This is a genomic window from Micromonospora citrea (assembly GCF_900090315.1).
Lineage (GTDB): Bacteria > Actinomycetota > Actinomycetes > Mycobacteriales > Micromonosporaceae > Micromonospora > Micromonospora citrea.
The window spans coordinates 7006335-7061919 of the sequence record NZ_FMHZ01000002.1; the positions used below are offsets into that span (position 1 = coordinate 7006335).

The 55585-nt window shown below is 75.0% G+C and carries 58 protein-coding genes, 1 tRNA gene, 1 pseudogene and 2 riboswitches (2 of these 62 only partly in view); of the genes and pseudogenes, 21 read left to right on the top strand and 39 right to left on the bottom strand.

Going from position 1 to position 55585, the window contains the following annotated elements; all coding sequences use genetic code 11:
- Window positions 1-165: the start of a bifunctional 5,10-methylenetetrahydrofolate dehydrogenase/5,10-methenyltetrahydrofolate cyclohydrolase gene (locus tag GA0070606_RS31115; protein ID WP_091106894.1), read on the bottom strand. 702 nt of this gene lie to the left of the window's left edge; 165 of the gene's 867 nt are visible here — the first part of the coding sequence; it begins with the start codon at window positions 163-165; its stop codon lies off the left edge, out of view.
- A gap of 15 nt (window positions 166-180) precedes the next feature.
- Window positions 181-266, bottom strand: a riboswitch (ZMP/ZTP riboswitch).
- Between the two features lie 16 nt (window positions 267-282).
- Complete coding sequence (locus GA0070606_RS31120; RefSeq protein ID WP_091106895.1) at window positions 283-1062, bottom strand: endonuclease/exonuclease/phosphatase family protein; 780 nt, start codon at window positions 1060-1062, stop codon at window positions 283-285.
- 243 nt (window positions 1063-1305) lie between these two features.
- Here GA0070606_RS31120 and GA0070606_RS31125 point away from each other — a divergent pair, with 243 nt between their 5' ends.
- From GA0070606_RS31125 to GA0070606_RS31135, 3 genes are all read left to right on the top strand, one after another.
- A complete protein-coding gene (locus GA0070606_RS31125; protein WP_091106897.1) occupies window positions 1306-2082 on the top strand; it encodes a sulfite exporter TauE/SafE family protein in 777 nt (258 codons plus the stop codon).
- 219 nt (window positions 2083-2301) lie between these two features.
- Window positions 2302-3078, top strand: coding sequence for a GNAT family N-acetyltransferase (locus tag GA0070606_RS31130; RefSeq protein WP_091106899.1), 777 nt, complete (start codon window positions 2302-2304; stop codon window positions 3076-3078).
- A 305-nt stretch (window positions 3079-3383) separates the two neighbouring features.
- Entirely contained in the window at window positions 3384-4964 is a 1581-nt protein-coding gene (locus GA0070606_RS31135; protein WP_091106901.1) for a VWA domain-containing protein, read from the top strand.
- A gap of 176 nt (window positions 4965-5140) precedes the next feature.
- Here GA0070606_RS31135 and def read toward each other — a convergent pair whose 3' ends face one another.
- Complete coding sequence (gene def / locus GA0070606_RS31140; protein WP_091106903.1) at window positions 5141-5659, bottom strand: peptide deformylase; 519 nt, start codon at window positions 5657-5659, stop codon at window positions 5141-5143.
- Between the two features lie 10 nt (window positions 5660-5669).
- Window positions 5670-6458, bottom strand: coding sequence for a TetR/AcrR family transcriptional regulator (locus tag GA0070606_RS31145; protein ID WP_091106905.1), 789 nt, complete (start codon window positions 6456-6458; stop codon window positions 5670-5672).
- Between the two features lie 73 nt (window positions 6459-6531).
- On the opposite strand from GA0070606_RS31145, the gene GA0070606_RS31150 reads away from it, so the two are divergent.
- The 4 genes from GA0070606_RS31150 to GA0070606_RS31165 all read left to right on the top strand — a co-directional run bounded on the left by GA0070606_RS31150 (window position 6532) and on the right by GA0070606_RS31165 (window position 11971).
- Window positions 6532-7515, top strand: coding sequence for an ATP-binding cassette domain-containing protein (locus tag GA0070606_RS31150; protein WP_091106907.1), 984 nt, complete (start codon window positions 6532-6534; stop codon window positions 7513-7515).
- The gene (locus tag GA0070606_RS31155; RefSeq protein WP_091106909.1) at window positions 7512-8327 is read left to right on the top strand and encodes an ABC transporter permease; all 816 of its coding nucleotides are present in this window, start codon (window positions 7512-7514) and stop codon (window positions 8325-8327) included. Before GA0070606_RS31150 ends, GA0070606_RS31155 begins: the two co-directional genes overlap by 4 nt.
- A 108-nt stretch (window positions 8328-8435) precedes the next feature.
- A complete protein-coding gene (locus GA0070606_RS31160) occupies window positions 8436-11171 on the top strand; it encodes a DEAD/DEAH box helicase (RefSeq protein ID WP_176737489.1) in 2736 nt (911 codons plus the stop codon).
- Entirely contained in the window at window positions 11168-11971 is an 804-nt protein-coding gene (locus tag GA0070606_RS31165) for an SWIM zinc finger family protein (protein ID WP_091106910.1), read from the top strand. The genes GA0070606_RS31160 and GA0070606_RS31165 overlap by 4 nt, the downstream gene beginning before the upstream one ends.
- A gap of 204 nt (window positions 11972-12175) precedes the next feature.
- Here GA0070606_RS31165 and GA0070606_RS31170 read toward each other — a convergent pair whose 3' ends face one another.
- Window positions 12176-12658 (bottom strand): MarR family winged helix-turn-helix transcriptional regulator, encoded by a 483-nt coding sequence (locus GA0070606_RS31170; protein WP_091106913.1) that lies wholly within the window; start codon window positions 12656-12658, stop codon window positions 12176-12178.
- 52 nt (window positions 12659-12710) lie between these two features.
- Here GA0070606_RS31170 and pip point away from each other — a divergent pair, with 52 nt between their 5' ends.
- Complete coding sequence (gene pip / locus GA0070606_RS31175; RefSeq protein WP_091106915.1) at window positions 12711-13670, top strand: prolyl aminopeptidase; 960 nt, start codon at window positions 12711-12713, stop codon at window positions 13668-13670.
- 132 nt (window positions 13671-13802) lie between these two features.
- On the opposite strand, the gene GA0070606_RS31180 is transcribed toward pip, so the two are convergent.
- Complete coding sequence (locus GA0070606_RS31180) at window positions 13803-14267, bottom strand: DUF1801 domain-containing protein (RefSeq protein WP_091106917.1); 465 nt, start codon at window positions 14265-14267, stop codon at window positions 13803-13805.
- A 161-nt stretch (window positions 14268-14428) separates the two neighbouring features.
- Between GA0070606_RS31180 and GA0070606_RS31185 the strand changes: the two genes are divergently transcribed.
- Complete coding sequence (locus GA0070606_RS31185; RefSeq protein WP_245724888.1) at window positions 14429-14872, top strand: helix-turn-helix transcriptional regulator; 444 nt, start codon at window positions 14429-14431, stop codon at window positions 14870-14872.
- Between the two features lie 10 nt (window positions 14873-14882).
- The gene (locus GA0070606_RS31190; protein WP_091106921.1) at window positions 14883-15296 is read left to right on the top strand and encodes a VOC family protein; all 414 of its coding nucleotides are present in this window, start codon (window positions 14883-14885) and stop codon (window positions 15294-15296) included.
- Between the two features lie 102 nt (window positions 15297-15398).
- Here the strand turns inward: GA0070606_RS31190 and GA0070606_RS31195 are convergent, their stop codons facing one another.
- The 5 genes from GA0070606_RS31195 to GA0070606_RS31215 form a co-directional block, all read right to left on the bottom strand.
- Complete coding sequence (locus GA0070606_RS31195; RefSeq protein ID WP_091108454.1) at window positions 15399-16211, bottom strand: AraC family transcriptional regulator; 813 nt, start codon at window positions 16209-16211, stop codon at window positions 15399-15401.
- Window positions 16212-16311: 100 nt separating this feature from the next.
- On the bottom strand, window positions 16312-17220 hold the full coding sequence (locus GA0070606_RS31200) for an alpha/beta fold hydrolase (protein WP_245724889.1): 909 nt from the start codon (window positions 17218-17220) through the stop codon (window positions 16312-16314).
- Between the two features lie 85 nt (window positions 17221-17305).
- Window positions 17306-18184, bottom strand: a complete 879-nt coding sequence (locus tag GA0070606_RS31205) for an alpha/beta fold hydrolase (protein ID WP_091106923.1) — start codon at window positions 18182-18184, stop codon at window positions 17306-17308.
- 3 nt (window positions 18185-18187) lie between these two features.
- Window positions 18188-20881, bottom strand: coding sequence for a helix-turn-helix transcriptional regulator (locus tag GA0070606_RS31210; protein ID WP_091108457.1), 2694 nt, complete (start codon window positions 20879-20881; stop codon window positions 18188-18190).
- Between the two features lie 199 nt (window positions 20882-21080).
- Window positions 21081-22304 carry a chorismate-binding protein gene (locus GA0070606_RS31215; protein WP_091106925.1) on the bottom strand — a complete coding sequence of 408 codons (1224 nt, stop codon included), beginning with the start codon at window positions 22302-22304 and terminating at the stop codon, window positions 21081-21083.
- Window positions 22305-22394: 90 nt separating this feature from the next.
- Here GA0070606_RS31215 and GA0070606_RS31220 point away from each other — a divergent pair, with 90 nt between their 5' ends.
- Window positions 22395-22595 carry a DUF5999 family protein gene (locus GA0070606_RS31220; protein ID WP_013286363.1) on the top strand — a complete coding sequence of 67 codons (201 nt, stop codon included), beginning with the start codon at window positions 22395-22397 and terminating at the stop codon, window positions 22593-22595.
- A gap of 125 nt (window positions 22596-22720) precedes the next feature.
- Here GA0070606_RS31220 and gcvP read toward each other — a convergent pair whose 3' ends face one another.
- On the bottom strand, window positions 22721-25543 hold the full coding sequence (gcvP, locus tag GA0070606_RS31225) for an aminomethyl-transferring glycine dehydrogenase (RefSeq protein WP_091106927.1): 2823 nt from the start codon (window positions 25541-25543) through the stop codon (window positions 22721-22723).
- 74 nt (window positions 25544-25617) lie between these two features.
- A riboswitch (glycine riboswitch) is annotated at window positions 25618-25717 on the bottom strand.
- Here gcvP and GA0070606_RS34105 point away from each other — a divergent pair.
- Window positions 25713-26036: pseudogene (locus GA0070606_RS34105) on the top strand (YybH family protein); the annotation flags it as partial. It overlaps the preceding riboswitch by 5 nt.
- Window positions 26037-26070: 34 nt before the next feature.
- Here GA0070606_RS34105 and GA0070606_RS34110 read toward each other — a convergent pair.
- Window positions 26071-27117, bottom strand: a complete 1047-nt coding sequence (locus GA0070606_RS34110; protein WP_425413077.1) for a hypothetical protein — start codon at window positions 27115-27117, stop codon at window positions 26071-26073.
- A 144-nt stretch (window positions 27118-27261) separates the two neighbouring features.
- Between GA0070606_RS34110 and GA0070606_RS31240 the strand changes: the two genes are divergently transcribed.
- On the top strand, window positions 27262-28437 hold the full coding sequence (locus GA0070606_RS31240; protein ID WP_091108459.1) for a sensor histidine kinase: 1176 nt from the start codon (window positions 27262-27264) through the stop codon (window positions 28435-28437).
- On the top strand, window positions 28434-29102 hold the full coding sequence (locus tag GA0070606_RS31245) for a response regulator (RefSeq protein ID WP_091106929.1): 669 nt from the start codon (window positions 28434-28436) through the stop codon (window positions 29100-29102). Before GA0070606_RS31240 ends, GA0070606_RS31245 begins: the two co-directional genes overlap by 4 nt.
- 157 nt (window positions 29103-29259) lie before the next feature.
- Here GA0070606_RS31245 and GA0070606_RS31250 read toward each other — a convergent pair whose 3' ends face one another.
- Window positions 29260-30141, bottom strand: a complete 882-nt coding sequence (locus GA0070606_RS31250; RefSeq protein WP_245724890.1) for an NAD-dependent protein deacetylase — start codon at window positions 30139-30141, stop codon at window positions 29260-29262.
- A gap of 85 nt (window positions 30142-30226) precedes the next feature.
- Here GA0070606_RS31250 and GA0070606_RS31255 point away from each other — a divergent pair, with 85 nt between their 5' ends.
- Entirely contained in the window at window positions 30227-30886 is a 660-nt protein-coding gene (locus GA0070606_RS31255) for an SDR family oxidoreductase (protein ID WP_091106932.1), read from the top strand.
- A gap of 75 nt (window positions 30887-30961) precedes the next feature.
- A complete protein-coding gene (locus GA0070606_RS31260; protein WP_091106935.1) occupies window positions 30962-31672 on the top strand; it encodes an SDR family oxidoreductase in 711 nt (236 codons plus the stop codon).
- A 60-nt stretch (window positions 31673-31732) separates the two neighbouring features.
- Here the strand turns inward: GA0070606_RS31260 and GA0070606_RS33815 are convergent, their stop codons facing one another.
- From GA0070606_RS33815 to GA0070606_RS31275, 3 genes are all read right to left on the bottom strand, one after another.
- Complete coding sequence (locus GA0070606_RS33815; RefSeq protein WP_091106937.1) at window positions 31733-32422, bottom strand: DivIVA domain-containing protein; 690 nt, start codon at window positions 32420-32422, stop codon at window positions 31733-31735.
- A gap of 164 nt (window positions 32423-32586) precedes the next feature.
- On the bottom strand, window positions 32587-33765 hold the full coding sequence (locus GA0070606_RS31270; protein WP_091106939.1) for a globin domain-containing protein: 1179 nt from the start codon (window positions 33763-33765) through the stop codon (window positions 32587-32589).
- A 2-nt stretch (window positions 33766-33767) separates the two neighbouring features.
- Window positions 33768-34166 carry a group I truncated hemoglobin gene (locus tag GA0070606_RS31275; protein WP_091106941.1) on the bottom strand — a complete coding sequence of 133 codons (399 nt, stop codon included), beginning with the start codon at window positions 34164-34166 and terminating at the stop codon, window positions 33768-33770.
- 685 nt (window positions 34167-34851) lie between these two features.
- On the opposite strand from GA0070606_RS31275, the gene GA0070606_RS31280 reads away from it, so the two are divergent.
- Complete coding sequence (locus tag GA0070606_RS31280) at window positions 34852-35436, top strand: dihydrofolate reductase family protein (RefSeq protein ID WP_091106944.1); 585 nt, start codon at window positions 34852-34854, stop codon at window positions 35434-35436.
- Between the two features lie 260 nt (window positions 35437-35696).
- Here the strand turns inward: GA0070606_RS31280 and GA0070606_RS31285 are convergent, their stop codons facing one another.
- The 13 genes from GA0070606_RS31285 to GA0070606_RS31345 all read right to left on the bottom strand — a co-directional run bounded on the left by GA0070606_RS31285 (window position 35697) and on the right by GA0070606_RS31345 (window position 46256).
- Window positions 35697-36704 carry an RNA polymerase subunit sigma-70 gene (locus GA0070606_RS31285; protein WP_091106946.1) on the bottom strand — a complete coding sequence of 336 codons (1008 nt, stop codon included), beginning with the start codon at window positions 36702-36704 and terminating at the stop codon, window positions 35697-35699.
- A 257-nt stretch (window positions 36705-36961) separates the two neighbouring features.
- A complete protein-coding gene (locus GA0070606_RS31290) occupies window positions 36962-37555 on the bottom strand; it encodes a MerR family transcriptional regulator (RefSeq protein WP_176737492.1) in 594 nt (197 codons plus the stop codon).
- Window positions 37556-37756: 201 nt separating this feature from the next.
- Entirely contained in the window at window positions 37757-38221 is a 465-nt protein-coding gene (locus GA0070606_RS31295; RefSeq protein WP_089014393.1) for a bifunctional nuclease family protein, read from the bottom strand.
- Window positions 38222-38398: 177 nt separating this feature from the next.
- Window positions 38399-39100 (bottom strand): transcriptional regulator FtsR, encoded by a 702-nt coding sequence (gene ftsR / locus GA0070606_RS31300; protein WP_176737598.1) that lies wholly within the window; start codon window positions 39098-39100, stop codon window positions 38399-38401.
- A gap of 50 nt (window positions 39101-39150) precedes the next feature.
- The gene (gene odhI / locus GA0070606_RS31305; RefSeq protein ID WP_007071101.1) at window positions 39151-39603 is read right to left on the bottom strand and encodes an oxoglutarate dehydrogenase inhibitor Odhl; all 453 of its coding nucleotides are present in this window, start codon (window positions 39601-39603) and stop codon (window positions 39151-39153) included.
- A gap of 216 nt (window positions 39604-39819) precedes the next feature.
- Window positions 39820-40200, bottom strand: a complete 381-nt coding sequence (gcvH, locus tag GA0070606_RS31310; protein WP_091106950.1) for a glycine cleavage system protein GcvH — start codon at window positions 40198-40200, stop codon at window positions 39820-39822.
- 55 nt (window positions 40201-40255) lie between these two features.
- The gene (locus tag GA0070606_RS31315; protein ID WP_091108463.1) at window positions 40256-41194 is read right to left on the bottom strand and encodes a DUF881 domain-containing protein; all 939 of its coding nucleotides are present in this window, start codon (window positions 41192-41194) and stop codon (window positions 40256-40258) included.
- A gap of 10 nt (window positions 41195-41204) precedes the next feature.
- Complete coding sequence (locus tag GA0070606_RS31320; RefSeq protein ID WP_091106953.1) at window positions 41205-41537, bottom strand: small basic family protein; 333 nt, start codon at window positions 41535-41537, stop codon at window positions 41205-41207.
- Window positions 41534-42481 (bottom strand): DUF881 domain-containing protein, encoded by a 948-nt coding sequence (locus GA0070606_RS31325; protein ID WP_091106955.1) that lies wholly within the window; start codon window positions 42479-42481, stop codon window positions 41534-41536. Before GA0070606_RS31325 ends, GA0070606_RS31320 begins: the two co-directional genes overlap by 4 nt.
- Window positions 42478-43119, bottom strand: coding sequence for a cardiolipin synthase ClsA (gene clsA / locus GA0070606_RS31330; RefSeq protein WP_091106956.1), 642 nt, complete (start codon window positions 43117-43119; stop codon window positions 42478-42480). The genes GA0070606_RS31325 and clsA overlap by 4 nt, the downstream gene beginning before the upstream one ends.
- Window positions 43120-43433: 314 nt before the next feature.
- The gene (locus GA0070606_RS31335; RefSeq protein WP_091108465.1) at window positions 43434-43904 is read right to left on the bottom strand and encodes a MarR family winged helix-turn-helix transcriptional regulator; all 471 of its coding nucleotides are present in this window, start codon (window positions 43902-43904) and stop codon (window positions 43434-43436) included.
- Between the two features lie 53 nt (window positions 43905-43957).
- Entirely contained in the window at window positions 43958-45136 is a 1179-nt protein-coding gene (locus tag GA0070606_RS31340; protein ID WP_091106958.1) for a PP2C family protein-serine/threonine phosphatase, read from the bottom strand.
- 373 nt (window positions 45137-45509) lie between these two features.
- Complete coding sequence (locus tag GA0070606_RS31345; RefSeq protein WP_091106959.1) at window positions 45510-46256, bottom strand: SAM-dependent methyltransferase; 747 nt, start codon at window positions 46254-46256, stop codon at window positions 45510-45512.
- A 119-nt stretch (window positions 46257-46375) separates the two neighbouring features.
- Between GA0070606_RS31345 and GA0070606_RS31350 the strand changes: the two genes are divergently transcribed.
- The 3 genes from GA0070606_RS31350 (at window position 46376) to GA0070606_RS31360 (ending at window position 48028) form a co-directional block, all read left to right on the top strand.
- Window positions 46376-47257 carry a universal stress protein gene (locus tag GA0070606_RS31350; RefSeq protein ID WP_091106961.1) on the top strand — a complete coding sequence of 294 codons (882 nt, stop codon included), beginning with the start codon at window positions 46376-46378 and terminating at the stop codon, window positions 47255-47257.
- 82 nt (window positions 47258-47339) lie between these two features.
- Window positions 47340-47552, top strand: coding sequence for a phosphatidylethanolamine-binding protein (locus GA0070606_RS31355; protein ID WP_091106963.1), 213 nt, complete (start codon window positions 47340-47342; stop codon window positions 47550-47552).
- A complete protein-coding gene (locus GA0070606_RS31360; protein ID WP_091106964.1) occupies window positions 47549-48028 on the top strand; it encodes a hypothetical protein in 480 nt (159 codons plus the stop codon). Before GA0070606_RS31355 ends, GA0070606_RS31360 begins: the two co-directional genes overlap by 4 nt.
- Here the strand turns inward: GA0070606_RS31360 and GA0070606_RS31365 are convergent.
- Window positions 48025-48228 (bottom strand): hypothetical protein, encoded by a 204-nt coding sequence (locus GA0070606_RS31365; RefSeq protein ID WP_091106966.1) that lies wholly within the window; start codon window positions 48226-48228, stop codon window positions 48025-48027. The genes GA0070606_RS31360 and GA0070606_RS31365 overlap by 4 nt on opposite strands.
- Before the next feature lie 114 nt (window positions 48229-48342).
- On the opposite strand from GA0070606_RS31365, the gene GA0070606_RS31370 reads away from it, so the two are divergent.
- A complete protein-coding gene (locus GA0070606_RS31370) occupies window positions 48343-48993 on the top strand; it encodes a hypothetical protein (RefSeq protein WP_176737493.1) in 651 nt (216 codons plus the stop codon).
- A gap of 33 nt (window positions 48994-49026) precedes the next feature.
- Here the strand turns inward: GA0070606_RS31370 and GA0070606_RS32270 are convergent, their stop codons facing one another.
- From GA0070606_RS32270 to GA0070606_RS31405, 8 genes are all read right to left on the bottom strand, one after another.
- The gene (locus GA0070606_RS32270) at window positions 49027-49212 is read right to left on the bottom strand and encodes a hypothetical protein (RefSeq protein WP_141721904.1); all 186 of its coding nucleotides are present in this window, start codon (window positions 49210-49212) and stop codon (window positions 49027-49029) included.
- A 185-nt stretch (window positions 49213-49397) separates the two neighbouring features.
- A complete protein-coding gene (locus GA0070606_RS31375; protein ID WP_091106971.1) occupies window positions 49398-50675 on the bottom strand; it encodes a hemolysin family protein in 1278 nt (425 codons plus the stop codon).
- Between the two features lies 1 nt (window position 50676).
- Window positions 50677-50874 carry a hypothetical protein gene (locus tag GA0070606_RS31380; RefSeq protein WP_091106973.1) on the bottom strand — a complete coding sequence of 66 codons (198 nt, stop codon included), beginning with the start codon at window positions 50872-50874 and terminating at the stop codon, window positions 50677-50679.
- 41 nt (window positions 50875-50915) lie between these two features.
- Entirely contained in the window at window positions 50916-52679 is a 1764-nt protein-coding gene (gene selB, locus GA0070606_RS31385) for a selenocysteine-specific translation elongation factor (protein WP_091106974.1), read from the bottom strand.
- Window positions 52680-52682: 3 nt separating this feature from the next.
- Window positions 52683-53987, bottom strand: coding sequence for an L-seryl-tRNA(Sec) selenium transferase (selA, locus tag GA0070606_RS31390; RefSeq protein WP_091106976.1), 1305 nt, complete (start codon window positions 53985-53987; stop codon window positions 52683-52685).
- A gap of 19 nt (window positions 53988-54006) precedes the next feature.
- Window positions 54007-54102: transfer RNA gene (locus tag GA0070606_RS31395), tRNA-Sec, on the bottom strand.
- 44 nt (window positions 54103-54146) lie between these two features.
- Window positions 54147-55136 (bottom strand): NrfD/PsrC family molybdoenzyme membrane anchor subunit, encoded by a 990-nt coding sequence (gene nrfD, locus GA0070606_RS31400; RefSeq protein ID WP_245724891.1) that lies wholly within the window; start codon window positions 55134-55136, stop codon window positions 54147-54149.
- A protein-coding gene (locus GA0070606_RS31405) for a 4Fe-4S dicluster domain-containing protein (RefSeq protein ID WP_091106979.1) crosses the window boundary here: on the bottom strand, window positions 55133-55585 show its 3' end. 474 nt of this gene lie beyond the right edge of the window; 453 of the gene's 927 nt are visible here — the last part of the coding sequence; its start codon lies beyond the right edge, outside the window; it ends in the stop codon at window positions 55133-55135. Before GA0070606_RS31405 ends, nrfD begins: the two co-directional genes overlap by 4 nt.

Sequence of the window (55585 nt, forward strand, 5' to 3'; positions counted from 1 at the left end):
CTGCTTGATGCGGATGTAGCCGGCGCTGGCGTCGTCGTCGCCGACGAGGATGGTGGCGAGGCTGGGGGTGGTTCCGGCGGCGCGCAGGGCGGTGACGCCGGCGGCGACGTCGGCGAGGATGCGTTCGGCCACGGGGGCGCCGGGCAGGAGGCGGGCGGTGGGCATGGTGCTCCTGTCGTCAGCGCAGGCCCAGGCGGTCGACCTGCGCTGGTGGAGCTCCCCGATGGTTGTTGCCCATCCCCTGGCCGCCAGTCGCGTCGCGTTCAGCTTGCCACAGGAGGCTCAGCCGAGGTCGACCAGGAGGGGGCGGTGGTCGGAGATGGTGGACAGGGGCGTGTGCACGGCGGTGACGGGCGGGAGCCGGTCGATGCCGTGGCGGTCGGCGAGGATGTGGTCGAGCTGCACGCGGGGTTGCCCGGCGGGGTAGGTGGGGCGGCGGCCGAGGGGGCGCCAGCCGGTGAGGAGGCGGGCGGGGCCGGCGGGGAGGTTCAGGTCGCCGAGCAGGACGCGGGGTGCGGGCAGGGCGCGCAGGGCGCGGACGGTCTGGCGGAGTTGGTGGGCGTTCCAGCCGGGGACGAAGGACAGGTGGGTGGCGGCGACGGTGAGCTGCCCGTGGGGGGTGTCGAGGACGGCGGCGAGGACGACGCGGGGTTCGTCGTGCAGGAGGGTGAGTCCGCCGCCAGGTCCGGGGACGTAGACGGGTGAGCGTACGGGGGCGGGCCGCAGCCGGGTGACCTGCCAGGTGCGGACGCGGTAGCGGGTGACGAGGCCGATGCCGTAGCAGGGCTCGCCGTGCCCGTCGTCGTCGTGGCGCAGGGGGCGGAACTGTTCGCCGGGGGTGCCGACGACGGCGGCGGCGAAGCGGTGTTCGTCGGCGCCGAGGGCGCGGGCGGCGATGGCGGTGAGGTCGAGTCTGCCGCTGCGGCTCTGGTCGCGGTCGACCTCCTGCAGGGCCAGGACGTCGGCGTCGAGGGTGGTGACGGCGGCGGTGAGCCGGTCGGGGTCGACGAGGCCGTCGGTGAGGGACCGGCCGTGCAGCAGGTTGAAGGTGGCCAGGCGCACGCTTGCACCCTACGTCGCCGTGGGAGGGTTGCCGGGTGTGGAAGGCGTTGTGGTGTTCGATGCTGCTCTTCGTGGCGGTGGGCGCGGTGGGTGTGTGGCTGCGTCGTCGGCGGGGCCGGTGAGACCGGTCGGTCGGGTGGGTCGGGGGCCGGCGCGTCCGGCCGGGCCGCTGTGTCCCGGTGCTGGTGAGGCTGGCCACAGGTGGTCTCGTGGGGCGGCCGGCGGTGGGAAGAATTGCCGCCCGTGGACCCTCTGTCGCTGACCACTCTGCTCGCCGCGGCCGCCGTGGCGGGGTGGGTCGATGCCGTGGTGGGGGGCGGTGGCCTGTTGCTGCTGCCGGCGCTGCTGGTGGCGGCGCCGGGGATGCCGGTGGCGTCGGCGTTGGGCACGAACAAGCTGGCGGCGATCGCGGGTACGACGACGGCGGCGGTGACGTACGCGCGCCGTACGAAGATCGACTGGGCGGTGGCGGGACCGTCGGCGGGGTTGGCGGTGTGCTGCGCGGGGCTGGGTGCGGCGCTGGCGGGGTCGGTGCCGGCGTCGGCGTACCGGCCGGTGGTGCTGGCGGTGCTGGTGTCGGTGGCGGTGTTCGTGGTGCTGCGCCCGCGCCTCGGGGTGGTGGCGCAGCCGCAGCGGCGGACCCGGCGGCGCACGGCGGCGGCGGTCGCGGTCGCCGGTGTGGGCATCGCGCTGTACGACGGGCTGATCGGGCCGGGCACGGGCACGTTCCTGGTGCTGGCGTTCACCGCGCTGATCGGTGCGGACTTCGTGCACGGCTCGGCGATGGCGAAGATCGTGAACGCGGGCACGAACCTGGGGGCGCTGGTGGTGTTCGCGGCGACCGGGCACGTGTGGTGGCTGCTGGGCGCGGCGATGGCGGTGTGCAACATCGCCGGGGCGGTGCTCGGGGCGCGGATGGCGTTGCGGCGTGGCTCCGGTTTCGTGCGGATCGTGCTGTTGGTGGTGGTGTTGGCGCTGGTGGGCAAGCTCGGCTACGACCAGTGGATGGCGTCGACCTGACCGCGGTGCCGGACGGCCCGGGGTGTGGCCGTTCCCCTGGCTCGCGGGTGCGGGCGGCGGTGCACGGCGTACCGCTGCCCGTGGTGTCCTGGGCTGGTTGCCCTCGCTCAGGTGGGCGACCAGGCGAGTGCGGCCTCGCCCGGGCCCCCGCCACGGGCTGCTGGCCCGCGCCCCCGCGCCCACGCGTCCCGGCGGCGGACCGTGTGTGATCATCAGCGGATGCCGGTACGCGCCGAACACGACCGGGCCGTCCTCGCCGGGCTGCTGGGGCGTGATCCGGCGCTGCACGCCTACCAGCTGGGCGACCTCGACGACTTCTTCTGGCCGTACACCACCTGGTTCCGCCGTGGGCAGGAGGTGGCGTTGCTGTACCACGGCGCCGACCCGCCGACGTTGCTGGCCTTCGCGGCCCCGCCGCGGGTGGCGGAGCTGACGGAGCTGCTGCGCGAGCTGGCGCCGGTGCTGCCGGCACGGCTGTGGGCGCACCTGTCCCCCGGCTGCGAGCCGGCGCTGGCCCCGGCGTTCCGGATGGAGCCGGCCGGCCCGCACCTCAAGATGGCGCTGACGGAACCGGTCCGGCTGGCGACGACCGCGCCGGCGGGCGTGGTGCTGGGCGCGGCCGACCTGCCGGCGCTGAACCGGCTGTACGCGCAGGCGTACCCGGGCAACTGGTTCGACCCTCGGATGCTGGACACCGGCCAGTACGTGGGCGTCCGCGACGGCGACGAGGTGGTGTCCGTCGCCGGCGTGCACGTGTTCTCGCCGGCCTACCGGGTGGCGGCGTTGGGTAACGTGACGACCCATCCCCGGGCGCGCGGGCGGGGCCTCGGCGCGGCGGTGGTGGCGGCGCTGTGCGGGCGGCTGCTGGGCAGCGTCGCGCACGTGACGCTGAACGTGAAGGCGGACAACGGGCCGGCGGTGCGGCTCTACGAGCGGCTGGGCTTCACCCGCGTCGCCGACTACGGCGAGTACGCGTTGACCGCCCGCGTGCGGTGATCCGTGGCCCCGGTGCGGCGTCTCGCCGGGCGGCGTCGGTGGCGGGTCGGGTGGTGGCGGCGGGCCGGGCGGTCGGGGCGGTCGAGCCGGGTGGCGCGGCGGCGCGGCCGGTCGTCGGCGTCGCCCAGACGACCGGCGGAATGCCGATGTGAGAAGCGTTTCGCCTGCATGTGCGGCCGCCGTTCAGGGTCGGGAACCCGACGCTGGGTCGTGCTGGTGTCGGACCGGTCAGGGCCGGCCCCGGCCCTAGCGTCTCCCGGCAGAGGTCGCGCGTCCCGCGCGCGGCGGAGCTGAAGGAGCAACGGATGGCAACAGCAGCAGTGCCCTGGCGGCGAACACGGACGGTGAGTGTGCTCGCCGCCGTGACGGCGGCGGTGACCGCGCTGGCGACCCCCGCGGCGGCGGCGCCAGGGGTGAGCCCGGCCCTGGTGGACCGCGACGCCGACCCCGGCACGACCATCGGCGTCAACAAGGTGGTGTCCACTCCGCCGATCCCGCCGAAGCCCGACGTGGTGCTGCTGGTCGACACGACCGGCAGCATGGGCGGGGCGATCGCCAACGTGCGGACCAATCTGCAGCAGGTCATCACCGACGTGCGCGCCGCGCAGCCGTCGGCGCAGTTCGCGGTGGCCTCCTACCGGGACACCGGCGACGGCGCGGAGCTGTTCCGGGTGCGGCAGGGTCTGACCGACGACGCGACGGCGCTGCAGGACGCCGTCAACGGGCTGGCCGCCGGCGGCGGCGGGGACACCCCGGAGGCGTGGGTGAACGCGCTGGTCGAGGTCTCCGAGGGCGCGATCGCCTACCGCTCGGGCAGCAGCCGGATCGTGGTGCTGGTGGGTGACGCGCCGAGCCACGACCCGAGCAACGGGCGCACCCTGGCGCAGGCGACGGCGGCCCTGCAGGCCGACGAGGCACGGCTGCTGGCGGTGAACGTCAGCGGCGGCGGTGGCGGCCTGGACGCCACCGGGCAGGCCACGGCGGTGGTGTCGGCCACCGGCGGGCAGCTGGTGGGCAGCTCCCCCGACACGGTGACCGCCGCCATCCTGGCGGGCCTGCGGGACCTCGACGTCACGGTCACCCCGACGGTGACGTCGTGCGACGCCGGCCTGTCGGTGGGCTTCGACGCGCCGTCGCGTACGCAGCAGTCGGGCACCGACGTGCCGTTCGCCGAGACGATCACGGTGGCGGGCGACGCCACGCAGGGCGCGGAGCTGACCTGCACGGTCGAGTTCCGGCTCAACGGCCTGTCCGGCGGGCCGGCGTTCACGCAGCAGATCCGTGTGCGGGTCAACGACGTCACGCCGCCGACGGTGGTCGTCGACGACCGGACGGTGGAGGCGACCAGCCCGGCCGGCGCGGTGATCGACTACCCGGCGACGGCGACGGACAACGTCGACGGTCCGCTGACCCCGGCGTGCGTGCCGCCGCCCGGCTCGACGTTCCCGCTGGGGGCCACGACGGTGACGTGCACGGCCACCGACACGGCCGGCAACACCGGCAGCGACACCGCGGTGATGCGGGTGGTCGACACGACCGCTCCGGCGACGGCGTGCGTGCCGACGAACAACCCGAGCGGCGACAACGTCCCCGGCTCGTACAACCCGGACGGCTTCTACGAGCTGACGTCGACGGACGTGGTGGACACGGCGGTGGAGGTGTTCATCGGTGACGCGGCGGACCCGAGCGTGCGGTTCGGGCCGTTCCCGGCCGGCACCAAGATCAAGCTGGTGCAGGCGCCGGGGGCCCAGTCGCGGGTGAAGGACGGCACCGGCGACATCGACTACAAGGTGACGTTGCGCGGCGACGCGCTGATCGTCGGCGTGGACGACGCCGGCAACGCCTCGACGCCGGCGGTGTGCCTGGTGGCTCCGCCGCCGAAGTGACGACCGTCGCGCGCGGGGACGAGCCCCGCAGGTGACGTCCCGGCCGCCGGGCCCCGACGGGGTCCGGCGGCCGGTGGCGTACGCGGGCGGGTCGACGCGGCTCCGCGGTGCGGCGGCCGGTGGCGTACTGCGGCGTTGACGCGCGGCCGCGCGGTGCGGCGGGGCGCTCGCGCGGGCTACGCGGTGCGGCCGCGGCGGCTGGGCGAGTCGAAACGGCCCGCGCGGATCTCGCGCAGCGCCTTGCGGCGGGTGTCGCCGCGCAGGGTGTCGACGTAGAGGCGGCCGGCCAGGTGGTCGGTCTCGTGCTGCAGGGCCCGGGCGAGGAAACCGCTGCCCGAGATGGTCAGCGGTTCGCCGTGCTGGTCGAAGCCGTGGGCGGTGGCGTGCATCGCCCGGGTGGTCGGGAAGTAGAGGCCGGGGATGGACAGGCAGCCCTCGTCGTCGTCCTGCAGCTCCTCCGACAGCTCCAGCGTCGGGTTGACCAGGTGGCCGCGGTGGCCGTCGGCGTCGTAGACGAACACCCGGGCGTTGACGCCGATCTGCGGGGCGGCGACGCCGGCGCGGCCGGGCGCGCCGAGCAGTGTGTCCATCAGGTCGGTGACCAGGGCGCGCAGTTCGGCGTCGAAGCTGGTGACCGGCTCGCTCGGGGTGCGCAGCACCGGGTCGCCGATGATCCTGATGGGCCGCATCGTCATGCCGGAAAGGTTATCCGTCGCCGGTCGGGGCGGCGGCGCCCGGGCGGCCTGCGACGAGCACCTCGATGCCGTCGAGGATGCGGGCCAGCCCGAACTCGAACGCCCGGGCGGGGTCGGCGGCGGCCTGGTACTCCTGACCGGCGGCGGCGCCGACGCGGGCCGCGAGGGGGTAGCGGCGCGGGTCGAGGGCCTTCTCCAGGTAGGGGGCGTGGGCCTGCCACCACTGTTCCTCGGTCATGCCGGTGCGCGTGGCGGCCTGGGCGGCCTCCACGGCGCTGCGCACGGCGCCGTGGACGTACCCGGAGACGAGGGTGACGACGGCGTCCATCTCCAGGTCGGTCAGGCCGATGCCGTCGACGGCGCGCAGTTCGTACTCGTAGCGGGCGAGGACGTTGGGCCCGAGCGGGGGGCGGGTCGTGGCGACCTGCAGCAGCCAGGGGTGGCGCAGGTAGAGCGCCCAGGTCTCGCGGGCGACGTGTTCGAGGCGGCCGCGCCAGTCGCCGGGCACGTCGTCGGGGCGGGCGGTCTCGCCGTAGACGGTGTCGAGCATGACGTCGAGCAGCTCGCCCTTGCCCGGAACGTACGTGTAGAGGGACATGGTGCCGACGCCGAGGCGCTCGGCGACCCGGCGCATGGACAGGGCGGCCAGGCCGTCGGCGTCGGCGACCTCGATGGCGGCGCGGACGATCCGGTCGACCGACAGGTCGGGTCGGCCCTTGCGGCTGGCGCGTTCGCGGGTGCGCCAGAGCAGGGCGAGGCTGCGCGCGGGATCGCCGGTGCCGCTGTACTCGGTCGTCATGCCACGAAACTCTACCGTGCGCCGTACCGTATGGTGTACCGTACGGCGTACGAAAACGAGGAAGGGGGCGTGGATGTACCGGAACGGACCGGCCGTCGAGGCCGAGGGACTACGCAAGCGCTACGGCGACACCGAGGCCCTGGCCGGCCTCGACCTCACCGTGCCGGCCGGCACGGTGTGCGGGCTGCTCGGCCGCAACGGCGCGGGCAAGACCACCGCGGTGCGGGTGCTGAGCACCCTGCTGCGGCCCGACGCCGGCACCGCCCGGGTGGCCGGCGCCGACGTGCGACGCCACCCCGAACAGGTCCGCGCCCGCATCGGGCTGGTCGGCCAGCACGCCGCCGTCGACGAGGTGCTCAGCGGCCGGCAGAACCTGGTGCTCTTCGGCCGGCTGCACCACCTGGGCCGCGCCCGTGCCCGCGCCCGCGCCGCCGAACTGCTCACCCGCTTCGACCTGACCGACGCCGCCGACCGGCCCGTCGGCACGTACTCCGGCGGGATGCGCCGCCGGCTCGACCTCGCGGCCAGCCTGATCCTCGACCCGCCGGTGCTCTTCCTCGACGAGCCCACCACCGGGCTCGACCCGCGCGCCCGGGCGCAGGTGTGGGACGCCGTACGCGGGCTCGTCGCCGACGGCACCACCGTGCTGCTCACCACGCAGTACCTGGAGGAGGCCGACCAGCTCGCCGACAGCATCCGGGTCGTCGACGCCGGCCGGGTCATCGCCGACGGCACCCCCGACGAGCTGAAGGCCGCGCTCGGCGGCGACCGGATCGACGTGGTGCTGCCCCGCGCCGACGACCTGACGCCGGCCGCCCGGGCCGTCGGCGCCGCCGTCGGCGCGGCCCCGCGGGTCGACCCGGCCGCCCTGCGCGTCAGCGTGCCCGTCACCGCGCGGGTCGCCGCGCTGGCCGCCGTGCTGCGCGCCCTCGACGACAGCGGGCTGAGCGCCGCCGACATCGCGGTGCGCCGACCCACCCTCGACGAGGTGTTCCTGCGGCTCACCGGCGACGACTCCCCCACCGCCCGCCCCACCGAGGAGAAGGTGACCGCATGAGCACGACCGCCCACCCGCTGCCGCACCGCCTGCGCTGGACCGTCGCCGACGGCGCCACGCTCACCGGCCGGGCGCTGGCGCACTGGGTCCACCAGCCCGCGCAGGCGATCGTCGGGCTGCTGTTCCCGGTGCTGCTGGTGCTGATGTTCGCCTACCTCTTCGGCGGCGCGATGAGCGTGCCCGGCGGCGGCGACTACCGCGAGTTCCTGCTGCCCGGCATGTTCGCCATGACGATGGCCTTCGGCATCGAGTCCACGTACGCGGCCGTGGCCACCGACACCGCCCGCGGCGTCACCGACCGGTTCCGGTCCCTGCCGATGGCCCCCTCGGCCGTGCTCACCGGTCGGGCCACCGCCGACCTGCTGCACTCCGCCGTCGGACTGGCCGTCATGCTCGCCTGCGGCGTCGCCGTCGGCTGGCAGTGGCGTGCCGGCGCCGGCTCCGCCCTGGCCGCCGTCGGGCTGCTCCTGCTGCTGCGCTTCGCCCTGATCTGGGTCGGCATCCACCTGGCGCTGGTGCTGCGTAAACCCGAGTCGGTGGCGGTGCTGCAGATCCTCGTCTGGCCCGTCGGGTTCACCTCCAACGCCTTCGTCTCCCCCGACACCATGCCCGGCTGGCTGGCCGCGCTCGCGCAGTGGAACCCGCTGTCGGCGACCGTCGCGGCCTGCCGGGAACTGTTCGGCAACCCCGGCTGGGGCGGCGACTCGTTCGCCGCGCAGCACGCCGTCGCCCTCGCCGTGGCGTGGCCGCTGCTGCTGATCGCCGTGTTCCTGCCCCTGGCGGTACACCGCTACCGCGGCCTCGGCAGGTGAACGCAACGGCGACCGGACGGACCGTCCCATCCCGCGCCGCTCTGCGGCCCCCGCACCACCCACCGACGCCTCCACGACGCCGCCCACCCGCACCCGGAAAGGACGCCCGTGACGATCGGCTCCCACGCCGTCACGTTCACCCCCGCCGACCCGCCCCGCGCCGGGACGCTGCTCGTCTGGTCACCCGACGGCGGGCCCTCGCCCGAGGGGCCCGGCGAACCCGTCGAGGCGACGCTGGCCACGCCGCCGCACGGGCGCCCCGCGCCGGTGCCCGCGCTGCGGATACCGACGCGGGACGCCGTACCGCTGCTGCTCGCCGCCGCGGCCACCGACCCGGCGGCCGCGTTCTGGGCCGCCGCCACCCGGGAGGCCCTGCACCTGGCCGCCCGCGGCCTGCTGCTGCCCGCGGTGACCGCCGCCGGCCACGACGCCTGGCGCATCGGGCCGCTCACCGCCGACGACGAGGCCCGGCACGCGCGGCTCGCCGCCGCGATGCCCGCCACCGCCCGCGCGACGCCGGTGCCGGGACGCACCCCCACCTGGCTGCCCGACCCGGCGCGGCTGCTGCGCGACTTCCTCGACGCCGTCGCCGACACCCTGCCCCGCGACGACGCGGCCACCGACGCGTGGTCGGCGCCGACAGCCGCCGCCGTCGGTCGGCTGCGCGACTGGGCCGCCCGCGTCGCCGCCCACGCCGAGGCGGCCGTACGGCTGTCGCTGCGCCTGGAACACTTCGACACCCCCGACGGTCCGTGGCGGCTGGTGGCGCAGGTGCACCGCCCCGCCACGCCGGGACTGGTCGCCGACGCCGCCGCCCTGTGGCGCGCCCCGGTGCCCGGCTTCCCGCCCGAGTCCCGCGACGCCACGCTGCTGGCCCTGCGCCACGCGGCGCGGTCCTGGCCGCCCCTGGCCGGGCTGCTGGAGGCGGCCGTGCCCGACGCGACGGCGCTGACCGACGCCGACGTCGTCGACCTGGCCACCGGCGCGGCGGCCCGCCTCGCCGCCGACGGCGTCGACGTGCACTGGCCGGCGGGTCTCGACCGCGGCCTCACCACCTCGGCGGTGCTGCGCGCCCCGGCCCGCCGCGCCGGCGGCTCGGGGCTGCTCGCCGAGCCCGGCGGCCTGGCGCTGCACTGGAGGTTGAGCCTGCACGGCACGCCGCTCACCCCGGCCGAGGTCGCCCGGCTCGCCGACGCGCACCGGCCGGTGGTGCGGCTGCGCGAACGGTGGGTGCTGGTCCCGCCGGACCTGGCCCGCCGTGCCCGCGACCCGCACGCCGCGACGCTGACCGCGATGCCCGCGCTGCGCGCCGCGTTGACCGGCGCCGCCGACGTCGACGGCGAACGCGTCGACGTCGCCACCGAGGGCTGGCTGGCCGACATCGCCGCGCGCCTCGCCGACGGCGCCACCGCACCCCCGGTGCCCCGACCGGCCGGACTGACCGCGACCCTGCGCGACTACCAGTGGCAGGGGCTGCGCTGGCTGGCCCGGCTGACCGCGCTCGGCCTCGGCGGCTGCCTCGCCGACGACATGGGGCTGGGCAAGACCGTCACCCTCATCGCGCTGCACCTGCACCGGCAGGCCGACCCCGCCACGGCCGGCCCGACCCTGGTGCTGTGCCCCGCGTCGCTGCTGGGCAACTGGGAACGGGAGATCCGCCGCTTCGCCCCCGGCACCGACGTGCGTCGCTTCCACGGCCCCGACCGCCACCTCGACGACCTCGACGGCGGGTTCGTCCTGACCACCTGGGCCACCCTGCGCCGCGACGCGTCCCGGCTGGCCGCCCGCCGGTGGCCGCTGCTCGTCGCCGACGAGGCCCAGCACGTGAAGAACCCGCACTCGGAGACCGCGGCGGCGCTGCGCGCGATCCCCGCCGCCGCCCGGGTCGCCCTGACCGGCACCCCGGTCGAGAACGACCTCACCGACCTGTGGGCCATCCTGGACTGGACCACCCCCGGCCTGCTCGGCACCCTGACCGAGTTCCGGGCCCGCTGGGTCAAGCCGGTGCAGACCGACCGCGACCCCGACGCCGGCCGGGACCTGGCCCGCCTCGTCGGACCGTTCCTGCTGCGCCGCCGCAAGAGCGACCCCGGCATCGCCCCGGAACTGCCCGGCAAGACCGAGACCGACCAGCCGGTCGCGCTCACCGCCGAGCAGGCCGCCCTCTACCAGGCGTGCGTGGCCGAACTGCTCGAGGCGATCGCCGACACCGAGGGCTTCGCCCGGCACGGGCTGGTGGTCAGGCTGCTCACCGCGCTCAAGCAGATCTGCAACCATCCCGCCCAGTACCTGCGTCAGAGCGCGCCCCTGGCCGGCCGCTCCGGCAAGCTCGACCTGCTCGACGAACTGCTCGACACGATCCTGCCCGGCGGCGGCGCGGTGCTCGTGTTCACCCAGTACGTCGCGATGGCCCGGCTGCTGCACCGGCACCTGACCGACCGTGGCGTCGCAGCGCTGCTGCTGCACGGCGGGCTGCCCGTCGCCGCCCGCGACGACCTGGTCCGGCGGTTCGACGCCGGCGAGGCACCGGTGTTCCTGCTGTCGCTGCGCGCCGCCGGCACCGGCCTGAACCTGACCCGCGCCGACCACGTCGTGCACTACGACCGGTGGTGGAACCCCGCCGTGGAGGACCAGGCCACCGACCGGGCGTACCGGATCGGGCAGACCCGGCCGGTGCAGGTGCACCGGCTCATCGCCGAGGGCACCGTCGAGGACCGCGTCGCCGCCCTGCTCGCCGGCAAGCGGGAACTCGCCGAGGCCGTCCTCGACGCCGGACCGGCGGCCCTGGCCGCGCTCAGCGACACCGAACTGGCCGACCTGGTGACCCTCGGAGGCGACCGATGACCCCGCGCGGCTTCCCCGCCTTCCCGCCCGGCCGGGCCCGCCGCCCCCGCACCTGGTGGGGTGCGGCGTGGAACCGGGCGTGGGAGGCCGACGCACTCGACGACCGCCCGCTGCGCGCCGGCCGCCGGCTGGCCGCCGCCGGGCACGTCGGCCCGATCACCGTCAGCGCCGGCCGGCTCGCCGCCGCCGTGCACGACGGCGACACCGAGCAGGCGTACGCCACCCGGGTGCGCGTCGCCCCGCTCGGCGACGCGGACTGGCACCGCCTGGCCGCCGAGGTGGCCGCCCGCGCCGGGCACCAGGCGGCGCTGCTGGCCGGGCAACTGCCCCGCGACCTGGCCGACCTGTCCGGGGTGCGGCTGCTGCCCGGGCTGGGCGAGGTCACCCCGGACTGCGACTGCCCGGAGTGGGACCACCCGTGCCGGCACGCCGCCGCGCTGTGCCACCAGGTGTCCTGGCTGCTCGACACCGACCCCGCCCTGCTGCTGCTGATCCGGGGCCGGGACGCCGCCACGCTGCTCGCCGCCGCGCCCGCGCCCGGCCGCGTCGACACGGAGTCGCACGAGGACCCCGCCCCGCGCGCCGCCGCGGTTCGGCACCCCGACGGGCCGGACGCGGCGGGCACGGCCGCCGCCGAGGCGTACGCCCGACCGGCGCCACCCCCGCCGCCACCACCGGGGCCGGCGGGCGCGCCGATCCTGCCGCTGCTGCCGCCGGGCCCCGACGTGGACGTCGACGCCCTGCGCCGCCTCGTGGCCGTGGCCGCCGACCGGGCGGCGGCGCTGCTGCGGCAGGACTGACGGCGCGGCGACGCCGGGGGCGTGAGGCGTGCCGGTCCCCGCCGCGGGGGCGTGACTGCCGGCGGTCCCCCGCCACGGGTGGGACGGCCGGGATCCGGGGATGGCGGCCCGGCAGCGGTCGTCGGGCCGTCACCGCTGGTCGTGGGGCTGTCGCGGGCGGCGCGGACCGGCGCGCGCCGCCCGCTTCCGGTGCCGGCCGACGCGTCAGGACGGTGGCGGCAGCCCCGCGTCGGCGATGCGCTGGCGCATCGGCCGGCGGCGGACGGCGGCGAGCACCTCGTGCAGCAGGTCGGCCAGCGGCACGGGCAGCTCGGCGTCGAGCTCCCGCATGGCGGCGGTCGTCGCCGCCCACTCCGCCTCGATGACCGGCAGCAACTGCCGCGCCCGGTCGCTCAGGTGCACGACGCGCTGCCGGGCGTCGGTGCCCGGGGTCAGTTCCACCAGGCCGGCGCGGGCCATCTGGGCCACGGTCTGGCTGGCCGCCGAGTGGGTGACCCCGACCCGGCGGGCCAGGTCACGGATGGGCAGCGGCCCGTCGGCGACCAGCGCCCGCAGCGGCGGCGAGAACCGGGGCCGGTAGTCGGCCAGGCCCCGCTCCGCGTACACCGCGGCCACGTCGCCGTCGAGCACGTCGAGGACGTGGCGCAGCAGCGTGCCCACGGCCTCCCGGTCCGGAACGTCAGTCACCCCGCTAATGTAACAGCGCTGTTGTATTCGGTGGGGCGAGGGAGGACAGGCGATGACGCAGCGGTACCCGCTGACGGAGCCGTACGCGCACGGGATGCTCGACGTGGGCGACGGTCAGCTCGTGTACTGGGAGACCTGCGGCAACCCCGACGGCAAACCGGCGGTGGTGCTGCACGGCGGGCCCGGCTCGGGCTGCGGACCGAGCTGGCGGACCCTGTTCGACCCGGCCCGCTACCAGGTGACCCTGTTCGACCAGCGCGGCTGCGGCCGCAGCCTCCCGCACGCCGGGGACCCGACGGTGGACCTGTCCACCAACACGACCGACCACCTGGTCGCCGACGCCGAACGGCTGCGCGAACACCTGGGGGTCGACCGCTGGCTGGTGGTGGGCGCCTCCTGGGGGTCCTGCCTCGCCCTGGCGTACGCCCAGCGGCACCCGGAGCGCGTCAGCGAGCTGGTGCTGTTCAGCATCACCGCCGGCACCCGACGGGAGATCGAGTGGATCACCCGGGACATGGGGCGGGTCTTCCCCGCCGAGTGGGCCCGGTTCCGCGACGGGGTGCCGCCGGCCGACCGCGACGGCGACCTGGCCGACGCGTACGCTCGCCTCCTGGCCGACCCGGACCCGGCGGTGCGGGACCGGGCCGCGCGGGACTGGTGCGCCTGGGAGGACACCCACGTCGCCACCGTGCCCGGGCACCAACCCGATCCCCGCTACGCCGACCCGGTGTTCCGGATGGTGTTCGCCCGCCTGGTCACCCACTACTGGCGCAACGCGTGCTTCCTGCCCGACGACGAGGTGCTGCGCGGCGTGGGGCGGCTGGCCGGCATTCCCGGCGTGCTGCTGCACGGCACCCTCGACGTCAGCAGCCCGCCCGACATCCCGTGGCTGCTGGCGCAGTCCTGGCCCGACGCGCGCCTGGAACTGTTGGAGCGTGCCGGGCACGGCAGCGGGCACGGCATGGCCGAACGGGTCGTGGCGGCGCTGGACGGCTTCGCCGAACGCCGCTGACGACCCGGCGCCGGCGGGGCGCGATCCGTGGCCCCGCCGGCGCGCGGGCGACCGCCACCGTCGGCGGCCCGGCCCTTACGGAGACCGACGCGCGGGACGATCCCCACCCGTCGGCTCGGTGTCTCAGAAGGGTCAGCTGATGGCACTCCTGACGAGGGCGGCGATGGTGTCCGCCGCTTCGTCGCCGAGTTCGGTCACGCCGTAGGACGTGGGCCACAGGCCGCGGCCGGCGGCGAGGTTGGCCTCGGCGGTGAAGCTGAAGGTGGAGTAGGGCTGCTTGTCCGCGTGCCCGCTGCGGAAGAAGCACACGACCTTGCCCTTCCGGGCGTAGGCCGGCTGTCCGTACCACAGCTTCGGCGACAGCTCCGGGGCGTTGGCGGTGACGATGGCGTGGACGCGTTCGGCCAGCGCGCGGTCCGACGGCTCCATCTCCGCGATCTTCGCCAGCACGTCGAGTTCCTCGGCGGCTGCCTTGTCGCGGCGACCGCGGCTCGCCTCCCTCTTCAGCTCCGCGGCGCGCTGCCTCATGGCGGCGCGCTCGTCCTCGGAGAAGCCGGCGGCGCCTGCCCCGCTCCTCGCACTGCTGCTGGTGCCCATCGCGTCACTCCTGGTCGTTGCCGGTGGATGGTGGCGACGCTAACCGTGCCCTGGATGCCGGTGCTTCTCGATTCCTGACCGGTGCGTCGCCCCCGCGCCTCGGGGACACGCCGCACCCGCCACGCCGGCGTGGCGGGTGCGGGGGTGCGACGATGGCGTGCGTGGGTGTCGGGCGTGCGGAGGCGCAGCGGCTGCGCGACGTCGCCGTGATCCGCCGGGTCCGCGACCGGATCGACCGCGAGTACGCCAGGCCGCTGAACCTCGAGGCGCTGGCCCGTGGGGCGCACCTGTCGGTCGGGCACCTGAGCCGGGAGTTCCGCCGCGTCTACGGCGAGTCCCCGTACTCGTACCTGATGACCCGGCGGATCGAGCGGGCGATGACGCTGCTGCGCCGCGGCGACCTCAGCGTCACCGACGTGTGTTTCGCGGTGGGCTTCTCCTCGCTGGGCACGTTCAGCACCAGGTTCGCCGAGCTGGTCGGCGTGCCCCCGAGCGTCTACCGACGTGACCACTCCCGGGCCGCGGCGGGCATTCCACCGTGCCTGAGCAAGCAGGTGACCAGACCGGTCAGGAATCGGAAAGCCCGCCCCGGCGGCGCTTCGTAACCTGACGGGCATGAGGATCACCATCCAGCACGTCTTCCTCCCGCACACCGATCCCGACGCCGCCCTGAGTTTCTATCGCGACGTCCTGGGCTTCGAGGTCCGCGGCGACGCCGGCTACGAGGACATGCGGTGGATCACCGTCGGCCCGGTCGGGCAGCCCGGCACCTCCATCGTGCTGCACCCGCCGGCGGCCGACCCGGGCATCACCGACGAGGAGCGCGGCACCATCCTGCGACTCATCACCAAGGGCGTCTACACCGCTGTCACGCTGGCCACCGACGACCTCGACGGGCTCTACGACCGTGTCCGCGCCGCAGGCGCCGAGGTGGTCCAGGAACCCGTCGACCAGGACTACGGAGTCCGCGACTGCGCCTTCCGTGATCCCGCCGGCAACCTCGTCCGCGTCACCGGCGCACCCGCCTGAGCCCGCCGGCACGAGGGTGTCGGCACTGTCCGGGTGAACCGCGCAGATCGAGCGAAGAGAGCCGGCGGGAGTTCTGATTGGTTGGGCTGGTGTGGGCGCCCCTCATCCGGGACGCGAGCTTGGCGCGCATGGCGCATCGCAGGACGGCGTGCTCTCGCCTGCGGGCGATGAAGCCGGCCACGCGACGTGGTCGATCGCGAGCCACGGCGCGGCGGCCAGGGTCGTGGGCGTGAGCCCGGCGAACGTCGCAACCTCCCGGTGCAGGTGGGACTGGTCGACGTAGCCGCTCTCGGCCGCAACATGGGCGGCACCGTGGCCCGCCGCGAGCAGGTGGGCGGCGTGGTCGAAGCGCACCAGCCGGGCGGCGCGTTTGGGGGTGGTGCCGAGCTGGGACCGGAAGCGGGACCACAGACGCTTGCGGCTCCAGCCGACCTCGTCCGCCAGGCCGTCGACCCGCACCCGCCCCCGGCTGGTGAGCGTCCGCCGCCAAGCGTGGGCGACCTGGGGGTCGACCGGTGGGTGGGAGCCCAACCGTCGGCTGAGGATGTCCGCCGCGATCGTGAAACGTTCGTCCCACGACGCGGCGGCGCGCAGCCTGTCCTCGGCCCGCCCGGCGTCCTGGCCCCAGAACTCCTCAAGGGCTGCCACCGTCCCGCTGAGCTCGGTCGATGCGCCGAACATCGCAGCCGCCGCGACCGGATCCAGCCGGATCTGGAGCAACTGTCCGGCTCCCCGGCCAGTTGCTCGGAGGTCGCCGGGCAGGAGCCCGACGATGACACTGCCGCGCTCCTGCCGGCCGTGGGTTTCATAGCTGACGCCGGCTCCCTCGCTCAGATCGACGAGCAGGGTGACGGACGGGTACGCGACCATGGAGATGTTCACCGAGGCCGGGGCACGATGGCAGAACCCGGCCATGCTGACTCCCGGCAGTCGAACCGACGGGCGCGGGACCGCGACGTCCACCCACACCCGGCCAGGTGACGTCCCGGTCGGCAACACGCGGCCAGTCTAGGCATCAGGGGCTACGGGTCGTCGACGGCCCCGTTGCCGTGAAGCTCAGCAGCAGTTTGCCGACCGTCTCGGGAGCTTCCAGCATGGGCAGGTGCCCGACGCCGGGCAGCAGCTCGACCCGCGCGCCCGGCACCGCGTCGTACCGGTGCGCCGACGACGGCTCCCAGCGGGGGTCGGCAGCGCCGAAGATCACCTGCACGGGGACCCCGAGGGCGGCGAGACGCTCCGGCACGCTCCGTTCGGCGATGTAGGCGGTGTTCTGCCGCAGCACCGTCCTCATCACGCGGTAGGTGATGCCCCGTACGTCGGCGACCACGTCGTCCGGGAGGTCCACCGGGCGAACGGCCGTCGCGCTGATCCCCTTGCGGATCATCACATCCGAACGCCTCGACCACACGAGCGGGCCCAACGGCGGGGCCAGCAGCACCCGAAGGATGAACGGCTGCCGCAGGAGCGCGTCCGGGCTTGGGCCGCTACTGATCAGCGCAAGCGATCCCACGAGGTCGGGACGGTGCTCGGCAAGCGCGGTGGCGACATAGCCGCCGCTGGAGTGCCCGACCGCGGCGACGTGACGAAGGCCGAGGTCGTCCAGCAGCGCCGCCACCTGGCCCGCCTGCGTGGGCACGTCGTACGACGGCGCGGGCGGGGACTGGCCGCAGCCCGGAAGGTCGACCCGGATGACGTGATGGTGGCCGGCCAGCACCGGGATCACCGGACCCCAGAAGCCGCCCGAGGCCCCCGATCCGTGGATGAGCAACAACGGCGGCGCCTGCCGCGGGCCGTCATGGACCACGTGCATCCCATGCGAGTGCTCAATGTCGTGTTCACTCATGCGAAGACTATGCGCGGCCGGCAGGCCGACGGTCTTGGACAAATGTTCCCGCGGCAGTTCGTCATGGCCGCCTTCCTCCACGATCCGGCCGCCGTCCAGAGCGACGACCGGACCGCCTGCCTCCGGGCCAGCACCGGGCGGCGGGTGAGCGCCGCCCGGGCGGCGCTCACCCGGCCGTGTGCGTGAGGACGGCGTCGGCCAGTTCCTCGTGCACCTCGGGCGGCAGGGTGTGGCCCATGCCCGCCACGATCATCAGCCGCGCCCCCGGGACCTGCTCGGCGATGAGCGCGCCGTGGCCCGGCTTGACCGGCTCGTGGCTGCCCTCGACGACCAGCGTGGGCGCCTTCACCTGGTGCAGCACGCCGACCGGCTCGAAGTCCGGCCTGGCCGCCGCGGCCAGCCGGTGGTTGGTCACCGCCGACAGGTCGCGGGCCCGCTCGTGGATCCGTTCCTGCAGCCGACGCGCCGCGTCCTCGTCGAACGGCAGCCCCGTTCCGTGCAGCAGGCGCTGCTCGGCGATCATGCTCTCGATCCGGGCGCGCCGGTCCTCGGGCGGCGGGGCGGCCATCAGCGCGCGGTAGAAGGCCACGAACTCGGGTGTCGGCTCGGGCAGGCTTCCCTCGGACTGTGGCTGCCCCAGCAGCGCCCGCATGATCACCTGCCCCTCGCCGCCGCCCAGCGGCGAGGAACCGATGACGGTCAGCGACCGTACGCGCTCCGGCCGCTCCACCGCGACGTACTGGCCGAGCAGCCCGCCCGCCGAGTGGCAGACCAGGTGCGCGCTGTCCAGGCCGTGGGCGTCCAGCACCCGGTACACGTCGTTCTTGATGTCGTCCCACGTGTACGGGTGCGCCGCGAAGTCGACGGTGTCCGACATGCCGGTGTCGCGGTGGTCGTACCGGACGACCCGGCGGCCCCCGGCGACGAGGCGGCCGACGAACTCGTCCGGCCACAGGACGCCCTGCGACATCGAGCCCATGATCAACAGGATCGGCGCGTCCGTGACGGCGCCGAACTCTTCGCTCCAGATTTTCACCTCATGCATGTGTCACAGCATGTCCCGTCCCGCTCCCGGTGCCTTCCGTAGAACTACCAGCCGCGCCAGTTCCGTACGGGAGCCGATGCCCAGCTTCGGATAGATCTTGTACAGGTGGTACTCGACCGTGCGCGGGCTCAGGAAGAGCTGGGCGGCGATCTGCCTGCTGGACAGGCCGTCGGCGACCAGGCCGGCGATGCGCAGCTCCTGCGGGGTCAGCGCGTCGAGCACGGCCGAGGGTGGGGCCTGCCCGCTCTCGCCCGCCGCGCGCAGCTCACCCTGCGCGCGCCTCGCCCACGGCCGCGCGCCCGCCCGCTCGAACGTCTCCCACGCCGTCCGCAGATGCGCCCGCGCCTCGCCCGGCCGCTGCGCGCGGCGCAGACGCTCGCCCAGCAGCAGCGCCGTCCTGGCCGCCTCGAACGGGTTGGTGTGCAGCCGCAACGCCTCGCCGAAGGCCTCCTCGGACGACTCGACCAGCCCTCGGCACCGGGCCAGCAGGGCGCGCGACTCGGGCGTCGCGGCGTGCGCCGACCACCGCGCGTACGCCGCCAGCGCCGCCCGTGCCCCCGCGTCGTCCCCCGCGCCCACGGCGGCCTCCACGCGGTCCGGCGCAGTCCGCCACACCACCGTGGGATGACCGGCGCCCGGTCCCGCCGCGGCGAGGGCGGTGAACCGGTCGTGCGCCGCCGCGTGGCGCCCCAGGCACAGGTCAAGCAGCGCCAGCGCGTACGCGGCGACCCCCGCCCGCAGACCCACCCGGTGCGGTACGGCGATGGCCAGCGCCTCGTGGGCGCGCCGTTCGCAGGTCTCCTCCTCGCCCCGCAGCGCCGCCAGCACCGCCAGGTTGGCCAGGTGCGCGGCCACGGTGTTCTCGTAGCCGGCCTCGCGGGCCATCTCCAGGCCCTCCTCGGAGACGGCCTGGCTGTCCGCCAGGTGCCCGGCGAGGCGCTCGGCGGTCGCCACGAACTCCAGCACGACCGGCAGTTGCCCGGTCATGCCCGACACCCTGGCCACCCGTCCGGCCCGGTCGACCATCTCGGTCGCCAGGTCCGACTCGCCCAGGTGGCTGGCCGCGGCCGCCGCCCACAGGTACTCCGCCGCCTCCCCGAGCTCGCCGACGCGCCCCAGCGCCCGCCGCAGCAGGCCCGGCCCGGCGGCGTCGCCGTCCAGCGTCAGGCCGATCCCGGCCACCGTGTCCCGCAGGAAACCCTCGGGATGCGCCGCCGCCCGGCGCCCGAGGGCGACGACGGCCGCCGTGTCGCCGACGTACGAGGCGGCCTCCGCGGCGTCGGCCAGCATCTCCAGGCTGTCGCCCGCCGTCAGGATGCGCACGGCCTCGGCGGCGTTGCCGCAGTTCAGCTCGAAGCGGCCCCGCAGCTGGGCGATCCCGGTGGCGAGGCCGGCATCCGCGCCGGCCTGGTCGCGGGCCTCGGCCAGCAGCGACTCGGCCTGCCCCGGGCGGCCACCGAGCCAGGCCGCGACGGCGGCGTCCTTCAGGCGGGCGGCCCGGGTGGCCGCCTCGGGGGTCAGCTCGGCGGCCCGGGCCAGGGCGGTGGCGGCGGTGCCGTACCCGCCGCGGTCGCGGGCCTGTCGCGCGGCGGCCACCAGCTCGGCGGCGGCCCGCTCGTCGCGGCCCACGGCGGCTGCGGCCAGGTGCCAGGCGCGACGGTCGCCCTCGGTGAGCTGGGCGAGTACGGCGTGCACGTGGCGGATCTCGGCGGGGGCGGCCGCCTCGTGCACCGCCGACCGGACGAGCGGATGGCGGAAGCGCACGCGCGTGCCCGACACCTCGGCCAGGCCGGAGGCTTCCAGCTCGGCCAGCGCCGCGCGGCCCGTCCAGGCCGCCCCCGGGCCGTCGCCGGACCGCTCGGCGGCCAGCCGGTCGGCGGCGCGCAGCACCACGTCGAGGCCGGCCTCCACGGCGGCGACCAGGGCGAGCAGCCGCGCCGGGGCGGGCAACGCCCGCACCTGGTCGCCGAACAGCCGGGCGCCACCGGGAAGCGGGTCGGGCAGCGGTTCGCGCCCGGCGAGCTGCGCGGGCGTCAGGCGGGCGGCGATCTCGCCCAGGGCGAGCGGGTTCGCGCCGGTCAGCGCGACGAGTTCCCGCGCCACGCCGGGCCGCACCCCGCCGCGGGACTCCAGCAGCTCGGCGGCTGCGGCCGCGGGCAGGCCCGGCACCTGCACCGTCCGGGACACACCCTTGACCGCGACGTCCCCGCGCACGGCGAACAACATGGCGATCTTCTCCGTCCCCACCCGCCGGGCGGCGAACAGCAGCGCGTCGGCCGAGGCCCGGTCGACCCACTGGAAGTCGTCGACCACGCAGATCAGCCCGTCCGGCTCGGCGGCCTCGGCCAGCAACGACAGCGCGCCGGCGCCCAGCAGGTACCGGTCGCCGGCGGAGCCCGCGGCGAGCCCCAGCGCGGCGCGCACCGCGTCGCGCTGCGGTGCGGGCAGCGCGTCGAGCGAGCCGGTCACCGGCCACAGCACCTGGTGCAGCGCCGCGAACGCGAGGTCGGACTCGGCCTCGACGCCGGTGGTCCGCAGCACGCGCATCGCGCCGCCGCGCGCGGCCGCCGCGTCGAGCAGGGCCGTCTTGCCCGCGCCCGCCTCGCCCCGCAGCACCACCGCACCGCCGGAGCCGTCGCGAGCCCGGGCGATCACCTCGTCGAGCGCGTTGACTTCCGCGGTTCTGCCGTAGAGCACGATCATCGACTGTAGGGGGCCCGTGCGTCGTCCCGCGCGCGCGGGGCGCGCTCACCGCGCCCCGGTGTGGCGGTGGCCCCGTCGCCGAGGACGATCCGCCACGACGTTCCCGGCGGCGGGCGTCGTGGGGCGGTGGCGGCGGGCGTCGTGGGGCGGTGGCGGTTGCGGCGCGGACGCCCCGGCCGCCGTCGTGTCGAGGTCAGCGGCCGGCGAGCGCGGCGCGCACGGGGCCGGTCTTCGCGGCGGCCTCGGCGACCTCGGCGTCGGGGTCGCTGCCCCAGGTGATGCCCCCGCCCGCCCAGACGTGCACCCGGTCGGCGTCGACGGCGGCGGTGCGGATGGTCAGCCCCAGGTCGACGCGCCCCGGCGCGACCCAGCCGAGGGCGCCCATGCTCGCGCCCCGCCCGACCGGCTCGAGGGCGGCGATCCGGTCGAGGGCGGCGAGCTTGGGGGCGCCGGTGACGGAGCCGCCCGGGCAGACCGCGCGCAGCAGGTCGGCCAGGCCGAGCCCGTCGGCGACCGCCGCCGACACCGTCGACTCGGCCTGCCACAGGTCGCACCAGCGGCGTACGGCGAACAGTTCGTCGACGCGCACGCTGCCGGTGCGCGCGACGCGGGCCAGGTCGTTGCGCTCGAGGTCGACGATCATGACGTGTTCGGCGCGTTCCTTGGCCGAGGCGAGCAGTTCGGCGCGGCCGTCGGCGGTGGCCGGCCGGGTGCCCTTGATCGGCCGGGTGATCAGCCGCCCGTCGACCAGCTCGACCAGGGTCTCGGGGCTCGCGCAGCCGATCGCCCAGCCCGGCCCGGTGAGGGTGCCGCCGTAGCGGGCGCCGGGCAGCGCGGCCAGTCGGGCCAGGGCGGGCAGCGGATCGCCGGCGTACGGGGCGGCGGCGTGCCCGACGAGGTTGACCTGGTAGACGTCGCCGCGGCCGATGGCGGCGCGGACGGCGGTCACGGCGTCGGCGTGTTGCCGGGGTGTCCAGCTCTCCGCCCAGCCGCCCAGCCGCCAGCCGGCCGGCGGTCCGGCCGGCGCGGCGACCGGGCCGTGGCCGTAGACGACCACGGCGACCTCCGGCAGGGCGGGTACGGGGTTGGCCGCGCCGGCGGGCGCGCCGACCAGGGCGGCGCCGGCGGCGGCGGAGACGTAGAGGGCCGCCCCGCACACGCCGGCGGGATCGTGGCCGGCGGCGGGCCGGGCCAGGTCGTGCAGGGGCAGGCCGTGCGCCGCCAGGAACTCCTGCGCCAGCGCCGCCGGGTCGCCGCCGTCGGCCGGACGCCACTGCCAGCGGGTGCGCTCGACGAGCCTGCGGCGGCAGGCGGTCGGTGCCGCCGGCACGTCGACCGCAAGCCGTGGGAGCGTTTCCATGCCGTCTGGCCCCTTACGCCTCATCCGTTCAGTGGATTTCCCGGTATCCACGCGCATACCTGCTCGATGCCGGCCGCTTTCGCTTGGTACTGTGCGTCACTGGTCATGTGAACCATGACACAGTGCCCCCACAGTCCGGAGATCCCGATGTGCCAGCACCAACCCACCTGCCCCTCCGCCGACGCGACCGACCGGGAAGCCGCCCGGGTCCTCGCCTGCTTCCCTGAGCAGGGCTGGAGCCTGCTCTGCAACGGTGTCATCGTCTTCGAGGACACCGGCGAGCTGCTGCCCGACGGCAGGACCATCGCCCCCCACCGCGGCCCGGCCCGACACGCCCTCGTCGCCTGACCTGTCACGCTCCGTCACGCACATTCTCGGCGTCGCCCCAGGCTAGTCCCCCGGTCGGGACATCCTCCGCCCAGGTCGACGCACCCGCCGGGGCGGCGACACCACCGCCCCGGCGCGACGCCACATCAGCCCTCGAAAGCCTCCGGCGCCGGGCAGGAACACACCAGGTTCCGGTCGCCGTACGCGCCGTCGATGCGCCGCACCGGCGGCCAGTACTTCCCGGCCCGGTCCACCCCGCCCGGGTACGCCCCCACCGACCGCGGGTACGCGTGCGGCCACTCGTCGCCGGACACCATCGCCGCCGTGTGCGGCGCGTTCGCCAGGGGGTTGTCGCCGGCCGGCCACTCCCCCGCACCCACCTTGTCGATCTCCGCCCGGATGGCGATCATCGCGTCGCAGAACCGGTCCAGCTCGGCCAGGTCCTCGCTCTCGGTCGGCTCCACCATGAGCGTGCCCGCCACCGGAAACGACATCGTCGGCGCGTGGAAGCCGTAGTCGATCAGCCGCTTCGCCACGTCGTCGACGCTCACCCCGGTCGCCTTCGTCAGCGGCCGCAGGTCCAGGATGCACTCGTGCGCCACGAGGCCCTTGTTGCCGGCGTACAGCACCGGGTAGTGCTGCCGCAGCCGCGCGGCCACGTAGTTCGCGGCGAGGACCGCCACGCCGGTGGCCCGGGTCAGCCCCGCCGCGCCCATCATCCGCAGGTACGCCCACGGGATCGGCAGGATCCCCGCCGACCCGTACGGGGCCGCCGAGATGGCCGGCCGGCCGTCAACGTGCGCGCCCAGCGGGTCGCCGGGCAGGAACGGCGCCAGGTGCGCCCGCACCGCCACCGGACCCACCCCCGGCCCGCCGCCACCGTGCGGAATGCAGAACGTCTTGTGCAGGTTCAGGTGCGACACGTCCGCCCCGAACCTGCCCGGCTTGGCGAACCCGACCAGCGCGTTGAGGTTCGCCCCGTCGACGTACACCTGACCGCCGGCGTCGTGGACCTTCGCGCACAGCGACGCGATGCCCGTCTCGTACACCCCGTGCGTCGACGGATACGTCACCATGATCGCCGCGAGGGCGTCCCGGTGCTTGTCGATCTTCGTGTCGAGGTCGACGAGGTCGACGTTGCCGTCGGCGTCGCAGCCGACCACGACGACCCGCATGCCGGCCATCACCGCGCTGGCCGCGTTCGTGCCGTGCGCCGACGACGGGATCAGGCACACGTCACGGTGCCCCTCACCGCGGTCGCGGTGGTAGGCCCGGATGGCCAGCAACCCGGCCAGCTCGCCCTGCGACCCGGCGTTGGGCTGCACGCTGACCGCGTCGTATCCGGTCACCTCCGCCAGCCACCCCTCCAACTGGGCGATCATCTCCCGGTAGCCGGCGGTCTGCGCCGCCGGCGCGAACGGGTGGACGTGCGCGAACTCCGCCCAGCTCACCGGCTCCATCTCGGTGGTCGCGTTGAGCTTCATCGTGCACGACCCGAGCGGAATCATCCCCCGGTCCAGGGCGTAGTCGAAGTCCGACAGCCGCCGCAGGTAGCGCAGCATCGCCGTCTCCGAGTGGTGACTGCGGAACACCGGGTGGGTCAGGAACTCCGACGTGCGCGCCAGCCCGGTGGGCAGCGCGGCGTCCACGGCGCCGTCGACGGCGTCGACGCCGAACGCGGCCCACACCGCCGCCAGGTGCGCCGGCGTGGTCGTCTCGTCGCAGGAGACGCCGACCCGGTCGGCGTCGACCAGCCGCAGGTTCACGCCCCGCTGCGCGGCCGCCGCCACCACCTGCGCGGCCCGGCCCGGCACCGTCGCGGTGACGGTGTCGAAGAACGCGACCTCCGCGACGGCCACCCCGCCGGCGCGCAGCCCGGCCGCGAGCCGCGCCGCCATCTCGTGCGTACGCGCCGCGACGGCCCGCAGCCCGTCGGGGCCGTGGTAGACGGCGTACATGCCGGCCATCACCGCGAGGAGCACCTGCGCGGTGCAGATGTTGCTGGTCGCCCTCTCCCGACGGATGTGCTGCTCGCGGGTCTGCAACGCCAGCCGGTACGCCGGGTTGCCGTCGGCGTCGCGGGACACCCCCACGAGGCGGCCGGGCAGCATCCGCTCCAGGCCCGCCCGCACCGCCAGGTAGCCGGCGTGCGGCCCACCGAAGCCCATCGGCACCCCGAACCGCTGGGTGGTGCCGGCCGCGATGTCGGCGCCGATCTCCCCCGGCGGGCGCAGCAGCGTCAGGGCCAGCAGGTCCGCCGCCACGGTGACCAGCGCTCCCACGGCGTGCGCCGCCTCTACCAGCGGCGCGTGGTCACGCACCGCGCCCGACGCGCCCGGATACTGCAGGTGCAGGCCGAAGAACTCCGCCGGCAGTTCGTCGCGTTCCACGTCGAGCACCCGCACGTCGATGCCGAGCGGCTCGGCCCGGCTGGTGATCACCGCGACGGTCTGCGGCAGGGCGTCGGCGTCGACGACGTACACCGGGCTCCTGCTCTTCGACGCGCGGCGCGCGAGGGTCATCGCCTCGGCAGCGGCAGTGCCCTCGTCGAGCATCGACGCGTTAGCCGTCGCCAGCCCGGTCAGGTCCGTCACCATGGTCTGGAAGTTCAGCAGCGCCTCCAGCCGGCCCTGGCTGATCTCCGGCTGGTACGGCGTGTACGCCGTGTACCACGCCGGGTTCTCCAGCACGTTGCGGCGGATCACCGCCGGGGTGTGCGTGCCGTGGTAACCCAACCCGATCATGGACACGGCGACGGTGTTGCGGGCGGCCAGGGCGCGCAGCTCGGCGATGGCGTCGTGCTCGGTGGCCGGCTCCGGCAGGTCCAGCGTGCCGTGCCAGCGGATCACCTCGGGGATCGCGGCGTCCATCAGCTCGTCGATCGAGCCGTAGCCGACGGCCTCCAGCATCCGGCGCTCGTCGGCCGGCTCGGGGCCGATGTGGCGGGCGGCGAACTGCTCTGCGGTCATGTGCGGCGCTCCCCTGGGGCGAGGTCGACAGGTCGGCCTCCCCCTCTGTCGCGCCCGCGCAGCGCTCCACAGTGCCTGCCCACGAGGTCCTTTTGCCTGAGAGGTTCCGGGGAGGATTTGCCCCTTCGGCGCCGCCCCTGATGCCTTCCGGGCGGTCTCTCCCACGTGGGTGGTACCGGCATGGTCAACGCTACCAGCGCCCGGTTGCCCGGCGGATGTCGTACCCCCGGGCGACGATCACCGTGAGCTGTGGAGGTGTGACAGATGCCCGAGTCCACCGAACCCGCCAGACTCCACGAACCCGCCAGATTCCACGAACCGGGCGGAATCCACGCGCCGCCCGGCGCCCGCGACGAGCCCCGAGGACCTCGGCCGGTTCTTCGTCGCCCGCGCCAACACCGGCGACGTCGACGGCCTGGTCGCCCTCTACGAGCCCGACGCGGTCCTGGCCACCCCCGCCGGCCCGGCCGTCGGCACGCGGGCCATCCGGGCCGCGCTCACGGCGCTGCTGGCCGGCCGGCCCACCTTCACCCCCCGGGCAGCCGCAGCCGACCCTGCGCGCCGGGGACCTGGCGCCGACCTCCACCCGACTCGACGGCGGCGGCGTCACCGTCGAGGTGGCCCGTCGCCGGCCCGACGGCACCTGACGGTGGGTCATCGACCAGCCCCGCGCCGCCGGCTGACCCGGCCCGCGACCTGCGACGGCGGGCGTCACCGCCGGGGTCGTCGCGGCCCGCCCCCGCGCGTCGCCCCCAGCGGGTCCTGCCGCCGGGCTTGAACACGGACAGGCCCGTCGCCGTCCAGAGCAGGGCGAGGAACAGCGCCATCGCGCCGACCAGCAGCATCCCGGTCGCGCCGGGTTCGGCAGCGGGGTCCGCCGTGCGCGCCGCCAGCTCGTCGATCCACGGGCCCTCGAAGGTGGCGAGGACGGGAAGGCTGAGCGCGATGACCAGCTTGGCCAGCACCCAGCGGTGCCGCACCAGACCCCAGGGCGTGCCCAACGACACCACCACACCGGTGACGATCGCCAGGAAGACACTCGGGATCGCCAGGGCGACGTTGAACGTGTCCATGAGCAGATAGGCGCCGTGCCGTACCTGCGGCCGGTCCGTGCTCACCCCGACGACGGACAGGGTGAGCATCCCCAGGGACACGCCCAACCAGCCCACGCCGATGCCGACATGCAGCGTCAACCACACCTTGCGCCACACCCGCCCGAGCCGGGGGAAGCGCGGCCGCAGCCCAACGGTGACCAGCGTCGACAGCAGCATGCCCAGCCACGGCAGCTGGTGGGCGAGCAGGAACAAGAACTGTGCGGGGACGAACACCAGATGGAAGACGATCAGGACGCGCTGGACGTGCCCGACGGCCGCCGCGCGGCGCAGCGCGAACCAGCTGCCGAACGACAGCGCCGCCGCCAGCGCGTACCCGAGCGTCGCGGCTGTCTGAAACCGGGGATGGTGACCGTCGCGCCGCAGCGCCACGAAGGTCGCCGCGGCGAGCGCGAAGACCCCGAAGGCGAACTGCAGGTTTCTGGGGCTGAGCCAGCGGCCGGGCCGTTCGTGGAGGACCATGCCGCCAGCGTCGCCGGCCACGCCGTGCCGCCACGTCGGCTGATGCGGGAAAGCCGCTGCGCACATCGGCGCTGTTTCGCCGGCGCCGGCTACAACTTTCCGCCGACGCGCCCACCCCGGCAGGGCGCCTACCCTGGCGGCACGATGAACGCGTACGACCCACATCCGGCGACGCGCCGGCTCCGTCGGCCCGCGCCCACCGACACGGCCGTGGCGCTGCTCGTCGCGGTGCTCACGGCGACCGGCGCGTTCGGGACCAACGACTTCTTCGGCCCGACCCTGGCCGGCCTCGACGACCGCGTCCCGCCGCCGTGGCTCGGCGTCCCGCTCGCCGCGACGCTGGGGCTGCTGACCAGATGGCGACGAAGACTGCCGGTCACCCTGCTCGCCGCCGCGCTGCTGGCGAACGCTCTCGTGTCGGCCCACGCGGCCGTCGCGGTCGCGCTCTACACGCTGGGCGAACGTCGCCCCGGCGGGCCCAGGGTCGCCGCCGCCACGCTGGCGTCCACCGTACTGGTCGCCGTGCCGATCTGGCGGTTCGCCGGCGCGGACGGCGCCATCCCGATCAGCATGGCGGGCTGTGTCGCGCCAGTGCTGCTCGGCCTCTACGTCGGCACCAGGCACGAGCTGCTGCACCGCATCCGGGAACGGGCGGAACGCGGCGAGCGCGAGCAGCAGCAGCGCATCGCCCGGGCCCGCAGCGACGAACGGGCGCAGATCGCCCGCGACATGCACGACGTGCTCACCCACCGCGTCTCGTTGATGGTGCTTCAGGCCACCGCGTTGGAGGCCACCGGAGGCAGGGACGCGGTCACCATCGGCCGACAGATCGGCGCGACCGGCCGGGAGGCCCTCGCCGAACTCCGCGCCCTGGTGGAGGTTCTCCGCAACGACGACGACGCGCCGCTCACCCCGCAGCCGGGCCTGGCCGACCTGGGCGTCCTCATCGAGGAGTCCCGACGCGTCGGCATCCCCGTCACCCTCGACGTGACGGACCCGGCCGGACAGCGACCTCCACTGCTGGTGGGACACACGGCCTACCGGTTCGTCCAGGAGGCCCTCACCAACGTGCACAAACACGCGCCCGGAGCATCGACCCGCGTACGCGTCGAGCAGACCCCGAACGCGCTGCGACTGTCGGTCCGCAACGGCCCGGGACGGCCGGTCACCGACGCGCCGCTGCCGGCCGGCGGCCACGGGTTGCTCGGGCTCGCCGAACGGGTGCGGCTCGTCGGCGGCGAGTTCACCGCCGGTCCCACCCGCGACGGCGGCTTCGAGGTGACCGCCGAGGTGCCGACCGGCCCTGGCGGGCAGCGGTGAGCGCACCGGCCACCCCGATCCGGACGCTGATCGTCGACGACGAGTGGATGGTACGCGCGATGCTGCGCACGATCCTGGAGGCGGCGCCCGACGTCACGGTGACGGGCGAGGCCTCCGACGGCGTCGAAGCCGTCGCCGCCGCCCGGACACTGCGACCCGACGTCGTCCTCATGGACATCCGCATGCCCCGGGGCGACGGGCTGACCGCGACGCAGCGGATGGCGCGCCTGACCCCGCCGCCGCACGTCGTCGTGCTCACCACGTTCGACCTCGACGAATACGTGCACACCGCGCTGCTGCACGGCGCCGTCGGATTCCTGCTCAAGGACGCCTCGGCCGCCGACATGCTCGGCGCGGTACGCAGCGCGGCGCGCGGCGACGCGATGATCTCACCCCCGGTCACCCGCAGACTGCTGCGGACGCTCACCGGGCCGGCCCCGCAGCGGCGCGGCGACGCCCTCAGACGGCTGGCCGTCCTCACCGACAAGGAACGCGAGGTGCTGGTCGCCGTCGGCGGGGGCCTGTCGAACAGCGAGATCGCCGCCACCCTCTACATGAGCGAGGCGACGGCGAAGACCCACGTCAGCCGGATCCTCGCGAAGCTGGGCCTCGCCAACCGGGTGCAGGCCGCGATCCTCGCCCACCGCGCCGGCCTGCTCGACTGATCCCCGCCGACGTGCCGACAGCCCGCGCCACCGCACCGTTCGCCGCCAGCCCGCTGTCCGCACCGGCGCACGGCACCGCGCCACCGGCGGCCCAGGCCAACGCCCGTCCGCAGCAGCGTGCCCGCCCCGGCCCCGACCGGACGGTGGGGACCCCCGGTCACCGCGCCGCCGTCAGCCCCACCGACACCTGCTCCGCATCGCCGGCACCGGCGACCCCCACCGTCCGGTCGGCCAGCGCCGGCAGCAACCGACCCAGCGGCGCGTCGACGGTCAACTCGGCATACCCGTCGCCCCGCGTCGGCCCCTGGTTGACGATCACCACCGGTATGCCGAGCTTCGCCGCCCGCAGCACGAAGCGGCGACCCGACATCACCGTCAACGACGACCCCAGCACCAGCAGCAGCCGCGCCCGCTCCACCATGTCGAAACAGCGGGCCACCCGCGGCGCCGGCACGGTCTCACCGAAGAACACCACGTCGGGCTTGAGCATGCCGCCGCGGCACAACGCGCAGTCGACCGTACGGAACCGGGCCACCGCGTCGTCGGCGAGATCCACGTCGCCGTCCGGGTTCACCGCCGCGACCCGCGCGTCGAACCCCGGATTGGCCTCCCGCAGCCGCCGGTCCAGCTCCTCCCGCGACGTCTGGTTGCCGCAGTCCAGGCACACCACCTCGTCAAGGCGGCCGTGCAGCTCCACCACCCGCGGACTGCCCGCCGCGGTGTGCAGCCCGTCGACGTTCTGCGTGATCACCCCGTCGACCAGGCCACCGCGCTGCAACCGGGCCACCGCCCGGTGCCCGTCGTTCGGCGCCGCCCGCGCGATCACCCGCCACCCCAGGTGGCTGCGCGCCCAGTAGCGCCGCCGCGCCTGCGCGTCCCGCGTGAACACCTGGTTCGTCATCGGGGTGTGCCGCCGCGCCGCACCGCTGGGCCCCCGATAGTCCGGGATGCCCGACTCGGTGGACAGGCCCGCGCCGCTCAACACCACGACACCACCGCCGGCCACCAGGCCGGCCACCGCGTCGATCGTCTCCGTCACCCGTCCATGCTGCCTCAGCGACCCGCCCCCGGCGAACACCGGCGACCCCGGACACCGCCGCCCGGCGGCGACTAGGTTGGCAGGTATGCGCGTCGTCATCGCCGGAGGCCACGGCAAGATCGCCCAGTTGACCCACCGGGAACTCGCCGGGCGCGGCGACACCGCCGTCGGTCTCATCCGCAACCCCGACCACGCGGCCGCGCTCACCGCCGCCGGCGCCCACCCCGTCGTCGCCGACCTGGAACACGTCGGCGTCGACGAACTCGCCGGCCACCTCGACGGCGCCGATGCGGTGATCTTCGCCGCCGGCGCCGGTCCCGGCAGCGGCGCCGCCCGCAAGGACACCGTCGACCGAGGCGCCGCCGTGCTGCTCGCCGACGCCGCCGAACGCGCCGGAGTCCGCCGCTACCTGCTGGTCTCCTCCGTCGGCGTGGAGAACGAGCCGCCCGCCGGCACCGACGAGGTGTTCGCCGCCTACCTGCGGGCCAAGAAGGCCGCCGAGGACGACCTCACCCGCCGCGACCTCGACTGGACGGTGCTGCGACCCGGCCGGCTCACCGACGACCCGCCCGCCGGGCGGATCACCCTCGCCCGGCACGCACCCGCCGGCGCGGTCACCCGCACCGACGTCGCCCGCGTGCTGGTGGCCCTGCTCCACGCGCCCCGCACCGCCGGACTGATCCTGGAACTCGTCGGCGGCGAGACCCCGATCGCCGACGCCGTGGCCGCCACGACCGCCCGCTGACCCGCCAACCGCAGAACGGGCACACGCCGTGGTCCGCCACGACCGGCCGACGCCGGGCTGGCACACTTTCCGATCATGCAGGAACCGACGAAGACGACGCCGGTCGCCGTGGTGACCGGCGCCAACCGGGGCATCGGCAAGGCAGTCGCCGCCCAGCTGGCCCGCGACGGATACCGGACGGTCCTCGCCGTCCGCGACCCCGCTCGCGGCCGCGCCGCAGCCCGAGAACTCCCCGCGCAGGCCACCGTCGAGCAGCTCGACGTCGCCGACGCCGACAGCGTCGCCCGCTTCGCGCGGCGGCTGCGCGACCGGTACGGCCGGGTGGACGTCCTGGTCAACAACGCCGCCGTCAACTACGACACCTGGCAGGACCCGCTCGGCGCCGACCTGGACCTCGTCCGCGACACCCTGGACGTCAACGCCATCGGCGCCTGGCGGGTCAGCCAGGCACTGGCACCACTGATGCGCCGCCACAGCCCCGGCCGGCGCATCGTCAACGTCTCCAGCGAAAGCGGCTCACTGACCGACATGCACGCCGCCACCCCCGCGTACGCGATGTCCAAGGCCGCCCTCAACGCCCTGACCCGGCTGCTCGCCGCGCAACTCGCCCCCGACGGCATCCTCGTCAACTCCGTCTGCCCCGGATGGGTGGCCACCGACATGGGCGGCCCCACCGCGCCCCGCACCCCCGCCCAGGGCGCCGCCAGCGTCCTGTGGGCGGTACGGATCCCCGACGACGGCCCCACCGGCGGGTTCTTCCGGGACGGACAGCCACTGCCCTGGTGACACCGCGTGCCCCGGTGACCGCCACCGGCCGGCCCGCCGCGTCGCGGGCCGGCCGCCGGCTCACCGCTGCTGGTGACGGGGCAGCGCACCCTGTCCGGCACCCACCCCGACGGCCGACGCCGCACCCTCACGCGTCAACCGCTGCATCGTCCGGGCCAACTGCTCGGTGCCGTCGTCGAGATGCCGCGCCGCCGCCTGCATGTGCGAGATCATCATCTCGCCGTAGATCCGCAACGCCTCCCGGGCCGCCACCGCGTCGTCGAAGTCCGAACCGGCCGCCGCGCGATAGTCCTGCACCGCCCGCTCCGCCTCCTGCCGCGCCTCCTCCGCCGCCGCCCGCACGTAACTCTCGTACTGCGTCCGGGCGTACTCGGCGACCCGCCGCGCGTAGTCGTGCGCCTGAGCGATGATCTGCTCGGCCTCCCGCTGCGCCGCCGACAGCAGATTCACCTCCTTCGCCGCCGGCATCGCCGCCGCCGACGCGCTCGGCAGCACCCCGTGCCGGTGCAGCTCCAACTGGTTGTTGAGCCGCTCGTTCTCCGCCCGCAGGTTCGCCACCTGCGCCGAGAGCAGATCCAACTCGTCGGCCACCTGCATCCGGAACCGGTCCACGTCGGCGTTGTCGTAGCCCCGACGGGCGAACGAAGCCGTGCCGAACTCCCACCGGCGCACCCGGTCGGCGGTCATCCGCACCTGCACGCCGCCCGAGACGTGCCCGCCCTCATACCTGCTGATCTGGGTAGCGCTCACCGGGACCGCCTTTCGTTCGCGACTGCGGGGCTCGCAAGCTCACTCCTCGCGCTCACCGGGACCGCCTTTCGTTCGCGACTGCGGGGCTCGCAAGCTCACTCCTCGCGCTCACCGGGACCGCCTTTCGTTCGCGACTGCGGGGCTCGCAAGCTCACTCCTCGCGCTCACCGGGCACCTCCGGGACTGTCCGGAGCGGACGCCCGCTCCACCGCCGTGCGCCACGCCGGGCCGTACCAGTGCCTGCCGAGCCCCTCGTGGTGCAGCTGACCCGCGTGGTAGCCGGCCCGCGACAACGCCGCCACCGAATGCGACACCATCTCGTCGGAGCCGCACACGTACACGTGCCGGGCCCGCCAGTCACCGTCGGCCAACGCCCGGTCCACCGGATGCGTGAACTCGCCCGGCCGATGCAGGTCCGCACCCACCACGTACGTCACCGTCAACCACGCGAACGACGACGCCAACTTGTCGATCGCGTCGCTGTCGTAGAACTCGGTGCGCGAGCGGGCCCCCACGTACAGGTCGACCGTGCGCCCGGAACCCTCCGCCGCGACCTGCTCGACGAGAGCCTTCACCGGCGCCCAGCCCGTGCCCGAGGCCAGCAGCAGCAGATCCGACGACCCCGCCGACCACAGGGTCAGCCGGTCGCCCACCGGCGCCGCGAGGTGCAACTGGTCGCCGACCGTGCACCCGTACACCAGCCGCGACGACACCGCCCCGCCCGGCGCGGCCCGCACGTGCAGCTCCAGCGTGCCGTCCCCCCGGGGCGCGTTCGCCGGGGAGTAGTACCGCCACGACCGCACCGCCGGATGCGACACCCCGATCGACTGGCCCGCCGTGAACGGCAACAGGTACTGCGGCCGCAACGTCAACACCGCCACGTCGAAACCCCGCCGCTCGTGGCCCACGATCTCGGCCACCCACCACGGCGGATTCACCGCCTCCGCGGCCTGCGCGGCGTCGATCATCACCTGCGACACCAACCCGTACGCGCCGGCCCAGTCCTGGGCCAGCTCCTCGGTCCACTGGTCGCCCAGGAAGTGCCGCAGCGTCGCCAGCAACGCCTCACCGACCGCCGGATAGTGCTCGGCCCGCACCGCGAACTTGCGATGATCGGCGCCCAGGTCCTTGAGGAACCCGACCAGCCGGTCCACCTGGTCCACGTGGGACACGATGTGGCCCAGCGCGGTGACCAACCGGTCCCGCTGACCCGCCATGTTCGTGGGGAACATCTGCCGGGTTTCGGGGTGGGCCAGGAACAACGTCGAGTAGAAGTAGAGCGGCACCTGGTCGCCGTGCGCGGCGACCAGGGACCAGCTCTGCTTGAGCCGGGCGGCGTCCACGCTCAGGCGTCCGCCCCGTCGCCGCCGGCCACCACCTGGCCACGCACCTGCGCGAGCACGTCCTGCACGTCGGCGACGACGTCGGCCGGAACCCCGAGCTCCGTCAGCGTCGCCGTCAGGTGCGCGCCCACCATCGCGTAATGCTCCGGCGTGACACCCAGCGGCTGGTGCGCCTCGGCGAGACCACGCCCGGCGTACTCGTTGGGCCCGCCGAGCACCACCGTCAGCATCAGGGCCAGGTGCCGGCGCTGACCCACCATGTCCACGGTGGTGAAGTAGCCGGCGAGTTCCGGATCGGCGAGCACCTTGTCGTAGAACAGTTCAACGGCGGCCTTCACCGAACTGGCGCCACCGATGCGCTCGTAGTGGGAGACGGGGGCAGCTTCTTCCGTAACCGTCACGGTCGTTCCTTCCGCTTGAGAGGGGATTCGCGCGGGGTCGGCGCGGAGGGGCAGTCGGTCCGCAGGCACGCGACGACCACAGTGCAGTGGCACCGCGCCAGGGGAACCGCGTGTGGGACCATAGCGTGTCGTGCCGATCCGGTCACCGCCCACCTATCGGCTTCCCGACAGGCAAGCACACGGACAGTAACGGCCGAGCCCCCGCCTCTCCCACCGTCCGCCAAGAAGGCGACACGCTCCGTAACTCGGCGATCCGCAACCGCACCGCCGCCCGGCCCGGACGACGAGTCCGGCCCACCGCACCCGCCGCCGCCGCCGAACCGCCGCTGACCACCACGGACACCCGCCCCGACGCCAGCGCGCACCCGGGCGCCACCGCCGCCCCCACCCGCCACGCCCGGGCCGGCCGGCACCCCGCCCGTCGCCATCGACCGGCCGCAGGACGAGGACGCAGCGTCACCGCACAAAACATCAGAAAAGCCGGGCGCGTCGCGCCCCCGCACCCACCCCGCGACCCCGACCTGTCACATCCGCCCCCCGGCGAAGCGGTCACCGGAACCGGCGCAGCCGGAGAACCGTCCGCCGCCGCAGCAGCGGCCCCGAAGAGACGGGGTCATCGCGCACCGATCAGTTTTCCGCGCCGCGCCCGTCCGTACGTGGCATCGACTCACGGAAGGCTGACACGATGCGGAAACTGATCTTCGGCATGAACCTGACCCTGGACGGCTACATCGCCGCGCCCGGCGACGACATCGGCTGGAGTGGCGGTGAGGGACCGGACTCGTCGCCGAGCGATGAGCTGTTCCAGTGGTGGTACGAGCAGATGCGGGCGAGCGAGCTGACGCTGTACGGGCGCAAACTGTGGGAGGCGATGAGTTCCCACTGGCCGACCGGCGACCAACGGCCCAACGCCACCCAGGCGGAGATCGAGTTCGCGCGCCTCTGGCGGGACATGCCGAAAGTCGTGTTCTCCTCCACGATCGACCAGGTCGACTGGAACGCGCGCCTGGTCACCGGCGACGCGGTCGCCGAGATCACCCGGCTCAAGGCCGAGGACGGCGGCCCGATGGACATCGCCGGCGCGACGCTGGCCGGGGCGGCCATGCGGGCCGGGCTGATCGACGAATACGCCGTGGTCACCCACCCGGTCCTGGTGGGCGGCGGCACACCGTTCTTCACCGCGCTGGACACCTGGGTGAACCTGAACCTGGTCGAGAGGCGGACATTTCCCGGCGGCGTAGTGCTGACCCGATACGAGACGAGGCGATGAACACGGGCCCGATCCTCGGCTCGCAACGCCATGCCGAATCCATGTGAGCTGCTGACCGACCTGCCGGAGCCGAGTGACGACGGCGTCGTCGATGGTGACGACTTCCTCCGGACATGACGCCGCCCCGCCGGCAACGCCAGCGGGGCGGCGAGGCTCGCGTTGCCGCGCTGGAGTTCAGCTGGTCGGGGTGCTCGTCCCACGGTGACTTCGGCGACGGCGGCCCGTGCGGCCGGCCCCGTCGACGACGCGGACATGTGCGATCACAGTGTCGGCGGCAGGCCCAGCCATGGTCTGCCGGCGGCCCCGAACCCGGTGAGCTCGACGACCTTCCCGTCCACGATGCGCAGGACCGCGATGTTGAACAACCGGTACTCCGGATCGCCGGGGATGCGAAGGTACAGCGCGGCCGCAGGCATGCGGTTGACCGTCGTGGCCACACAGCGCCAGTCGTCGTAACCGCGCCGGAAGAGCCCACCGGAGACCCAGCCGTCCACCGCGTCCTCGGCCGTGACGACCAAGGTGCCCGGCTCGGGAAGCATCGCGAAGCGCAGATCGTCGCGCAGCAGGGCCACCAGCCCGTCCAGGTCGTTGCGCTCATGGGCGTCCATGTACGACCTCACCACGGCGCGCTCGTCGTCCGACAGCTCGTGCGTGGCAGGGCTCCGCCAGTCGAGCCGGCGGTCGGGCAACTGCTCGCGCACCGTCACGCGCGCCCGCTGCAGTGCGCTCGTCACCGATGCGACGGTCACCTCGAGGGCATCGGCAGCCCTCGACGCCGGCCAGCCCAGGACGTCGCGCAGGACGAACACCGCCCGCTGCCGCGGCGGCAGGTGCTGGACGGCGACGATGAACGCCAACTCGATCGTCTCCCGCGCCACCACCGATTCCTGCGGGTCCTCCGGGAGCATCCGGTCCGGGTAGGGCTGCAGGTAACGCACTTCCGAGCCCGCGCCCGGCAGCCCGACAGTCACGGGCGTGCGGTCGTTGCGCTTCTCCAGAAAGTCGAGGCAGGCGTTCGTCGCGATCCGGTACAGCCACGTCCGCAGGGCCGCATGCCCCTTGAACGACTCTCGCTTCTTCCACGCCCGCAGGAACGTCTCCTGCGTCATGTCCTGGGCGTCCTCGTAGTTCGCGAGCATCCGGTAGCAGTGCACCTGCAACTCGCGACGGTGCCGCTCCGTGAGCCGCGCGAACCGTGCCGTGTCGCCTGAACGGACCGCCCGGATGAACGTGGCCTCGTCGGCGCCCGGCGATCTGGCATCGATCATGGACAGCAATCCTTCCACCGGCGCGAGACCGCGCTGACCGGCACGCTGAAGGTCGACTCAGATGCCAGGCGCAGCCGCGCAGCAGTCCGGCCAACCTCGACGCTCACGCCGGCAGGAAACCCTTCCCGCGGCCCGCCGCAGCGACGACACCCGCCGACGCCGGCCCAAAACGCCCACCGGTCACAGTGGAGCGAATGCGACCGGCGCACGGGCATCCCGGCCACGGCTGCCACGCCCGGCCACCGCCACGGCCCGCGTCAACCCGCCCGCCGCCGGGCCCGCCGCGCCGCCAACTCGTCGCCCACCGGATCCCCCGCCGACGTCACCGGCCCCGCCGGCGCGGACGTCGCCGGCTCCGCCGGCAGATGCGACAGCGACCCCTGGATCTCCTTGAACGCCCCGCCGATCGCGATGCCGAACACCCCCTGGCCGCCCTGCAACAGGTCCACCACCTCCTCCGGCGACCGGCACTCGTAGACCGTCGTGCCGTCGGAGATCAACGTGATGCCCGCCAGATCACCCACCCCACGGGACCGCAGCGCCTCGATCGCCTTCCGGATGTTCTGCAACGACACCCCGGCGTCCAGCAGCCGCTTCACCACCTTCAGGACCACCAGGTCCCGGAACGAGTACAACCGCTGCGTGCCCGAACCCGACGCGTCCCGCACACTCGGCACCACCAGCCCGGTACGCGCCCAGTAGTCCAACTGGCGATAGCTGATCCCCACCGCGTGGCAGGCCGTCACACCTCGATAGCCCACGGCGTCGTCACCCTCGGTCGCCGACCCCGGCGACGTCACACCCGGCTCGTCCAGCTCCGTACCCGGATCGGGATCTCGCGGCTCGTGCATCCGGACAACCTCCCCGCCAGTGCGGTGACACGTCGATTCCGGGACGTGCACCCCTCGACACGGCAACCCTATCGCCGCCCTCGGGAATTGCCCCGCAACAACCGTCGCGACACGCCGCGCCACGACGACGAAGATCACCCACCGCACCGAAGCGTCACCGAACGTGACACCCGACGGAAACCACCCGGGGAGAGCCGAACCTCAGCCGGCGAAATCCTCCGGACGCACCTGCTCCAGGAACTCGCGGAACTTCTCCACCTCGTCCTCCTGCTCGTCGGGAATCACGATCCCCGCCTCGCTGAGGACCTCTTCAGCACAACGAATCGGCGCACCCACCCGCAACGCCAACGCGATCGAATCGCTCGGCCGCGCCGACACCCGCACCCCGTCACCGATCAACAGATCGGCGTAGAAGACGTTCTCCTTCAGCTCGGTGATCTCCACCGCCCGCAACGGCGCCTTCAACGCCGCCAACACGTCCCGCAGAAGATCGTGGGTCAGCGGCCGGGCAGGCTTGACACCCTGCTGCTCGTAAGCGATCGCCGTCGCCTCCACCGCGCCGATCCAGATCGGCAGATAGCGGTCCCCCTCGACCTCCCTGAGCAGGACGATCGGCTGGTTGCTGGGCAGCTCCACCCGAACTCCGACCACGCTCAGCTCGCGCACCGCCGCCTCCGTGTCGTTGTCACCTACGCCGCACCGCGCCCTTTCCCTGCACGGTACACGGACCGCGACACGGCCGTCCCATGCGCTACCTGCACCACGCCCGCGCCAGAAAGGGGTTACCCCGGCAAGCCTACGACACGCTTCCCGGGGCAGATCTTTCCCCACGACCCCGCCGGATCACCGACCCAGCGTCGACCGCAACCCCACCCGCACCAACGCCGAATGCAACTGCTGCGACAACGCCACCAACTCCCGCGCCGTCTCCGCCGCCCGCGCCCGCGCAGCCGGATCACTCTGCCGCGCCAACGGCGCCACCAACTGCGCGAACAGACCGACCTCCCGGTCCGCCGCCGTCCGGTAACCCCGCAGATGCCGCGGCTCCAACCCGTACGCCGCCAGACCCGCCACCGCCCGCGCGATGATCAACGCATCGCCGTCGTACCAACCCGGCGGATCCGACACCAACACACCGAGCCGCTCCAACTCACCCAGCGTCGACTCGTCGATACCACTACGCGCCACCAGATCCGCCCGGCCGAGCCGCACCTGCGGCGACTCGGCCGGCTCCTCCGACGACCGCCCCGGCACCTCGCCACCCGGACCCACCGCCACCAACGTCGGCCGCTGCCGACCCGGCGACTCCCCGGACGCGTCCCACTGCGCCAACTGATCACGGATCACCCGCAGAGGCAGATACTGGTCCCGCTGCGCGGTCAACACGAACCGCAACCGCGCCACATCGTCCCAGCTGTACTTCCGGTAACCCGCCGCCGTCCGCTGCGGCTCCACCAGGCCCTCAGCCTCGAGAAACCGCAACTTCGAGATGGTCACGTCCGGAAAATCCACCCGCAACTGGCCCAGCACCTCACCGATGCTCATCAACGGTCGGGCACGGGCCGCCCCGGGCGGCGTGGAGGCCGCAGGCTCGTTCACCCCCGGCCGGCCTCCTCCTCCGGGCGCGGACCGGCGATGAACACCACCCGGAACTTGCCGATCTGCACCTCGTCGCCATTGCTCAACGTGGCCGCCTCGACCCGCTCCCGATTCACGTACGTGCCGTTCAGGCTGCCCACGTCCCGCACCGTGAACGTCCCACCGTCACGATGGAACTCCGCATGCCGCCGCGACACCGTCACGTCGTCCAGGAAGATGTCACTGTCCGGATGCCGGCCACTCGTCGTCACATCATGATCCAACAAGAACCGGGCACCCGCGTTCGGACCCCGGCGAACCACCAGCAGCGCCATCCCCGGCGGCAACGAACCGGACATCCGGCTCGGCACCACATCGGTGTCCGGCCCCTCCAGCACTTCGTCGAGCGAACCGAGATTGAGCGTCGAAGTGACGTCGAGCGGGGGGAACTCGTCGTCTGGGCGCGTCATGGGACCACCTCACGGATCTGTTCGGTCGGCGTCGGGGTAATGGCGGGTCTGGCCGCCGGGCACTCCAACACCCGGCGGCTGGCTCCCCGTGCCCGGAAAGGCAATTCCGCGACGCTCAACTATTGGGTTCTCGGTCGACTGGGCGAGCCTAGCCAGCGCCGAAATGCAGGGCAACCGGACGCGCGGACACAGCCACCACGCCCGGCGGGGACGCACTCAGCTCTCGGTGAGCTCACGATACGCGTCCGCCGACAGCAGCCCGTCGACCGCCGCCGGATCATCCGGAGTGATCTCCACCAGCCAACCCGCACCGTACGGATCAGTGTTGATCACCTCGGGAGTGTCGCCGAGCGCCTCGTTGCGCGCCGCCACCGTGCCGCTGAGCGGGGCGTAGATCTCCGACACACTCTTCGTCGACTCGATCTCACCCAACGACTCACCGGCCGCCACCACCGCACCCGGATCGGGCAGCTGGACATACACGATGTCACCCAGGGCGTCCTGCGCGAAGTGGGTGATGCCGACCCGCACCGGGCCACCGCCACCGCCCGACACCCACTCGTGCTCGGCGGTATACCGCAGATCCTCAGGAATCACCAGACGCGTCCTTCACCATCGGCGCACCGGACACCACCGGTGCGAGCCGCGCCGGTCAGGAGACCGGACGGGCGTGTTCCAGCTTGATCGGCGCGTGCAGCGCCGAAACCTCGGCAGCCTCACGATCCTCGACGATCAACTTACCGCCGTCGCCCGTCACCGACGCCACCACCCCGCCGGGAATGTTCAACGCCGTACGCATCGTCGCCGGATCACCGATCACCGTGATCGTGAACGGACCCGTCAACCGACGCCCGTCCACCACCAACGACCCGTTCTCCCCCTGCAGGAAAAACGTCGACGCGATGATCCGCACCGACGCCCGATCGCCCCCGGAGATCTGCATCGCCTCCGCGCCCGCACCCCGCAACTCCTGCACCGCGTCCAACACCCGCGACGCCGAGATCGGCTTCTCACCCGCCTCGAACCGCACCGCCAACCCCGGACCCGTCGCCGGCAACGTCCCCGCCAGGATGCCCAACTCGTCGGCCCGCCGCCTCGCCTCCTCCAACGCCGCCTGCCGCCCCTGCTCACCCGAACGCAACTGCCGCTGACTCTCCTCCAGCGCCGCGATGTCCTGCCGCAGCCGGACCTCCCGCGAATTCAGGTCGTACAGGATCCGGACCAGGTCCTCCTGCCGCGTCGCCGCCACCGTCGGATCCGTCGACGTCGACTTCAACTGCACCACCAGCGTGAACCCCAACAACGCCAACAACGCCGCGATCATCACCCCGGCCGAACTCACCCGCCGCCGCGGCGACCCCGCCGACGAGCCACCCGACCCCGCGGCCCGACCCAGGTCCACCGTCGCGCCCTCGTCGCCACCCGGCTCCACCACGGACGGCTCCGACCGCTCCGGCGCCAACGGGCTCAACTCGTCCGGATCCGGCGCCTCCGGCCGCGGATCCGGCTCACCCGCAGGACCCGCCGGACGCCCCGGACCCGCCGGCTGCGGCCAACCCGTACCCGTCTCGGTGTGCTCGTCGCTGCTCATCGCCACAAACCTACGCCCGGAACAGGTGCCGGCGAATCGCCGCCACATTCCCGAAGATCCGCACACCCAGCACGACCACCACGCCCGTGGAGAGCTGACCGCCCACCCCGAGCTGGTCACCCAGATACACGATCAGGCCCGCCACCAGCACGTTCGAGATGAACGACACCACGAACTGCTTGTCGTCGAAGATCCGGTCCAGCTTCGCCCGCACCCCACCGAACACCGCGTCCAGAGCCGCCACCACCGCGATCGGCAGATACGGCTGCAACCCCGCCGGCACCGTCGGATCGAGCCACACGCCGAGCACCACACCGGCGAGCAACGCCAGCACCGCGATCATCGACCACCTCCGGAGGGGCTGGGAGACGTCCCCGACCCGGACGGCCGAGGACTGGCGGAACGCTCCGCCCCCGACGACGGCGACGCGGTCGCACTCGCCGGAGGCTCCGCGTAGCGTAGCCGCGGCTCCGGAGCGGCCGGCAGGGTGAGGCCCTCCGCCTCCCGCACCCCGAACGACAACCCCGTGTCCTCGGCCACCTTCCGCATGGTCAGCGCACTGCGGCTGTCCTCGAACCGCTCCCGCATCGACCCCGGCCCGATCGCCGACACCTCGTACGGCCCCGTCACCGGCCGGAAGTCCACCAGGATCGCCTGCCCCGCCGACCGGATCGTCGACGTCGCCGTCAACCGCTGCCCGTTGATCGCGACCGCCTCCGCGCCGGCGGCCCACAGATCGTTGGCCACCGCCTGCAGGTCGCTGTAGATCACCCTGGACGGACCCACGTCCTTGCCGGTCACCGCGTCCGGATTCTGCGGCGCGTCCGCCAACCGCACCACCACACCGTCACCGCGCACCCGCCCCAGGCCCGTGCCCGCCTCCAACGTGCGCAGCCGCGCCGCCTCCGAGCCGCCCAGCGCCGCGGCCCGCTGCCGCGCCACCTCCGCCCGCAACTGGTCCGCGCGCTCCGACAACCGGTCGGTCTCGCTCTCCCGCTGCTTGATCTGCGCCACCAGCCCCGAACGGACCTGGCTGCGCCCCGGCTCCGCCTCCAGCGTCTGCCGGTACGCCACCGCGAACAGGAACCCCAGCAACACCGCCACGACCAGGCTCACCGACCGCGCCGACCAGTGCCGCCAGCCCGACGGCGACGCCTGCCGCTCCCGACGCCGGGCCGCCGCGTCGGCGTACCCCGGATCCAACGGGTTACGGAACAGCTCGGTGAGGAAGTCCGGCGCGTACACCCGCTCGGACCGGCCCTGGTCCTTCTTCGGCGGGGCCGTCACGCCGACGCTCCCCGCGCCCGTACCGCCCGGACCAGCCGGCTCGCCTGCACCACGTACATCGCGCCGGCCACCCAGTAGAGCACCAGGCCCCACCACGCCAGGCCCCAACCGATCGCGCCCGCCACCGCCGCCGCGCCCGGAACCGCCGCGGCCAGCAGCAGGACCGGGAACGCGGCCAGCAGCAGGAACGTCGCGGTCTTGCCCACATAGTGCACCGGCGGCGGCCCGTACCCGAACCGGCGCAGCACCGCCAGCGATCCGAGCAGGAGCAGCTCGCGCGCCAGCAGCGCCGCGGTGAACTGCCAGGGCACCACGCCCCGGGCCGTGAAGCCGACCAGGGTGGCGAGGATGTAGAGGCGGTCGGCGGCCGGGTCGAGCAGTTCCCCGAGCCGGCTGACCTGGCGCATCCGGCGCGCGATCCAACCGTCCACCCAGTCCGTCGTGCCGCCGACGGCCAGCACCACGATCGCGGCCACGTCGGCGCGCGCGACGAGCAGGAGATAGAGGAAGAGCGGGACACCGAGCAGCCGGACGAAGCTGATCAGGTTCGGCAGGGTCAGCACGCGGTCCCCCGCGACCGGCGCGCTCGTGCCGGCGCGGGCCTCCGCATGCTCCGAGCGAGCCGGCCGACGCGACACCGAACCTCCTCCGCCGCACGCTCCAGCCGCCCGGTCGAGACGGGCGCCGCGGAGGCACGTGCGCGCTGTCGGGCCGGCTGGTGCCGGCACCCCTTGCGATCCCGGTGCGGGACCGTCGCCTGACACGGCCCGTGATCGCGGTGATCACGGGCCGGCTGACTGCGCTGCCACTATATCGGGCCGCCTCCGGGCCTCTCCGTTCTCAGCTGCCCCGTTCCCCCGCTGCCTCGCTGTCCGGTGTCGTGGCCGACACCACCCCTAAAGCGTCCTAGGACACTAGAGGGGAGGGTGGACCGGGGCGCGAGTGGATCGCGTCAGGCGGAGCGGGCCGACGAGTCGGGCAGCGCCTCCGCCGGGGCGGCGGTGGCGGCCTGCTCGAACGCCCGCAGGGCCAGCAGCAGGTCGTGCTGCACCCGGCCGGGCATCCGGTCCAGCACCGCCTGCACCGCCCGGTGGCGGCGCTCCTTCAGCTCCCGCAGCAGGGTCTCCCCCGCGGCGGTCGGCACCAACCGCACCTCCCGCCGGTCCCGGGGATCGGGGACGCGCCGCAGCAGGCCGGTCGCCTCCAGCCGGTCGCAGAGCCGGCTCGCCGAGGAGGGCACGACGTCGAGCAACTCGGCCAGGCCGTTGACGTTGGTGTCGGGCCGGCTGTCGACCAGCGACAGCACGCGCAGTTGGGTCGGCGACACCGCCACGTGGTGCCGGGACGCGGCGGAGTCGAGCACGCCGACGAGCGCCTCGGCGGCGGCGTCGATCGCCGCGGCGAGATCCGGAGGTCGCTCCACCAGGTGTCCCCTGCGATCGTCCCGCTCGTGCGCGGCGGCCTCGGCGACCGCTCTCACCCGTCGCCCCGCCCACCGGAACCGCGCCAGTCCAGGCAGACCACTACCGCGTCGTCGCCGAGGTCGGTGTCCGCGTGCCAGGCGTGCAGTTCGCGCATCACCGTACCAACCGCCTCGGCCGGCGGTTGCAGCCGCGTGGAGCGCATCGTCCGCGCCATCGCCCGCTCGCCGTACGCGCCCCGGTCACCGGGGTCGGCGGCCCACACCCCGTCGCTGACCACGAACAGCCGGTCCCCCGGCTCCAGGTCGAACTCCTGCACGTCGTAGCGGGACTCGGCGAACATGCCCAGCGGCAGCTGCTGCTCCAGCCGGATCGGCGTGACGGTGCCGCCGCGCAGGCGCAGCAGGTGCGGGGAGCCGGCGTCCACCGCCCGGACCCGGCCCGTCACGGTGTCCAGCTCGAGCAGCAGCGTCGCCACGTACCGCCGGCCCCGGTGCTGGTAGTAGACGGTGTCGGAGGCGAGCTCGGCCTGCTCGACGAGGCTGCCCCCGGAGCGCCGGGCGTTGCGCAGCGCGTTCACCGTGACCGCCGTGAGCAGCGCCGCCGCCAGCCCGATGCCGGCGCCGTTGAGCACCGTCGTGGTGAGCCGGTCACCGTCCACGGACCAGTCGAAGTGGTCGCCGCCGACCGTGTACGCCGGTTCGAGCTGGCCGGCCAGCTCGAACGCGTCGTGGCTGACGCTGCGTCCCGGCAGCAGCTCCCACTGCATCTCGGCGGCCATGCTCAGCCGCTCGCGGCGGCGGGCGCGGCGGTACCGGTCGGTCTCCCGGTCCGCGGCGCGCAGCGCCACGGCCAGGTCGCCGGCGATGTCGGCGGCGGCCTCGACGGTGTCCGGGCCGGCCGGGCCCGGCAGCTCGACCAGGAGCACGCCCAGCCGCTCCCCCCACACCGACAGGGGCAGGTAGAGCCGGCACCGGCCCGAGTCGTCGGCGTCGACCACCGGCTGCTGGCTGCTGAAGCAGCGCTGCGCCATGCTGTGGCAGGCGAGGAACCCGCCGTCGGGCAGCTCCGGGTCCAGCACCGGCCACAGCCCGCTGATCCGGTAGTCGGCGATGAACACGTCCGTCCGTGTCGCGCCCAGACCGGCCCGGATAGCCTTGTCCGCCGCCTCCACCACCCGGTCGGGTGGCGCCGCCCGCAGCGCACGCGAGACCTGGCCCGGTGCCTCCACCATCGATCATCCTCCGGAATACTTGCCGTAGGGCAAGCATCATACGGAGGTGCCCACCCCGCACCGGCAGCCGGGACACGCTCGGGGCGGCGCACTCGGGCCTGCCTGCGGTTTCCGGGACGACGCCGGGGCGTCGGTGCCCCTTCGGGGTGGGTGTGCGGCCCAGGTGTGCGCCCGGGGCAGGGCGATGGCGACGGTGGTCACCACGACGACGGTCTCGCCCCACGGCATCCGTCTCAGCGTGGCCGGCGCGACGCCGCGACAGTCGGACGTCGCCACCGAACGACGATCATCACCGCCCGCCGCGCGCCACGGCCCGCGCGGGGACCGCTGCGGGCCGGGCAGAGGCCGCCGGGGGCGTGCCGGCGGCGACCGGTCAGCCGGCCGAGCGGACGGCCACCGCGCCGTAGAAGGCGTCCGGGACCTGCGCCGGCGGGCCGTCGGGACGCCACCGGCTGATCGGGACGATGCCGTCCTCGGTGGGCGTCCACCGGCCGAGCAGCGGCGCGAACGCGGCCGGCGGGCGCATCCGGAACGCGGGCCCCATCATCGCGAGGGCCTCCGGATGCCCGGCCAGCTCCTCGGTGTCGAAGTCGACCGCCAGCATGCTGCCCGGCGCCGTCGCCTCGTGAAGCTCGTCGAGGGTGCGGGCCAGCGTCTCGTCGTCGAGGAACGCCGCCAGCCCGAGGAAGACCACCCCGACCGGCCGCCTCCCCCACCCCGGCAGGAACCGGTGCAGCTGCGCGCGGTCCACCGTGCCGATGTCGGTGGCGTCGCCGTAGCCGTAGCCGGCCCGGTCGCTGCCGGCGAGCAGTCGCTGGCCGAGCCGGATGGTGACAGGGTCGACGTCGGTGTAGAGCACGGTGGCGTCCGGGGCGACCTCGTGCACGTTGCCCCTGGTGGGCACCCCGGCGCCGAAGACCAGGAAGCTGTCCACCCCCGCCGCGGTCATCGCCCGCACCGCCCGGCCCAGGAAGGCCCGCAGCTCCCGGAACACCGGCGCACACGGCCCGTACGCCTGCTCGAAGGCGCGAGCCGCCGCCACGTCGACCGGGTAGTGGTGCTCCCCGCCGAGCCAGTGATCGATCATCCGCGCGGTGCTCGGCTGGTCCGGCTCCACCATCGACGACGCTCCCTCCCCGGCGGTCGTCGACAGCGTACCGACCGGTCGTCCTGCGCGGTATCGCCCCGCGGAGCGGCGGCGGGCCGCGATACTGGCCGGGAACCGGCGGGAGGTGGGCGGTGAACTCGGCGAACGGCGCGGCGGTGGTCGTCGGCGTGGACGGCTCGGAGTCGGCCTCGCGGGCCGTCCGGCTGGCGGCCGTCGAGGCGGCCCGCCGCCAGCGCCCACTGCGGATCGTGCACGGGTTCATCTGGCCGCTGCTGCACGTGCCGGTGGACGCGCCCGCCGGCAGCCCGCCCGGCGCCGGCCTGCGCCACCAGGCGGAACAGGTCGTCGCCGCCGCCACCGCGGAGGCCGAGGCGACGGTGCCCGGGCTGCGGATCTCGGGCGAGATCATCGACGGGGAGGCCGCGGCGGTGCTGCTCGGCGAGTCGCCGGCCGCCGCGATGATCGTGCTCGGCGACCGGGGGCTCGGCGGTTTCTCGGCGCTGGTGGTCGGCTCCGTCGCCGTGCAGGTCGCCTCGCACGCCGACTGCCCCGTGCTGGTGGCTCGGGGCACCGACCGCGCCGACGGGCCCGTGGTGGTGGGCGTCGACGGCTCCGAGACGTCCCGGCTCGCCGTGGAGTTCGCCGTCGAGGAGGCGTCCGTGCGCGGCGCGGCGCTGGTCGCGGTGCACGCCTACCGGCACCCGGCCTCGACCGGCCCCGGCGACATGCAGCCCCTCGTGTACGAGGAGACCGAGCTGCGTTCCGAGGAGGAGCGGGTGGTGGCCGAGTCGCTGACCGGGCTCACCGAGCGGTGGCCCGACGTGCCGGTCAGCCGGGAGACCGTCCGGGGCCGCCCCACCACCGTGCTCGCCGAGCAGTCCCGGCGGGCCCAGCTGCTGGTCGTCGGCCGGCGCGGGCGCGGCGAGCTGACCGGGCTGCTGCTGGGCTCGGTGAGCCAGTCCCTGCTGCACCACGCCGACTGCCCGGTCGCCGTCGTCCGCGCGCCCCACTGAGCCGCCCGGCGGGGTTGGCCCCGGCGCAGGCGGGTAGACGAGCGCGGTACGCCAACGGCGAGGACGACCGGAGGAGGCAGTGATGCCAGGACCACGGCCGGGCAGCAACGCGTACGACAAGCAGCGGGCGCGCATCCGCGACGCCATCGACGATTCGGGACGACGGGTGCCGGACGACAAGGCGAACGACGTCGCCAACCGGATCCTGCAGTCCGACCGTGGCCAGCGGGGCGTCGTCCGCGGCGAGCGGGTCTACGGCCCCAAGGGCGAACGCGAACCGGGCGACCCGAAGTGAGGGGGCGCCAACTGGCCGACGGGGCGATCGCCGGCGCGGTCGGCAGCGCCGCCCTGAACGTGGTCAGCTACCTGGACATGGTGCTCCGGGCGCGGCCGGCGAGCAGCACCCCGGAGCGGACCGCCGGGCGGCTGGCCGGGGTCGCGCACGTCGACCTCGGGCCCGAGGACCGGGCGGCCAACCGCCGCTCGGGCTTCGGGCCCCTGCTCGGGTACGGCATCGGCGTCGCCGCGGGGGTCGGCTACGCCCTGCTCGCACGGGGCCGCCGGATGCCCCTGGCCCTGGGCACGGGGGTCCTCGGCGGCGGCGTGATGACGATGTCCGACGGGTCGATGACGCTGCTCGGCGTCACCGACCCGCGCACCTGGCGGCGGTCGGACTGGCTGGCCGACATCGTGCCGCACGTCGCGTACGGCATGGCGGCCGCAGCCACCTGGAACCGGCTGCGGCCGCCACTGTCGGGCCGGCGCGGTTAGCCCCGGGCGCTCTCGTCGTCGGCGACCGGCTCCGTCGCCGGGCCGTACGGCGAGACCTGCCCGCGGGGCACCGGGCGGCCCTCGTCGCCGCGCGACGAGCCCCGGTTGCGCGGGTGGCCGCTCGGGTTGGGACCCTTGCTGTCCTGGCTGGTGGCGCCCTTGTCGTTGCGGCGGAACTCCTCCTGCTGCGGGTTCACCACGGGTCTCTCCTTCCGGGGTTCGACCGTGTCGCGTCCCGGTTACCCGGCCCGGTCGGCGCCATGCGGCCGGGCCGTCACAGGGCTGACCCGGCCCGCAGCGGGTACACCGGGAGGATGGGCGACGACCGGAAGGTGGCGCGGGTCCTGCTGGACCGGCGGGGCCACACGTACGCCGAGGAGGCGGGCATCAGCCTGGCCGACCGACCCGCCCCGCTCTACCAGCTGCTGGTGCTCGCCACGCTGCTGAGCACCCGGATCCGCGCCGGGGTCGCCGTGGCGGCCGCCCGGGAGCTGTTCGCCGCCGGCTACCGCACCCCGCAGACGATGGAGGCGGCGAGCTGGCAGGACCGGGTCGACGCGCTGGGCCGGGGCCACTACCGCCGCTACGACGAGCGGACCTCGACGATGCTCGGCACCGGCGCCCGGCTGTGCCTGGACCGCTGGCGCGGCGACCTGCGCCGGCTGCACCGCGAGGCCGACGGCGAGCCGGGGACGCTGCGTCGGCTGCTGACCGAGTTTCCGGGCATCGGCCCGACGGGGGCCGACATCTTCCTGCGCGAGGCCCAGGTGGTGTGGCCGGACGTGCGCCCGTACGCCGACCGACGCGCCCTGTCCGGGGCGGAGCGCCTCGGCCTGCCCCGCTCGGCCGACCGGCTGGCGGGGCTGGTGCGGCCGGCCGACTTCGGCAGGTTGGCGTCGGCGCTGGTGCGGGTGGCGCTCGGCGAGGAGTCCGCCGGCGAGGTCGCCCGCGCCGCCGGCCGGTGAGGGGCCCCGCCGCGGGCGGCCGGGCGCGGCGGCTCACTTGGCGGTCTTGTCGCCCGGCTTGGTCAGGTTCCACACCAGCAGCGCCGCGAGCAGCGCGAGCACCACGAGTCCGCCGGAGAGCCCCCGGCCGTCCTCCTCGCTGCGGCCGGTGGTGCCGAAGTAGATCACCGCGAGGCCGGCCAGCACCGTGACGAACGTCCGCATCCCTCGGTCCTTCACGTCCCGGACGGTACGGCCGGCGCCCGCCCCGGTGCGGCGGGTTTCCCCGTCTTCACCCGACCGTGGCACGGGCGCCCCGACCGCCGGGTGGCCAGGAAGGCCCGCAACCGAGCCGACGACGGAGCGGGCTGCCGGATCGCCGGCCCGGGCCACTCAGGGCGGGTCCGAGTCGGTTTCAGGGCCGGTCAGGGCCCGGTGGCGAAGCCGCGCAGCCGGACCCGGCGGATCGTCCGGCCGGTGACCTCGACCACCTCGACGGTCAGCCCGGGCAGGCGCACCGTCTCGCCGGGGCCGCTCGGCAGGTGACCCAGCCCGGCCAGCACCAGCCCGGCCACCGTCGTGTACTCCCGCGACGGCCGGAAGTGCAGCCGCACCCCGATGTCGGCCAGGTCGTGCAGCGGGAAGTCGCCGGGCAGCAGCAGCGCTCCGTCCGGTTCCCGGGTCACCCCGGTCACGTCCCGGTCGGTCTCGTCGTACAACTCCCCCACCACCTCCGCCAGCAGGTCCTCCATGGTGACCATGCCGTCGGCCCCGCCGTGCTCGTCGACGACCACGGCGAGCTGCTGGTGGCACACCCGCAGGCGGCGCAGCGCGTCGGAGACCGGCAGGGTGCCCGGCAGCAGCAGCGGCGGGTGGGCCCGGTCGCCGACGGTGGCGGCGCCGGCCTCGACGAGGTCGCGGATGTGCACCACGCCGCGTACGTCGTCGAGGCCGCCGGGCCCCACGACGGGGGCGCGGGACCGGCCGGCGGCGGCGAGCCGGCGCATCCCGTCGGCGGCGGGCAGGGCCGCGGGAAGCACTGTCACGTCCAGCCGGGGCACGAGGACCTCCCGCAGCGTCCGGCCGGCGATGTCGAACGCGCCGGTGAGGATCTCCCGCTGCTGCGCGGACAGGCCCCGCTGGCTGACCAGCATCTCCCGCAGCTCGTCCTCGGTCATCTCCGCCCGGCTGGCCCGTGGGTCGCCGCCGGCGAGCCGCACCACCACGTCGGTGGCCTGGCTGAGCAGCCAGACCGCCGGCCGGGACAGCCGGGCCAGCAGGTCCAGCGGGCCGGCGCTGAGCAGCCCCCACCGTTCGGCGCGCTGCATCGCCAGCCGTTTGGGCGCCAGCTCCCCGACGACCAGGGTGACGAAGGTGAGCAGCACGGTCACCAGGAGGACCGCCGCGCCGCGCGCCGCCCCGCCGAGGAAGCCCAGCGGCCCCACCAGCGGCTCGGCCAGGGAGACCGCGGCGGCGGCGGAGGCGAGGAAGCCGGCGAGGGTGATGCCGAGCTGGATGGTGGCCAGGTAGCGGTTGGGGTCGCGGACCAGGCGGGCCAGCCGCTCCCCCGAGCGGCTGCGCCGCCCCAGCTGCCGTACCTGCCCCTCGCGCAGCGTCACCAGCGCCATCTCGCTGCCGGACAGGGCCGCGTTGACGAGCACCAGCACGGCCACCAGCGCGAGCTGCCCGAGCGGTGCCCCCATGTCAGTCGACCTCCAGGTCGTCGAGGGAGATCTTGTGCGTCATCAGCCACCGGGCCAGCGCCGACATCCCGAACAGCCACAGCGGCGCCGACTCGGTGGTGCCGTTCGTGGCGAAGATCGCGAAACGCAGGTCCGGCGCCCGGTACGCCTCGATCCGCCACCTGTGCTGCCTGTCCCGCCAGACCGCGGAAGGGTCCATGGGCGTCACGCTAGGCGACCGCCGGGCCCGCCGGGGCGGCTTCAGGAGCCGGCCGCGACCACGATCCGGGCGTCGTCGGGCAGCCGCCGGGTGACGCCGCGCCGGTCGAGCAGCTCCAGCAGCGGCACGGCGACGCGGCGGGTCGTGTCCAGCGCCTGCCGGGCGGCGCTGAGCGTGAACGGCTGCGGCAGCCCGGCCAGCACCCGGACGGCCTCGTCGACCGCCCCGGGCAGCAGCACCACGTTCTCGGCGAGCCGCAGCAGCGCGCCCGCCCGCACGGCCGCGCCGATCTCCCGGGGCCCCAGCCCCAGGGCGGTGAGACGCTCCGCCTCCGGCGCCCGGAACGGGCGGTCGGCGTACTCGGCGCGGACCCGGGCCACGGCGCGGGCCACCGGCTCCGGCAGCGCGTCGGCCGCCGCGGCGGTGACCCGCCCGGCGTGCGCGCGCAGCGGCGGCCGGACCAGCGCCTCGACCAGCGCCCGGTCGGGCAGCCCGAGGCGCTGCCGCAGCAGCTCCACCGGCGCGCCCGGCTCCAGCGGGTGCTCCCGGGCGTGCCGGGCGACCTCCCCGGCCAGCCGGACGCCGAGCCGCCGCCAGTGCTCCGGGTCGGCCAGCCAGTCGCCCGCGACGGGCCGGCCGGTGACCTCCACCCCGGTACGGGCCAGGTCGGCGGCGCGGGCCAGCCCTCGCCGGCGCAGCTCGCCGGCCAGGTCGGGACGGCCGTCCACGCCCGCCAGCACGGCCGCGCGGGCGGCCGCCGCGCCCCGGCGGGTCAGCGGCGGCGGCGCGACGTCCAGCACGGTCACGCCACCGGCCACGTGGTGCCGGCCCGGGTCGCGCAGCAGCGCCCGGTCGCCCACCAGCAGCGGCAGCGGCCGGGCCAGGCGCAGCCGGACGGTGTCCGCGCCCAGCGGCCGCACCCGGGCCGGCACCGCCGCCGCGCCGACGTGCAGGGTCAGCGTGGCGGGCAGCTCCGCCGCCGGGTCGCCGGCCAGCCGGACGTCCAGCAGGTCGGTGTGGCGGAACCGGCCCGGGGTGAGCAGCGCGTCGCCCCGGCCCAGCCGGTCCCGGGGCGTGCCGCGCAGGTTCACCGCCACCCGGGCGACCGCGTCGACCTCCGGCCGGGCCTCGCCGAGGCGGTGCAGGCCGCGCACCCGCACCGGCTCGCCCGTCGAGGCGAGTTCCAGCTCGTCGCCGACGCGCAGCCGGCCGGCGCCGAGGGTGCCGGTGACCACGGTGCCGGCGCCCCGGACGGTGAACGCCCGGTCCACCCACAGCCGCACCGGCGCCTCGGTCGCGGGGGCGGGCAGCCGGGCGGCGAGCCGGTCCAGGGCCGCCCGCAGCCCCGGCAGGCCGGCCCCGGTGACCGCGCTGACCGCCACGGTGTCGACCGCGGCCAGGGAGGTGGCGGCCAGCTCGGCCCGGGCCCGGGCCGCCGCCGGCCCCGGATCGGCCAGGTCCGCGCGGGTCACCACCAGCAGGCCGTACGACACCCCCAGCGCGTGCAGCGCCGCCAGGTGCTCGGCCGACTGCGGCATCCAGCCCTCGTCGGCGGCGACCACGACCAGCGCGGCGGGCACCGGGCCGACGCCGGCGAGCATGTTCGGCACGAACCGCTCATGCCCCGGCACGTCGACGAACGCGACCGTCCCGCCGGACGGCAGGGCGGTCCAGGCGAACCCGAGGTCGATGGTCATGCCCCGGCGGCGCTCCTCGGCCCACCGGTCGGGCTCCATCCCCGTCAACGCCCGGACCAGTGTCGACTTGCCGTGGTCGACGTGCCCGGCGGTGGCCACCACGAACACGTCTCAGCCGTCCCCCGGCACCCGCAGCACGGCGGCGCGGACGGTGTCGTCGGCGTCGGCGGGGACGCAGCGCAGGTCCAGCAGCAGCCGGCCCCGGACGACCCGGCCGAGCACCGGCGGGTCGCCGACGCGCAGCGGCTCGGCGTACCGCTCGGGCAGGGCGAGCGCCCACGACGCCAGCTCGACGCCCGGGGCGCCACCGCCCCCGACGACGGCGCCGGCGGGCACCACCTCCGCCTTGCACCCGTCGGCGGCGAGGCCGTCGCGCAGCCGCTCGACCCGCTCGCGCAGCGCGTCGGCGTCGGCGTGCAGGGCCGCCCGGGTGGGCGTGGCGGGGTCGGCGAGGGTGGCCGCGAGCGCGGCGAGGGTCAGCTTGTCCACCCGCAGCGCCCGCGCGAGGGGATGCCGGCGCAGCCGTTCGACCAGGTCGGCGGCGCCGAGCAGCAGCCCGGCCTGCGGCCCGCCGAGCAGCTTGTCGCCGCTGGCGGTGACCAGCGCGGCCCCGTCCCGCAGGGTGCCGGCGGCGTCGGGCTCGTCGGGCAGCAGCGGGTCGGGGGCGAGCAGCCCGGAGCCGATGTCGGCGACCACCGGCACGCCGAGGGTGGCCAGCCGCCGCACCGGCACCGCCGAGGTGAAGCCGGTGACCCGGAAGTTCGACGGATGCACCTTGAGCACGAAGCCGGTACGCGGGCCGAGCGCGGCGGCGTAGTCGTCGAGCGTGGTGCGGTTGGTGGTGCCCACCTCGCGCAGCCGCGCCCCCGTGCTCTCCAACAGGTCGGGCAGGCGGAACCCGTCGCCGATCTCCACCAGCTCGCCGCGGCTGACGACGATCTCGGCGTCGGCGGCCAGGGCGGTGGCGGCGAGCACCAGGGCGGCGGCGCCGTTGTTGACCACGTGCACCGCGCCGGCGGCGGGCACGGCGGCGGCCAGGGCGTCGAGGGCGTCGCGGCCGCGCCGGGCCCGCCGGCCGGTGCGCAGGTCCAGCTCGACGTCGGTGTGCCCGGCGGCGGCGGTGACCGCCGCGACGGCGGCCGGCGACAGCGCGGCCCGGCCCAGGTTGGTGTGCAGCACCACCCCGGTCGCGTTCAGCACCGCCCGGGGGCCGGGCGCGGGCAGGGCGGCCAGCGCGGCGTCGCGTACCGCCTCGGGGGTGATCTCGCCCCGGCGGGCCAGTTCCTGCGCCCGCCGGACGGCGGCCTTGACGCGGTCGCGGCCCACGGCCGTCGCCGCGGCGGCCAGCCGGGGGTCGGCGAGCAACGCGTCGGTGCGCGGCACCCGCCGGCGCGGATCCGCCGCGACGTCCCCCATGGCCCCCTCTTCCGCAGCGTGGCGGAGACGGACGGGAATCGAACCCGCCTGGCCCGGATCCCGGGCCACACCGGTTTTGAAGACCGGGAGGGGCACCAGCCGCCTGAACGCCTCCACGCAGCAGTGAACCACAGGCCCCGTTGGCGGGTGCGGGCAGCGTCAGCCCTCGGCGGCGCGCCGCCGGTCGAGGCGTTCCCGCTGCGGCAGCACCGTGTACTTCGGATCCCTCGCGGAGGCGACGCCGCCGTGGAAGATGCCGAACCTGGTGGCCACCGAGGCGCCCAGCAGCGCCGCCCCGGACAGCGCGGAGACCGTCCGGCTGCGCCGACCCAGCAACGCGCCGGCCACCCCGGCCGCGGTGAGCGCCCGCCCGGCGCGCAGCAGCCGGCCCGCCCGCCCGGTGCGGTATGGCTCGCTGAGCAGCCCGAGGCGGGTCTCCACCCGGTGCGAGCCGAACAGTTCCAGGGCGGCGCCGGCCACCGCCATCCGGCGGGCGGGGCCGGCCTGCGCGGTCGGTGCGGCGAGCAGCCCCACGCCGGCGCCGCTGGCCAGCGCGCTGCCCGCGAAGATGGCCGGCAGCTCCGGGTACGCCTCGTGCCAGGACGGCACGGCCGTGTCGGCGAGCAGCACGCCGGTGTACGTGGCCAGCGCCGGCGCGGTCACCGCGGCGGCCAGCCCGGCGGCGTGTCCCACCGGCGGCAGGACCCGTCGGGCGAGCCCCGGCAGCCCTCGGTCGGGCAGCCACGCCGCGCCCTCGGCGACCGCCGCGATCCCGGCGGCCGGGCCGAACGCGCTGAGGATCCAGGTGCCCACGGACATCGGCGACGTCGGCTTGGCCACCCGCAGCATGTGGTGGAACCGGGCCGGCCGCCCCAGATCCCTGATCAGGAAGACGGTGCTGGCGGTGACCGCCGCCAGCGAGGTGACCCGGCCGGCGCGGCGCAGCGCGGGCCGCCCGGTGGCCTGCCCGCCCGCCGCGAGCAGCGACGAGCCGGCGGCCAGCCCGCCGGTGAACAGGTACGCCGCGATGTCCCACTTCCACACCGGTGCCTTGAGGATCGGCCGCCCGTAGTAGGAGGTGAACTCGGCCTCGGGGACGCGCAACTCCTCGCCGCCGCGCCGCCTGCGCCCACCACGCTCCCGACTCACGAGGAACCTCCCACGAACGCGGCGACGGCCGCCGCCGCCATCGCCAGGGCGGCCAGGCCGGCCCGCTTCCACATCCTCGGCAGGTCCCGGGTGGTGACCACCGGGTCCGGCGGCAGGCCGTACACCTCGGGCTCGTCGAGCAGCAGGAAGAACGCCCCGTCGCCGCCGACGCCGTCGTCGGGGTCGTGCCCGTAGAGCCGGGCCTCCGGCACGCCCCGCTCGTGCAGGGTCGCCACCCGCGCCGCGGCCCGCTCCCGCAGCTCGTCGAGGGGTCCGTACTGGATGGACTCGGTGGGGCACGCCTGCGCGCAGGCGGGGGTCTTCCCCGCCCCGATCCGGTCGTAGCACAGGGTGCACTTCCACGCCCGGCCGTCGCCCTCGCGCTGGTCGATGACGCCGTAGGGGCAGGCGGAGATGCAGTAGCCGCAGCCGTTGCAGATGTCCTCCTG

Coding starts and splice junctions, on each gene's coding strand:
- GA0070606_RS31345 (WP_091106959.1), bottom strand. CDS start 46,256: ATGGTGGAGCCGGACCAGCCGAGCACCGCGCGGATGATCGATCACTGG.
- GA0070606_RS31195 (WP_091108454.1), bottom strand. CDS start 16,211: ATGGCCGGGTTCTGCCATCGTGCCCCGGCCTCGGTGAACATCTCCATG.
- GA0070606_RS31280 (WP_091106944.1), top strand. CDS start 34,852: ATGCGGAAACTGATCTTCGGCATGAACCTGACCCTGGACGGCTACATC.
- selA (WP_091106976.1), bottom strand. CDS start 53,987: ATGGGGGACGTCGCGGCGGATCCGCGCCGGCGGGTGCCGCGCACCGAC.
- GA0070606_RS31215 (WP_091106925.1), bottom strand. CDS start 22,304: ATGCGCGTGGATACCGGGAAATCCACTGAACGGATGAGGCGTAAGGGG.
- ftsR (WP_176737598.1), bottom strand. CDS start 39,100: ATGAGCATCGGTGAGGTGCTGGGCCAGTTGCGGGTGGATTTTCCGGAC.
- GA0070606_RS31370 (WP_176737493.1), top strand. CDS start 48,343: ATGGGCGACGACCGGAAGGTGGCGCGGGTCCTGCTGGACCGGCGGGGC.
- GA0070606_RS31355 (WP_091106963.1), top strand. CDS start 47,340: ATGCCAGGACCACGGCCGGGCAGCAACGCGTACGACAAGCAGCGGGCG.
- GA0070606_RS31205 (WP_091106923.1), bottom strand. CDS start 18,184: ATGCATGAGGTGAAAATCTGGAGCGAAGAGTTCGGCGCCGTCACGGAC.
- def (WP_091106903.1), bottom strand. CDS start 5,659: ATGACGATGCGGCCCATCAGGATCATCGGCGACCCGGTGCTGCGCACC.
- pip (WP_091106915.1), top strand. CDS start 12,711: ATGACGCAGCGGTACCCGCTGACGGAGCCGTACGCGCACGGGATGCTC.
- GA0070606_RS31155 (WP_091106909.1), top strand. CDS start 7,512: ATGAGCACGACCGCCCACCCGCTGCCGCACCGCCTGCGCTGGACCGTC.
- GA0070606_RS31285 (WP_091106946.1), bottom strand. CDS start 36,704: ATGATCGATGCCAGATCGCCGGGCGCCGACGAGGCCACGTTCATCCGG.
- GA0070606_RS31340 (WP_091106958.1), bottom strand. CDS start 45,136: ATGGTGGAGGCACCGGGCCAGGTCTCGCGTGCGCTGCGGGCGGCGCCA.
- GA0070606_RS31315 (WP_091108463.1), bottom strand. CDS start 41,194: ATGAGCAGCGACGAGCACACCGAGACGGGTACGGGTTGGCCGCAGCCG.
- GA0070606_RS31220 (WP_013286363.1), top strand. CDS start 22,395: ATGTGCCAGCACCAACCCACCTGCCCCTCCGCCGACGCGACCGACCGG.
- GA0070606_RS31165 (WP_091106910.1), top strand. CDS start 11,168: ATGACCCCGCGCGGCTTCCCCGCCTTCCCGCCCGGCCGGGCCCGCCGC.
- GA0070606_RS31145 (WP_091106905.1), bottom strand. CDS start 6,458: ATGACGACCGAGTACAGCGGCACCGGCGATCCCGCGCGCAGCCTCGCC.
- GA0070606_RS31180 (WP_091106917.1), bottom strand. CDS start 14,267: ATGGGCACCAGCAGCAGTGCGAGGAGCGGGGCAGGCGCCGCCGGCTTC.
- GA0070606_RS31190 (WP_091106921.1), top strand. CDS start 14,883: ATGAGGATCACCATCCAGCACGTCTTCCTCCCGCACACCGATCCCGAC.
- GA0070606_RS31255 (WP_091106932.1), top strand. CDS start 30,227: ATGCGCGTCGTCATCGCCGGAGGCCACGGCAAGATCGCCCAGTTGACC.
- odhI (WP_007071101.1), bottom strand. CDS start 39,603: ATGACGCGCCCAGACGACGAGTTCCCCCCGCTCGACGTCACTTCGACG.
- GA0070606_RS31375 (WP_091106971.1), bottom strand. CDS start 50,675: ATGGGGGCACCGCTCGGGCAGCTCGCGCTGGTGGCCGTGCTGGTGCTC.
- GA0070606_RS31150 (WP_091106907.1), top strand. CDS start 6,532: ATGTACCGGAACGGACCGGCCGTCGAGGCCGAGGGACTACGCAAGCGC.
- GA0070606_RS34110 (WP_425413077.1), bottom strand. CDS start 27,117: ATGGTCCTCCACGAACGGCCCGGCCGCTGGCTCAGCCCCAGAAACCTG.
- GA0070606_RS31290 (WP_176737492.1), bottom strand. CDS start 37,555: ATGCACGAGCCGCGAGATCCCGATCCGGGTACGGAGCTGGACGAGCCG.
- gcvP (WP_091106927.1), bottom strand. CDS start 25,543: ATGACCGCAGAGCAGTTCGCCGCCCGCCACATCGGCCCCGAGCCGGCC.
- GA0070606_RS31380 (WP_091106973.1), bottom strand. CDS start 50,874: ATGGACCCTTCCGCGGTCTGGCGGGACAGGCAGCACAGGTGGCGGATC.
- GA0070606_RS31260 (WP_091106935.1), top strand. CDS start 30,962: ATGCAGGAACCGACGAAGACGACGCCGGTCGCCGTGGTGACCGGCGCC.
- GA0070606_RS31135 (WP_091106901.1), top strand. CDS start 3,384: ATGGCAACAGCAGCAGTGCCCTGGCGGCGAACACGGACGGTGAGTGTG.
- GA0070606_RS31320 (WP_091106953.1), bottom strand. CDS start 41,537: ATGATCGCGGTGCTGGCGTTGCTCGCCGGTGTGGTGCTCGGCGTGTGG.
- GA0070606_RS31240 (WP_091108459.1), top strand. CDS start 27,262: ATGAACGCGTACGACCCACATCCGGCGACGCGCCGGCTCCGTCGGCCC.
- GA0070606_RS31130 (WP_091106899.1), top strand. CDS start 2,302: ATGCCGGTACGCGCCGAACACGACCGGGCCGTCCTCGCCGGGCTGCTG.